Raw genomic sequence first — 49,462 nt, 5'->3', positions numbered from 1 at the left:
ACGAATTAACAAGTATGTACCAGTTTACCTCTGCCATAATCTCCATTTATCCAGGATCTAAAGCGACTCTATTGGCTTTCCATCTAGCTCGTTATCACTAAAGGCCACACCTATTACACGTTCAAAAAGAAAGCGTTTCTTATTGCTATGAAATGCCGGGTACTCCTTATTGGTTTGAATTTTATTGCCTGTAAAAACAAGTCCATCCACAGACTTTGCATATAAAATAGGTCGATCGAAGGTATCAAACTGATTATTCAGTATCCTTATCCCCGAGTGAAAATATTTCTTTTGATTGGCAAGATCCGGGATTTCTGGATAAATGGAGATTATGGCAGAGGTAAACTGGTACATACTTGTTAATGCATTTACAAACTTATTATCGCGAATAGTAATGTCTCTGCACGATCCTGTTTCATACCAGCCATTACTATCGCCGCATAGCAATATCGCACATCCGGAAGTATGGTCAAATAAGTTATTTGCTACAAGTGTAGGTTTTGGCGTGCTGAACAGTGCACCTCTTGCCCTGTTGTTGCGGATGGTGTTACCCGTAAAGACAACTGACGGTGTCCAAGTCAAATTTTCAATTCCAATATCCTGTTTTGAAGGATCAATAGCAGGGTCCAGCGCTTTGGTAAATTCAATTTTAAATTCCTTAATCGGATCTGTGCTATTGGACAATATTGGTTTTATGGATGCTATAGTATTCTTTGCATCCCATAATTCCATGGTTTTAGACTGTATGAACTGCACTGTATCTTGTATGTTTCCCCAGTCAAAACCATAAGATTGCTCATGCATGTAATTAGCAATCACCGTATGATCATCTAGTTTCTTTGTTATTTTAAGATAGGTTCCGTGGATATTAATTGCATCATCCATCATACCTTCGTATAAACCATTTTTAGAGATAATTTCTCCTTTGCATCCCGAAAAATGCGTAGCATCGGCCTGTGTAGTGAAATATCGTTTGTCGTTTTTTCCTCTCAAGCAAACACCAAAACCATCCATGTAGATATTTTCTGTAAGCTGGGCCAAAAGCCCCATACCTTCTGCATAATGTACCTTTACATTTTCGAAACTGATATTTTTGCCTTTGTGAACAAAAATACCGGGTGCAGGGCGGTGCCAGCTCCTCATGGCTATTACAGTTCCAGGAATCAGTTTCTTATTCTTCCAGTGGTGTGCCTTGATTTTGCCTGGAGAAACCTCGCTTACACTCTTGGTACCTACGCTAATATCTCCGCTATTGAAAACAATATGTTTAGTGCCATTTTCGAAGGCTATGCCTGATGTTGGCTGCATTTCCCATCCTTCGGCTGTGTTGTAAAAGATGCTGTCTTTTAATTTATATTTTATCCATGGTGCAGTTTCAAATACAATATTGCCTGCTGTGGTATCATTTGAAATTATCTTTACCTGTGTAATCTGAGGCTTTTCAAAGTCTATACTCAGATCTTTTATTTTCACGTTACGGCTTTCAACCAATGCCAAAGGGAGCATACGCCCATGAAACATCAGGTCGGCACCTTTACCAATCAAGGTAACGTTGTTGAATTTTGCTATTTCTATACCTACTGTTTTTGGGTTGTCCTGATCGTGATTGGAGATATAATATTCTCGCTTAATGGCACCTTCGGGATAAAAATCATATCTACCTTTTTCAAACTGAATAACCACCTTATCGAGATCCGAAGTTTTACTTTTGATCTCTTTAAGCAATGAAGTTAGCAGAGGTGTGGTATTTTTTCCAGTATTGGGTTTTATACCATAAGCCGATAACTTGTATATTTTGACGTTGCTTTGCGCGGTTATTGAAAGGTTTAGAGCTGTGGTTAATAAAACCAATAAGGTGATTTTTTTCAAGGTGTTTAGTTTATTATAGTTTTACGAATCTCAAAACTATTAAAAATATTGGATTGGGGACAGATTATCAATTTTCTCCACTCACATTTCCCTGCACAGGTTTATTAGTGGCCGTAATTTTGGTTGGTAAGGGAGCCTTGGTTTTTTCCATCCAGTTTAACAGGTCATTTAACAGTTCGTTCCTTTTGGCAACATTGGAACTGGTTAAATTATTATGTTCGCCCTCATCGGTCCTGATATTGTATAATTCTACGGAATTGTTGTCGTTGATTCTGTCTTTACCACCATCCAATATCCATTCTTCCAGGTACAGGTGAAGCTTAAAGTCTCCTTTTCTGATTACCGCAACGGGCCTTGATCGAAATACCTTATCCCTCCCCCTTATCACAGGATTGTCCAGATAACCAGGAAAATACCAGTATATCGATTTTCTTATCGTTGTGCTCCTCTGTCCTAGCAAAAGCGGCATCAAGTCTTCGCCATCACCCTTGAATTTCTTATCGCCGGCCAGAGCCATAAAAGTAGGGTAAAAATCGAGATTGATAATAGGGGTTGAATTTACAGTACCCGGCTTTATCCTATCGGGCCAATATGCAACAAATGGCTCTCTGATACCTCCTTCGTAATAACACCCTTTATTGCCCCTTAAGGGTTCTTGCGAAGACAGCTGTGTTGCACCGTTATCGCTCGTAAAAATAACGAGGGTATTTTTGTCCAGGCCAGATTTCCTCAGATAATCCAATATCACCCCTACACTGGCATCAAGATCATATGTACAGGCAGCATAAATGGCCATTTTTTCATTTAACCCCCTTTTTCTGAATTTCTCTATGCTTTGGGGCCTTGCTTCGAGCTTGGAATGGATGGCATGGTGTGCCAGATAGGTAAAAAAGGGTTTTTCTTTATTGGCTTGCATAAATTTAATAGCTTCATTAGTAAGAGAAAATACACCCTTTGGGTCATTTTCCGTATTGCTTTTCTTATCTGACTGCTTCTTGCGACCTTCAAAATACAGATCAAATCCCTGCGCTTCGGGTCGCGTATCTCCTGAATCGGCCAAGTGCCACTTGCCGAAAATAGCTGTGGCGTAACCATTGCCCTTAAGGCCTTCGGCAATTGTTTTAAAGGATGGGTTTAAGGAGATCGTATTACGCACGGGAACCAGTTTCATCAGATCAACAGGTCCACGGGTAGTACTGCCAACAGCATACACTCCATGTGTTGGCGAATATCTCCCACTTATTAAAGACGCCCGACTGGGTGCGCAATTGCCTGCCCCGGCATAAGCATTATTAAAAACCATCCCTTTCTTTGAGAGCGCATCAATATTTGGAGTTTCCATTACCTTACTTCCGTTAAAGCCGCAATCCATGTAACCAAGGTCATCGGCAAAAATCAGTAGTATGTTGGGTTTTGTATGAGACTGGCTGTTTTGGGAACTAGCGTTTAAACACAGTGTAAATGCGAACGTAAATATTAAAAAAAACTTGAGGCAACATCTCATGAATATCTATTTAAGTGAACAATTTTAGCAACTACTAAACAAAAAGGATAACCAGAAATTCACGAATGAGCGCAATATATTGACTTGATTATTGGTACTATGAGTTGTCACCCATTACGCTATGACGTTAAAAAAAGTTAAACTTGATTGTAAAATATAGCAGTGAATCCTTAATTCTGTAAATTAGATTTATGATAAGAATTAAACGCTCTCTTTTTACCATATTGCTGTTATGCAGCGCATTAACACAGGCGCAAAATAAGTTTAACGGCAACTTTGAAGTGCTAGACAACACTGGAAATCCAGAGGGTTGGAATCTTAGAATAAAGACCCAAAGCCCGTACATCGTAAAACTGGATAGCACAATTAAACTGCAAGGAAAATATGCCATTTCTATTACCGACAGTGCAGGCGCTGATTATGGGGGCATAAACTTTAAAATAAACAAAAGATTTAAGGGAAAACAACTGATGCTAGTTGGGAACCTAAAAACCAAAAACGTAACTGGTGGTTTTGCCGGTCTTTGGATGCGCACAGATGGCATCAATGGAAAGAGTGTGGGCTACGAAAATTCAGAGAATCCGGCTTTCACAGGCACAAATGACTGGAAAGAGTTTATGATTCAGTTACCTTATGACGGCCGTGAAATAGTAGCCATAAATGTTGGTGCGGTACTGGCTGGCAAAGGCACAGTCTGGGTTGATAGCTTGCGTCTGTATCTGGACGAAAAGCCAATAGATGAAGCGCAGGAGCAACAAGCTAATATATACCAGGCACTAAAAGACACACTATTAAATAAAAGCTCTGGAATAGATACTATTCCTTTAACCCCCTCCATTCAAAAAAACTTAAGCTTACTGGGCGAATTATGGGGTTTTCTAAAATACCATCATCCGGCAATAGCCAATGGTGATTATAACTGGGATGCTGAACTTTTTCGTGTACTGCCTGAGGTTCTTAGCTGTAGTACCGACATCCAGCTATCGCAGGTGATGGAAAAATGGGTTGATAAATTAGGCAAAGTTCCGCCCTGCACAGATTGCAAAACACTGCCTAGCCTTGCCAATATTACCATTGGACCTGATTACGGGAGCTTATTCAAGAATAAAATCTTTAGCAAAACGCTTTCGGCCAAACTGGATTACATTTTAAAGAACACAAACATCACAACGCATTATTATGTAGGTGGTCTGATTGATATAAGGAATAGTTCTTTTTTGCATGAAAACAAATACGCAGACAAGAGGTATCCTGATGCAGGTTTACGCTTATTGGCGCTCTATCGTTACTGGAGTATGATTCAATACTTTTGTCCAAACAGAGAGTTGACTACTGAGAAGTGGAACACTATCCTTCCTGCTTTTATCCCTCAGGTAATCAAAGCCGACAATGAACATGCCTACGTAAAGGCAATGGTTAAACTCATTGCAAGCCTCCACGATTCACATGCATTTATTGAAAGTGAGGTTCGTGAACAAGATCTGGGAAGATATAGATTGCCTTTTGATGCCGGGTTTGTCGGGGATCAGCTAATAGTTACAAGCTCTCTCAAAGAAACCTTTGATGCTAGTAAGAATCTAACGCGAGGCGATATTATAACTGCTATTAACGGAGAGAAAGTACAATCGTTAGTAAACAAATACTTACCCATTACTCCTGCTTCAAACCATGGCACTGCATTAAGAGACATGAGTAGCGTTTATCTGAGAAGAGGTATAGACAGCACTTTTAACCTACAAATCATAAGAGACAACGTACCCATGAATGTGGTTCAACAAGGCTTAGAAATAAGCAAAGCCAATGATGTTTACCTGCAATCTAATAAACCCGCGTACCAACTAATAAATAATGGTATTGGTTACGTTTATTGTGGCGCTTATAAAAACACCATGTTAGACAGCATAAAAACGAAATTTAAAGATACAAAAGGGATTATTGTTGACATGCGTGGCTATCCGGTTGATGAAATGGAGCGTACCTTTGTTGCCTATTTCAAACCAGACTCGAGTACTTTCGCAAAATTTACTGGCCGGTCTATCAGCAATCCTGGTATGTTTATATATGAGGAATCTGCGAAAACCGGGATTAAAACAACAGACTATTATAAGGGAAAAGTGGTAGTGCTTGTTAATGAAAATTCACAGAGCAATTCGGAGTTTGTTACAATGGCCCTGCAAAGTGCTCCAAACACCACTGTTATAGGCAGTCCGTCTGCCGGTGCTGATGGCAACGTCACTCCCATTTCTTTACCAGGCGCCATTACAACCTGGTATTCGGGTTTAGGTATATATTATCCAGACGGCACAAATGCCCAACGCGTTGGAGTAAGAATTGACAAGGTAGTAAAACCAACCGTTAAAGGTATACAAACCGGTAAAGACGAGGTCTTGGAAGCGGCTAAAAAACTGATTTTGATGAGCAAGTAATTGTGTTAGGAAGTCTCTTTTAATTCCTTTATCCTAGTCTTTATAAATGCTTCTTTATTTTTTTTTACCTCCTTCAACAAAGCTTTCTGTTCAGCAGGTAAGGTCAAATATTTATCTGCCCATAGGTTAATTTCGATCATTACAGGCAATAGATCGATTCCTTTTTGTGTGAGTTTGTACAAGACTTTTGCCTTGCTGTCGGGATGGTTTAGTTTGGCAACAATCCCATTTTCTTCGAGCATTTGTAACCGGGTGGCCAAAATATTGGTTGCTATTTTTTCGCCCGATTTTAAAAAATCGCCGTATGTGCACTGTTTCGCAAACATAAGATCCCGAACGATCAGCAACGACCATTTGTCTCCCCAGATATCAAGCGAGCAGCTAATAGGGCAATCCGACCTCTTCTTTGTATCCATAATAAAAATAGTTTATAAAATCACTTGCATTTTGCAAGTTGATACATATATTTGTACTTGCAAAATGCAAGCGAATTTACGAATTAAATTTATATAAACAATGAAAACAACAGGAAATACAGTATTCATTAGCGGCGGAAGCGCCGGAATAGGACTAGCGATTGCTAAAAAATTAAATGCAACAGGCAACAAAATCATCATTAACGGGCGTAATGAAGAACGCCTTCAGGATGCTTTACAAGAATTAGACAATGCTGTTGCTATCCAAGGCGATTTATCGATAGAAGCTGACAGGGTTCGTATTGCGGCACACCTAAAAGAACATCACCCGGATGTGAACATCATCATAAATAATGCTGGAGCAGCCTTTGGATATCTATTGAATGAAACCACCAATGCACACGAAAAAGCCGCAATTGAAATGAATACCAATTATTTTGCGGTAATCCATTTCACAGAATTGTTACTACCACATCTGGTACAAAAAACAGAAGCAGCAGTTGTAAACGTTTCTTCAATTGCGGTTTTTAGGAGCCACAAGTTTCTGCCAACTTACAGTGCTACTAAAGCTGCATTACACAGTTATACTACTGCCTTGAGAGCCACTTATGAAGAGCAGAAAAACGTTCAGGTTTACGAAGTGTATCCTCCCCTGGTAAATACAGCATTTTCAGCGGAAATAGGCGGTGCAAATGGCATTCCTCCAGAAGAAGTGGCAGACGAATTCCTTATAGCACTGGAAAAAAATCAATTTGATGTTCCAGTGGGCGATTCAAAGCAATTTCTAAAACAAGCTTAATCATATATAGAGCGTACAATGGACTAAAGCACCTCGTCATGCTGAAATAAATTCACTGTTGTCCGGAAAAAAATATGGGCTAGCTGTTAAGCTAGCCCTTTGTTGATATATTTGAGTTACCACCCAAGGGCTAGCTTAACASCTAGCCCATATTTTTWTCCGGACAACAGTGAATTTATTTCAGGATCTCGGAATAGAAAGAAGGAATAGCGCTTGCGGGATTCTGAAATGAATTCAGGATGACGGCAAGTGCATTTATTTTGATTGGTTAGAATTAGTCMCKWCRCYCTTCCSATCYNNNTTTTCCTCAACCCCATCCTTTCCATTGTTAAATTCCCTTATCCCTTTGCCCAATCCACTCATCAATTCCGGGATCTTCTTTCCGCCAAAAAGCAAAAGAACTACGGCTAAAATAACCAGGATCTCTTGTGTGCCCAATGCCGCCAGTAATGTGTTATGTAACATGTGTTATAAAATTTATAATATTAACTTGGTACAAGAATAACAACCTCAGATTAAAACGGCATTAAAAACAAATTCATGTTATGTAACTTTAGCCTACATTATCACACAACATGAACTGGATCACAAGAGAGCGGCCAAAAATAGACAGAATTGCATGCCCATGGCTAATCATAAATTTTATTGATAAAGACGCTCACTTCTTTTATGTGCCTTTTGATCAGGTTATAGAAAAAGCTGGAGAGCTAAAAGCCATTCCTTTTGATGTTCCCGGTGTGGAGCTCACACATAACAATGACCTTTGCACCTTCGATGCGCTTATAAAAAAATACGGCCTCGATGATCCTGCCATGACTATCATGGCCCCTATTGTTAGAGGAGCGGATACCGATCGCCATAATTTGGCAAGTCAGGCTTCAGGCCTATGGGCAATAGCCGCAGGAATGGCCCACAACATTAAAGATGATCAGGAGCTTTTAAAGGCAGGCATGGTAATTTACGACGCCCTGTATACCTGGGCCACACACCTCCAAAATGTAAAGCATACAGAAAGCCCGGTAGAGCAGCTGCTAATAGAGGTGTATCAGAAGTTCCTCAAAAAAGGACGTACAGATAAAGTACCGGCATGGGCAAAAGAGCTAAAAACAATTATTCAGGACCAGATAGATACCAATCTAGCTTTAAGTTTAACCGGGATATCTAATGAATTAAATGTAAATCCTACATATGTATCCAGAGAATTCTCCAAATACTTCGACGACCTTTCTTTTGGCGAATACATCAGGAAACTAAGGGTTGACAAAGCGATTGCCTACATTGAAACAACGGCTTACTCGCTTTCGGAAATTGCTTACCTCACAGGTTTTTCAGATCAAAGCCATTTCACCCGAATTTTTAAACTGGAAACGGGTATTAAACCTTCCCAGTTTAAAAAGAACAGGAACAAAAAGTAAACTGTTTAGTTCTTTTTCTGCTGACCTGGAGCATATGGTTTTGCAGATTTTGAGCCCGTGCTTTTTTTTGCTTGCCCTGGAGGTACTTTACCACTATTACCTGCTGTTCTTTGCGTATAGCACGACATTAAAAACATCATACTGCAAATAGTCAATACAAAATATATCTTTTTCATATTCATTTTAGGTCGGTATTGCTAATAACATGCCAGAAATAGTAAATTCTGTACCAACAGTTAAATCTGTTCTATTTTAATTTTTGGCGATGCTGTACCATTGTTCATGCAAATTCAAATCATTAAAATAAGCTTCACAATATGCTGTATCTGCAGTCTATTTAGTTCTTCAGTCACTTTAGCTCAAAACCTGCAGCCAACTTATCCAAAAATTGCCGGTTATTTAGGCATCGTTCACCCTATTGTATCTTTCAGTTCTGAGGGCAGCCATACCAATTTCAAAGACAGTTATATTGTTGGCCTGCCCATAGGCATCAACATATGGAAAAGTGCTAAAATTGGTTTCTCCAGCGAAATAGTGCCATTTATAAAGGCCACAAACACAAGCAGCAAGGTCAACAATGTACTGTTTCATCCGGGCATTTTAGTGGCCTTGGGAAATGGCTTTACTTTTGCCGGCCGACTGGCTTTCGAAACTTCCGGACGATATGGCCTTACACCGGTATTCAACAAAGTTGTAAAGAAAAACAAAGGCAGCAGCTACTTTGTGGCCATCCCCCTACCTGCACGTTTCGGTAACGATCAGTCTTCCTCTTATGGCATAGGCTTTCAGTTTGGGATCGCATTTTAACAAGGACATGAAAAATAACGCCACCTACAAACTAACCGAACTGGTTGTCTACTTTTTAAAGCTGGGCACTTGGGGTTTCGGCGGACCAGTTGCTCTGGTTGGCTACATGCAGCGGGATCTGGTTGAGCAAAAAAAATGGATCTCTGAAGAGGAATACAAAGAAGGCCTCGCGCTTGCACAGCTCGCTCCAGGGCCTTTAGCCGCCCAACTAGGCATCTACATGGGTTTTGTTCATTACGGATTGCTGGGAGCAACATTCGCAGGCCTCGCTTTCATAATCCCCTCGTTCATTATGGTGGTTATACTGGGGATTGCTTATAAACTCTATAGCGGTTTACCGGGTATGCAGGCCATATTTTATGGAATAAGCGCTTCAGTAATTGGAATTATCACCGTTAGCGCATATAAACTGACCATTAAATCCGTAAGTAAACTAAACCTCGAAGCTGTTAAGTCAAATTGGCTGCTTTGGATATTTTACCTGGCAGGGGTCGTAATTACGGTGATCACCAAGAGAGAAGATATTTTATTTTTCATCATCTGCGGTGTGATCTACATGTTTGTTAAAGCCCCTCCGCAATGGATTAAACGACCGGCTTCGGCTCCTTCCCTGATTTTGCTGAGCGTTGGTTTCTGGCAATATGAGGGTAAAGCATTGCAGGAGATTGGTTGGTTTTTTCTAAAGGCCGGTGCTTTTGTATTTGGCAGTGGATTGGCAATTGTTCCTTTTTTACATGGTGGTGTAGTTCAGGAATTTGGATGGCTCAATGAACAGGAGTTTTTGGATGCTGTGGCGGTTGCAATGATTAGCCCCGGCCCAGTAGTTATAACGGTTGCTTTTATCGGGTATCTGGTTGCGGGTTTTCCAGGCGCTTGTGTGGCAGCCCTGGCTACTTTTTTGCCTTGCTACCTTTTTACTGTTGCTCTGGCGCCTTCTTTTAAAAAAATCGCAAAAAATCCCAGCATCAAGGCATTTGTGGATGGAATTACGGGTGCCGTAATTGGTGCATTGGTAGGTGCAGTAATCATTATAGCTACACGTGCAATTATAGATATACCAACAGCAACAATTGCCTTGCTTTCTGCCCTTGCTTTAATTTATATTAAGCAGATAAAAGAGCCTCACTTAATATTGCTTGCTGCAGTAATTGGTGTGGCGATAAAAGTCCTGTAGCTCTCCGTAAAAGGCTTAAATATGAAAATAAGAAAAATAGCTAAGCAGGTGCTCAGCTATTAGTTCAATTTATCAAGGGGTTTCCTGTTTTTAACGGTTGAGGCCTTGTATTTGCTTGGAGAAAGTCCTGTTAAAGATTTAAACTGCGCGGACAAATGGGCGCTGCTGCTATATCCCATTTTAAAGGATATTTCATTCAGATTCAGTTCGCCGTATTCTAACAGTTCTTTTACTTTTTCCACCTTTTGCTGAATGATGTATTTCTCGATGGTTAAACCCTCTGATTCCGAAAACAATCTGCTCAGATAATTATAGTCTTTATTTAATTTATCGGCCACCAAATGCATCAGGCTTTGATTAATCTCGCCCAGATCTGAATAGTGAACTAAATTGATTACTTCGTTTTTAATTTGCTCTACCAGTTGGTTTTTTTCCTTTTCAATAAGTTCAAAACCTAAAGCCTGGAATTCGAAAGCAATATCCTTTAGCTGTTCCTGATTGGGATCCGGAGCAACCTCCACTTTACCTAAGGTAATTTGTTTAACCGAAAAACCAAGGTTCTGCAACCGCTCATTAACGATCATAATACAGCGGTCGCAAACCATATTCTTTACATATAATGTCATATTTGTTCAGCTAATATCATACTTCTTCGGCCTTATAACCGGCTTTTTCTAAGGTACCAATTATTTCTGCGGCTTTCAGCTCATTATCGGCTTCCACTTTTAAAATTTTATCCGGGTTTTCTATATCAACTTCCCAGTTGTCTATTTTGTTTAAGCCGTTCAAGTGAGGTGTTACGGTTGCAATGCAACCTGCGCATTTAATATTTGTTTTGAATTTTAAAGTTTGCATTTTTTTTGAGTTTAATTGTTGTTATTATGTTATGTTTTGAATTGTTAGTCGTCATCCTGTTAGCACGCTCGTGATCGTGCAAACAGGATGACGGGAGTGTGCTACAACTTTGCGAATTTCAACCTTAGGCTATTACTCACTACCGATATAGAACTTAACGCCATGGCTGCTCCTGCGATCATTGGATTTAACAAAAACCCATTAACCGGATACAAGACCCCTGCGGCAATTGGAATTCCTATCAGGTTGTAAATAAACGCCCAAAACAAGTTTTGTTTAATCGTTCTAACTGTTTTCTTTGACAGTTGTAGAGCCTTTGGCACCTGCAAAAGATCTGAAGATATCAGCGTGATCTTTGCCACATCTATGGCAATATCGGAACCTCTGCCCATGGCTATCGAAACGTTTGATTGTGCCAATGCCTGGCTGTCGTTTATCCCATCGCCTATCATGGCAACCACCTTGCCCTCGGCCTGTAGTTTTTTAACAAACTCAGCCTTATCAGATGGCAATACCTCTGCTACAAAGTTTTCTATCCCAGCAGCAACAGCCACCGCAGCAGCAGTTTCCTTATTATCACCGGTAAGCATATAAACCTCAATACCCTGTTTAATAAGTTTCGAAATCGCCTCTTTTGAGCCTTGTTTTATCTGATCAGCAATTGACACAACTGCCAGTACCTGTGTTTCATTGGCAAAATAAATTACCGTTTGAGCCATATCTTGTAATACTTTAGCTTGATCTTTTAAATCACTGGAAATAAACTGATTATTATCATCTAATATTTTATGGCTTCCGGCCCAATACTTCTTACCGCTGTAAACTGCTGACACACCCTTACCCGTTAAGCTGTCGAAATCTGTAATGCCTTCAGGCTTTGCTCCATCCTTTTTCAGGTGATTAAAAATTGCCTCAGCCAAAGGATGTTCCGAGCTCTGTTCCATAGCAGCAAACACCTGCTTTAACACATCAGCATTTTCAGGTAAAGTACTGGCCCAATGTACAGAAGTAACTTTTGGTTTACCTTCTGTAATGGTTCCAGTTTTATCTAAAACGATGGCGTTTACTTTGTAACCAAGCTCAAGCGCTTCGGCATCTTTGATTAAAATACCGCTCTCTGCGCCCTTACCTATCCCAACCATAATTGCTGTTGGTGTTGCCAGTCCTAACGCGCAAGGACAAGCAATCACCAGTACGGTAACCATAGCTAATAACCCTTGAGTAAAGGCATGTTGTCCGCTAAATAACAACCACACACCCAGCGTAATGATAGCAATCAGTATAACTATAGGTACAAATATCCCGGCGACCTTATCTACCAGTTTTTGAACCGGTGCTTTAGAACCCTGAGCTTCCTGTACCAGCTGAATGATATGTGCCAGCATGGTTTCGCTGCCCACTTTTTCAGCTATAAAACGGAAGCTTCCTTTTTGATTGATAGTGCCTGCGAAAACATTATCATCTTTTTGTTTAGAGACCGCCACGGGTTCACCGGTTATCATACTTTCATCTACGAATGAATTTCCTTCGTAAACTTTACCATCAACAGGTATTTTTTCTCCGGATCTGACCAAGAGCTTGTCGCCCGCTTTTACATCGACAACCTCGATTTCTTTTTCGCCATCATCTGTAACCAGTATTACTGTTTTTGGCTGCAACCCAATCAGTTTCTTAATGGCAGATGAAGTATTTGATTTAGCACGTTCTTCGAGTAACTTACCTAGCATGATAAACACGATAACTACAGCAGCGGCTTCGTAATAAACATGCGGATGCAGGCCTCTCTGGTGCCAAAACTCAGGATAAAAAGTATTAAACACACTGAAAATAAAGGCGATGCCAGTACTTAATGCCACCAACGTATCCATATTTGCCCTGCTGTGTTTTGCTTGTTTAAAGGCGTTTATAAAGAAGTTTTTACCGAAGTAAAAAACTACCGGGGCCGATAAAACCAGCATAATGTAATTGGCATAAGGCATATTCATGAAAAGCATGCCTATTACTACTACAGGTATAGTTAATATTCCTGCGGCAATTATTCTCTTTTTTAACGCTTTATAATTGTCGGCCTGTACTTGCTCTTGTTTTTCGTTTCCTTTCTCAGTATCCAGAATTAAGTCGTAACCTATCGATTGAACAACCTTTTGCATTCCCTCTGGTTGAATCACCCCCGCATCATAGGTTACTTTTACCTTTTGGGTAGCATAATTTACCTCAGCTTGTTTTACACCGGTTTGTGCGCCTATCATAGATTCTACACTTACCGCACAACTGGCACAAGTCATCCCCAAAACGGGAAAAGAAGTGGTTTCTATATTTTCTTGTAATGCCATAATCTTTCTATTATTTACAATACAAAGGTACCATTGCCGGGCCCCGACGGGGTTACATAATACGGTAATTAGTTTATATAATTCTGTACACACAAGAAGTAGCATTAAACTATATTAGGTCCACAAACAAAAAAGCCGTTTTTCGATAAGAAAAGTGGCTTTTTTTGTTCGTTTCTGAAGTCTGAAATCGTCAGCAAGTGTGCTTTCGGCAAGCCCCTTTAAAGCGGGTTTTAGTTCTTAGTTTTCGTTTTGACTTACTTGATATTCTGCAGAATCATCAACGACAAAATATATCGATATTTACCGAAATCCAGGAATAAAATTACAGTTTGCTATGGATGTAGATGGCCTAAAACCTACCGAAACCATAGAGATAATGAATGGGATATAGCTGAACTCACATTGTGAATTGATAGCTTGAAAAACATCAACTCCTTAAATTATGAGTTGTTAAGCCTAGTCACCTCTTCATCAAAATCGTTCGACGACAGTTGACCACTTGCAAACTGTATTTCCAACATATCAATTTGCTCTTTCTTGGTCAAAGTCCTATCCTGTATTAAATTCACCAATTCGTTTTCGCCAGCAAGCGGCGCAAGAATACTCTGCTTTTTAGAGAACGATTCGAAATAACGAATTCCGAATTTGCGCTGCGAGACGGCATCGAAATGGAGTCCGTCCTGGTTGGCTGTAAGGCCGGTTGCAGTTACAAAGTAAGTATTTGGCTTTTCATCAGCATATTTCTGCAGAGCATGATTGACTTCATTATACTCGGTAAAGTATTTACCATACCTGCCGGCGCTTAAGAACTCACCAATACCACCTGAAATGAACGGGATTTCCGGAGCATTCAGTTCACTGCGAAACGCGTCAACGATAATGTTCAATTTATCGTAATAAAAGGCGGAACGTCCACCAAAGCTATCGTTTTCACCCTGATGCCATAAGATCCCGCTCAAGGTACTGGTCCTTTTTGCAAGTCTGGCCTGGAATATCGCATGGTCGAAAAGTGCTCCGCCAACTTCCCAATCCTCAAGGCTTGATCCTCCCTCTGCACATGCGATCAGACCAATCTGCTTATTTTCATTCGCTAATCGCCATGCACCTGCAAACGATGCGGCAAGACCGATACCAGAGGTTGGCCTATCACGATTTATGGGTTCTGTCATCGTTTGCCAGCGGCCGTTCACAAGCATTTTAATCTGCTCGTCGTATAACTGCCTGACATCTCTCAGGTAACCTCGTCCAGCCATATTTGACTGACCAATCATCAAAAAAGAACTTATCATATCCTTCTGTTTTTCGCTTTATTTATTGTCTAAAAATCTAAATTATCACAAATTAGCTGTATGACCAAAATAGCCCCCAGATAAAAAACCTGGTAGAAAACCCTCTACCTTGCCCAGTAGCGCCCTTGAGCAGTCCTACGCATAAAACCTATTTAGTAGCAAGTTAACGATCCATCGAAAGGATTTTATAATATGCATAACCAAGTGTACATACTCGCCGATGAAAGAAACCATTTTTGAGGATGAAAAGCCCCTGTGTCCAATGATAACGGATTTTTTTATTGTAAATCTAAAAAAAAGGACAAAAAATGCCTTAGGCCACTTTTGAATAGAGATAACTCCAAAAATAAAACCTAAATCTCCACCATAAAACCAGGTTTGACTTTGATTTGATTGGCACCGATGCGCCTACTTACCTCCCCCTGAATTTGTCTACCTCATAGATATAATCCATCCATGGCCCATCTTCCATTAAACGGGGGTTATCAGACACAATAGATTATTTTTTTTCGCTTTCAATTCAATGTGCCAATTAGCCACTTCAGTCTCAAATTTGATCGCTTCATGTTAAAATGATTTTTCCGGAGGAGCCTACTGTCTACCTTTGAATTACTAATTAAATATATAATATTAAAACTATGAAAAAATCAATTTTAATCTTGCTATTTGGAATGCTGGTTTTTAACACGGCCTACGCACAAAAGTATTTTGGAAAGACGTATCCACCCACACAAAACGTAGATGAATATTTTGATGTTGCCGATGTAACAAAGGGGCATACTGTAATGGGAAAAACTGAGCTCGACAAAGGATTTCGTTCGTTGGAAAAGACTCAGGCAAAAATCATCGAATTGGCAAAAAAGAAAGGAGCTGATGGTGTAATCTTTTCGATGGAAGAAGAAGTTTTTGCTACCTCAACTTCGGGTGGTCGTATCATAAATCAAAAAAAAGAGAAAAAAACAACGGTTTCCTCAAATAGCACCACTATGGATTTAAAAGAAAAGAAAATTAGAGCAACGTTTATTAAATATAAATAATTTAACACTTCAACAAAGCCGTTTTTAAAAGACGGCTTTGTTGTCATCCGTCTTTTCTATTTCCAAAAAAATTACCTATGAAAAAGCCATTCATCGTAACAGCGAAATTTATTAAATAGCCAAAACAGTCCAGCATTAAAAGGATACCTAAAATTTTGGGAAGAAATCATGATCTATGAACCAGATAGCCGAACGGCAGTAACCAAAACCCTCCAAAATATAAAGACCAGAAGTATCCCATTGTCGTATTGATTTAAGTGAAACATAACCTGACTTTCCAATTGTTCTGCTGAGTAAATGTTCAGGATGGCTTGTCCGAGAGTGTTAGTTATATTTGTTCAGGGGAAAGAGACTTTGCAGGATGTAAATAAGAAAATGGAACTTCTATCTTATTATCCTTGTATTTAAATAACAAAAAAAGGCTTTTCAAATTAATTTATATAATTCAGGAGTATGATCATTTTACCTTTAACATATAGCCAAGTCCATAAACATTGTCGATAGAGATTTCTTTGGATGCTTTAAATAACCTTCTGAGCCTGGAGATGAAGACTTCAAGGCTTTTTCCATTAAAATAATCATCATTTCCCCACAGTGCCTGCAGGATATCCTTTTTCTTTACTACCTGATTGAGGTTGCTCAGAAGATAGTCCAATAATTCTGCCTCTCTTAAAGTGAGTGATACCTCGTTGTTATTTGGCAGCAAAACATACAATTGTTTTTTATTGTATTTGATGTCGGCAATACGGATAAACTCCTGCTGGTCACCAGATCTGTCAGGAGAACTGTTCGATAACTTATCGATGATATTCCCAATTCTGAGTACCAGCTCTTCAATTTCAAAGGGTTTCGCAATATAATCTATTGCCCCTATTTTGAGGCCTCTGAGGCGGTTATCTTTCTCGTTATGGGCTGTTAAAAAGAAAAAGGGTTGGTTTTTATTGATTTTCATGATCTCGGTAGCTAAATCAAATCCGTTTAGATCTGGCAGCTGAACGTCAATGATGATCAATTTATTGGTCAATTGATTAGCCGCATAATAAGTTAGTGCCTCATTAGCAGTCTTAAACCATTGCACACTAAAGCCCCTTAACTTAAGGTATTCAGAAACAACATTTCCTAAATCTATTTCATCTTCTATTATAACAATATCATAACTCATATATAGACCATAAATTCTGTGCCCTCACCTATTTTTGTTTTCATATCCATTCTCCAACCGTGTATATCCAGACATTCTTTTACGTAATATAATCCAAGCCCAAGCCCGGGAATGGTACTGTCCTGGTTTGACCGGAAGAACTTATCGAATATTTTTTCTTTGGCATCTTCTTCAATTCCAGTTCCATTGTCGGCAACATGGAGCACATAATTTCCCTGCTGTTCATCAATAAATACTTCAACGTGCTTAAGGGTACTATGGTTATATTTAAAAGCATTATCCAACATGTTATTCAGCATAGTTGTGAACACAAAAGAATCGATCCTAACCAATATCTCAACGCTATACGGATCAAATGTAATGCTATCTGATGGACTAAGCTTTACCTTATAATCATTTATCAGTACCATAACAGAATAGTTCAGATCTGTTTCTACCAGATTTGCCTTCTTTTTGATCACTGATATCTCCAACATCTGATTGATGTGCGATTCCAACCGGCGGGCCTGCCGTTCCACAATGTGAACAAGTGCTTTTACACGGGTTCTGTCGTTCAGCACAACATCGTCATCGAGGCTTTTACTTGCTACCAGGATTGTAGTAATCGGTGTGTTGAATTCATGCTTAATGCTATTCAGAAAATCGGATTTTATTTCGGCCTCTTTTTTCTGCCTCATCCAGTTGATGTAAGTATAATAATTAATACCGACAGTAATGAGAATACATATGGCTACCAATGAAAATGTAGGAAGCATCTGATAGGCAACCCTTAACATGCGGCAAGGGTGATCAGCAAAAAGGCTAAACGTAATCCGGTAATCGTATTTTAGCTTGTCGCTTACAGAAAGATTGGTTACCCTGTTTTGAGGAGTTGGATTGGCAAGCTCACCATCAATAATAGCCCCATAGTTTACCTGGTTCTTTTCCTTGAAAAAGGTATTTGCTTTTTTACTGTCAAACATGAAAATGTCTCCTATGCGGTTGTCAAAGTTTATTTCTATTGATTGAAAGGTTAGCAAATAACGCATGTTGGTATCTAGGGAGTTCCGAATAACGATCGACTTGAAAACACTGTCCATATTGCTCTTCATCCTTAAAACATTGAAAAGCGTATCACTTACCCGCATGGCCAATTGATCAAAGGTTTTCTTGTCTTTAAGATAAGCCTCACGTAGGTTGGGCATATTCCGGCTTAGAATAGAATCAATGATTTTTCCACCGCCGGGATACACTTTGTCGGCAGGTATACTCCTCCCGTATTCGTCATTAAGCAGTGTTTTTTCCTTTAAGTTGAAGTCTCTGTCGCGTAAAGTGTATGTATTGTAAATTAACCTTGCCTGCACAACTATGAGAATCAAAAAGCTGACTAACACTATGCTCTTATATAGGCGACTTGTCATTTCAATAATTCAATTTGTTTTAAAAGTAGGGTAAGTTTTTATATTTTTTTTACTGTTAAGCTTTCGTTAGGCTTCTGTTAGGTTTCCATTCGACAAGTTTATTCTTTCTTCACTATAAATTTGCACTGACCAATTTCAAAACAGAAAAAATGACTATTAAAAGAATTTTAGTTTTACTGTTACTGATTTCAGGACTTTCTCCTTTAAAATCGGTACATGCGCAGCAGAAAGCGCCCAATAAATCACTCCCTGCACTTCAACAGGATTTCGTAGACCTTGGATTCGGTATGTTTATCCATTATGGAATGCCTACGTTTATGAACCAGGATTGGTCGGATCCTGATGCTGCACTTTCCCTGTTCAAATCACCGAAGTTTGATGCAGATCAGTGGGCAAAAGCGGCAAAGGCGGCAAACATGACCTATGGCTGCTTAACTACCAAACACCATAGTGGCTTTCCCATTTGGAACACCAAAACCACGCCTTACAATGTAATGCATACGCCATTTGGAAGAGATGTGGTAAAGGAATATGCCAATGCTTTCCGTAAAAATGGTTTGAAAGTGATGCTTTACTATTCCATTCTGGATACGCACCATGGCATCCGTCCCAATCAGATCACTCCTGAACACATTCAAATGATCAAAGATCAGATCACGGAACTGCTCACCAATTACGGGGAAATAACAGCCCTGGTTATTGATGGATGGGATGCACCCTGGTCAAGAATATCCTATGATGATGTACCATTTGAGGACATTTATCACCTGATCAAATCACTACAGCCAAATTGCCTGGTAATGGATCTTAACGCGGCTAAATACCCTGCAGAAGCACTTTTTTATACCGACATCAAGTCGTATGAGCAGGGCGCAGGACAGTTCATTTCCAAAGAGCACAATAAGCTACCGGCTTTGGCATGTCTTCCATTGCAGGCAAACTGGTTTTGGAAAACATCTTTCCCGGGTACACCTGTTAAAAATGTAGACGAGCTTGTTAATAAATTTATAGTGCCATATAACAATGCTTACTGTAACTTCATCCTTAATGTAGCCCCAAATGCAGATGGTTTGATTGACGAAAATGCCGTGCAGGCTTTAAAAGAGATAGGCAAACTTTACAAAAAACCTGAAAAGGTTCCGCAGGTGCCGGAACACGATGCACCGATCATATCAAGTAACCTGGCTAAACATGTGAAGAGCAACAGCAGCTGGAGCGATGACATGAACATTATGGACTTTGCCAATGATGATAATTTTGGAAGTGCCTGGGTTTCAAATTCCGAAGTAAAATCGCCATGGTATGAGCTCAATTTTGAAAAGGCCAGACCTATAAATATGCTTGTGATTACTCAAGGGAGGAATACAAAAAGTGCCTATACCTTACAATACTTTGCCAGTGGAAAATGGCAGCCACTTAAAACTAAAAAAGGCGACCAAAACAGCAAAATTCAAATTTTCCGCTTCGACAGAGTTTGGGCAGAGAAAATAAAATTAGCCATCCAATCTCCTGATGGCCCACCATCTATTGCCGAAGTTGGTGCTTATAATGAAAGGAGATAGAATACCCTTTTGGATTAATTGCTCACATCATCATTGCTGATGCCGCGCTTATTTTTTTTGATAGATTCTTTCATCTTTCCAAACTTATAGCTTAAACTTCCGCCCACTGTGCGGAAGTTTTGCTGACTATTGTTGACCTGGTTGAAATTCGGGCCAAACCTATGGGTCACGTTAACGCGGTAGCGGTTGAACGGATTATTGGCAAAAGCTGAAAAACTGAGCTTATCCTTGAGAATATCTTTACTGACGTTAAAGGTTGTGCTTACATAGGTATTTGATTGTTGCTGGATGGTCAGTTCTCCACCATTAAGGTAAACGCTACCACTGTATCGCCAGCCATTATCCAGGCGTAAGCCTGTAGTTAAGTTAAACCTGTACATAAAACCCTGGTTTCGGATAGGTTTTCCGTCACTGATACCATCGGCCCTTCCATGCATCAGGTTCCCATTTAAGCTAACGTTCCAGGCCTTGCTMNNATYGGAWRAKYGWMRTTGATGTTTCCCCCAAGTGCTTTTGCGCCACCTGTATTTTCATATCGGGTACGTGTGATATTTGTTTCCGAATTGTATTCAGATACCTGGAAGATCAGGCCTCTAATCCAATTGTACATCAAGTTGACGTTTAAAGAACCTTTTTTATTCCAGTCGAAACCAAAACGGATCGTATTGCCCTTGGTAGGGCGGAGATCGGGATTTCCTGTATTTTCGAAGGTTGGATTGCTGCGGTCAACAAAAGGATTCAGCTGGTTAATACCTGGTCGCTGGATCCGCTGGTTCCATCCGAAACTTATTCCGGTTGTTTTAAACCGTTTACTGAAGGAAACCGAAGGGACGAAACTAAAATAATTCTGTTTGACCTGCGATTCTGTAGTCACAAAGTCTGCATCTACCGTTGTGTGTTCCATACGAATGCCCGCTTTAAACGACCAGTTATTTTTCAGGTTATACTGGTAGGCATTGTAAGCGGCCAGAATGGTTTGGGTATTATTAAATGTATTGGTTTTTGAAGGATCGATAACATAATCATCTGATTGGTTTCGGGAGAAATACTTAAAATCACTTTCGTTGGTACGAAAAATACCTTTTACCCCCCCTTCAATGGTCAGATTTTTAACCGGGTGAACATAATCCACCTGGGCAGTGTGCTCGCTCATCATGCTTTCATTGACCTGTTGGAAGTCAGGAAGGTTATAATTGGTTCGGTTGGTAAAAAGCTGGCCAGAAACATCATCGTTTGTGAAACCGTAATAGCGGTAAGAGATGGTTAGCAGTTGATTTTTGTTTCTGCGAAAACCCTTTTGATAATTTATGGCCGCATCTGCACCTCTGCCGGAATTGTCGTTATTCGTAGCCAGATCATACTCCTGCAGAACTGCGCTGTTGTCTTTTAAAAGGGAGCGCTGCAAAAATTCGCCTGAGCCGCTACTTCCGTTTAGGTTCAACTGGCCAGAAAGCAGGTTTAACGAGTCAATCTCATAGCTCAGTTCTGTACCTAAATAAGCATTTTTATTATCGCTTTCACGATCTGCAGATTGAAAAAGGTTCGATGGCGTTGCATCAGTACTCACCCTGGAGATGGTGATGCCGGTAGATGGTGTGTTGGACAAACTGGCTCCTGCGAAAGCAGAGATCCCCAACTTTCCGGATTTGGTGGTAAATGAACCGGCCATAGATGGCCCTCCCAATGGGTAACGCTCATTGAGATTTAGATTACCGCTATAGCCACTATCTACCGTCTTGTTGGTGATGATATTAATGATTCCTGCCAGGCCTTCCGCATCATATTTGGAAGACGGTGTGGTAATCACCTCAATTTTTTGAATAGAAGAGGCTGGCATGCTTTTGAGCACATCTTTTGGATTACGCTCCATTAAACTTGAAGGTTTGCCATTGATAAAAATCCTATAAGCAGAATTTCCGTTCAGTTGGACGTTATCCTCGGCGTCAACGGTCAACATGGGAACTTTTCGCATCATTTCCAATACGGTGTAAGACTTGCTGTCGGGATCTGCCTGCAGGTCGTAGACGATACGGTCGGCTTCTTGCTTGATCAGGGGCCGTGCAGCTACGATCGAGACATCTTTAAGCTGATTACTTGCAGCGCTGACAAGGACTACCCCAAGGTCGAGTAATTGATTGTCGGACCCTATTGAAACCTGTATTGTTTTTGTCTTATATTCAATTGATGCAAACGTTACTGAAAACCTCCCGGCAGGGAGTTTATCAAGCGAAAAGGATCCATCTGGTTTACTTAACTGGGTTTTTAATACTTCCTTATTGGCATTTTTAACTGCAACCGKTAYAMAGRATNMYYCKTTYMMTKRWRYAGRMTCSATTAGTKATCCTTTTAGGGTGCATGTGCTAGTGGCGGATTGGGCAATGGCTGCATAAACTCCAACAAAAAATGTGATGAAAGTGAGTATAATTTTCCGTGCCATAACGATAATCTTTGGAAATAAGACGCTCACCAGTGTAATATGTTACACAAGGATGTGTGCTTTGTACTGTACTATGTATTACAAACTACTTAAGTGATCAATTGCCTGTAAACAATTGCCTAATTGGTCTGATGATAGTCTACTAACTCTTCAATCAAAGAAGGTATGATCAACCCTGGTATCATATTAAATTCATCTAAAACTTCCAGCAGTATACTCCTAAAATGATAGGCAATGGAGCCTACACAATTGAACGAATATTCTGTATACCCAGGATAACAGCTAACGAGATTTTCGAAGAATTGCCGGAAAGATGCTTTTACTACCTGGTAGCTATAACCTGCATCAACTTCTGGCTGGTTGAGGAATTTGGCAAACTGGGCACAGAAGCGATTTGGCATCGGTTCAGTATAAACCTGATGTATAATTTCAGCTGCAGATAAATTGTAAAGTTCGTTGAATTTAGCACTAACTATTTGAGGCATTTTATTTCTTAAATAATCTCCTAGAATCCTTTTTCCGATAGCTCCCCCACTGCCTTCATCTCCAAGTATAAACCCTAATGAATCAATATTCAAAGTGATGTTGTCTCCATCATAAATACAGGTATTTGTTCCTGTCCCAAGTATCGCTGCAAAACCGGATTTCCGCCCGAGCAATCCCCTTGCAGCAGCAAGCAGATCGACCTCCGCTTGTAATTGTTTGCAATTAACAAAAACTGAATTTAACACCTCCGTCATCATGTCAATTTTATCGGCCTCACAACCTGCACCATAGAAATGAAGCTTAGAGATTTCCATTGGATCTATATGAACAGAAATGCACTCGCGAATGGATTTAATCATATCCGACTTGGTGGAAAAATAAGGATTATATCCTTCACTTTTAAAATAAAGGCATTTACCGGAATTCCCGATGAGGCACCAGTCTGTTTTAGTTGAGCCACTGTCGGCTATTAAAATCATACGTCTGTTATTTAAATAAATCAGCTATTCTTCTTTCCGACTTTATGGCCTGCCATTGCATAGTAGGCCACCCCCAGGTAGCAAGGGATCACCATCCAATAGGCCTGTTGGGCGTTCATATGATCGGCCAGGTATCCGTACAGAAGTGGCAGCACTGCCGCACCTGAAATGGCCATCACCAGCAGTGATGATCCGGTTTTGGTAAATTTACCCAGACCTGCAATTGCCAATGGCCATATAGAAGGCCACATCAATGAATTTGCAAGCCCAAGAAGGGCAACAAAGACTACTGAAGTTAAACCGGTACTGAAAATAGCCAGTAAAGTAAATAAAATACCTAAAGCAGCGGAACTCTTAAGGGCTGTTTCCTGACTAAAATACCTTGGAATGCATAAAATCCCTATAAGGTATCCGGCAAGCATGCTAATTAGGGTAAAAGAGGTAAAAAACTTGGCCATAGTAAGTGGAATACCCTGATAAGCACCATAGCCAATAATGCTGTTTCCTGCAATTACTTCTACCCCAGTATACCCAAACAGTACCAAAACTCCAATGATGAGGTGTGGAAACTGAAAAACAGATGTTTTGGTACTTTTTTCCAGATTATTAGTGCCTTCATCCAGATCTTCCTCGTCAATTTCGGGTAAAGCAGAAAAGTAGATAACTGCTGACAATACAATTAGTACCAGTGTGATAATTGAATAGGGCAGAATCACTTTACCTGCCAGATCATTTAATTCAGTTATCTTTTGTACTGCATTTAAAGAACCTAGTTTACTTTTCAATGCGTCTGCATCATTTAGAATTACTGCACCCAATATTACCGGAGCTATGGCTCCTGCAATGCCATTACATATGCCCATAAAACTGATCCTTCTGGCAGCACTCTCGCGGGGGCCCAGAATGGTAACATATGGATTTGAGGCAGTCTGCAATACCGTAAGCCCTGCACCCTGTACAAAAAGGCCCAGCAAGAAAACAGTGTATTCTCGGTTTAAAGCAGCCGGAATGAAGAGCAGCGAACCTGCAGCCACAAGCAGCAATCCGAGCGACATTCCTTTTTTAAATCCAGTAGTTTTTAAAAGCCATCCGGATGGCACTCCCATCACAAAATAGGAAATGTAAAAGGCAAAAGCCACCAGATAAGACTGGAAATTATTCAGCTCACAAGCAATCTGCAGATAAGGGATAAGAACCGCACTTAACCAGGTAACAAAACCAAAAATAAAAAACAATATGCCAATGATGATTAATGGGTTAATCAGGCGCTTCTCTGTCCTGACAACAGGGATTTCTTTAGTCATTATGGCCATTTCTAACGATTTTCTTGCTTTATTTTATCAATCACTGTTTCATATACTGATTCGGGGAAAATAGCCGGCTGGGCATACCAGAAAAATGAACCAAAACCTTCATAAGTGTGCGCGTTGATATGTCGGGATGTAGGCAGGTAGCTAGACACATCGTTACAATAGCCTGCAACACTTACCAGTTTACCTGGCCAGAGTTTCTTAATGCCAATACTGTAATCTGTTACGACCTCTCGAGACAATCCAATCAGTTTCCAGTTACCGACATTGTACGTTTGGATATATACGGGCATAGACGTTGGTATTTTATTCGCTTTATCAAGATTAAGCATGTAGTCGGCCCATCGAACATTCTTTTCCTCTTCTACATTTTCGTTACCCTTATCATTATCTTTCCTAAATGCCAGCATTTCCTGCGCTGTCCATTTTTTTACCGGAAAATTGACTGAATCCATATAGAAACTGATGGGACCCTGTATTTTTTGCAATGGTTGATTTAAAACAGTAGTAACATCCGCAGCGAGTGATGCTGCTGTTCTTTGAGGATTATCATCTACCGGATTAATGTCGCCCCCACAACCTTGAATAAACATGGCATTGGCTATGTTATTTTTATCTCTAAGTAACTTTCTCGTCAGCCCCGGAAAATTAGGACTAATGGTAAACCCTTCTGCACCTTCATTTTTAAAAACGGCATGGCAACCTGTTAAAAATAGCACCGTTTTCTGCTGATTTTTTATGGTAACTGTACTCAATACATCTACATCGTTATCATAAGGCACACTGTCGCCGGTAAGTGCTCTATTTGCTCCGATAGCGGTTTTTCCCCTGCCAAAGTATAGATCGGCAGGTTGCATAGTTTTGATTGCTGCTCCAATTGCCTTTACAATGGCAGGCTTCAATATCCCGTTCATATATAAACTGTCTGGCTGCTGAACAAACTCCGGCCAGGCTGGCCAATGTTGGGCTACGGGACCGAAATGTGTGTGTGAGGAATTTACCATAACTGCCGCCGCCGGGAGATGGTATTTTCTATTAACCTCCTGCTTAACTGAGGTAACAAAGTCATATCCAAGTCCACACAGATCCGTCCCTACCACTACCACAGTTTGCTTACCTGATGATATTGCCAGCGCCGTAACGGAAAGGTCACCGGTTGTTAGATGCCTGCCGGCAAACACATAATTGTCCTTAGTAAGGCCATATAAAGTATGGTTACCAACTGCGATGGATTTTAGGTGTATATCATAAGATACACCATTATACCTCGCAATTTTAGTCCACGTCGTATTTCTTTGCTTGAGATCCAATTTCATTAGCTCATCGTTTGTTGTTAATCCATACAATGAACCATCATAAGCAACCATACTGATAAGATTGCTTAAACTGGAGCACTTTGTCCAGCTCGGTATTTTGCTGTTTAAATTTGAAAAAGTGATTACTCCTTTGCGATCTGCGACATAAAGGATATCATTAAGTACCGCAATGTTTATTGCATCATTCACGGCGGTTAATTTTTTCCAGTTCAAACCACCCGAAAAACCAGAGCTCATAATCTCTCCTCTATTATTTACGGCATAAAGTATTTTTTTTCCCGCAGCAAGTGATACTATTCCTTCGCTCTTTCCAATGCTTTTCCAATTCAGTTTTTCGGTCGCTTTTGTCATAAGCAGATTGCCATTGCTTATTGCAAATAAGACCTCGTTATTTCCGGTAAATGCAGTACAATCCTCTAATGTTGTTTTTTTAATCCAATCGAGGCTAAAACGTCCGTCCCTGGGATAACCATAGCCAGCCAAAGTCAGGGAAAATGGATACTTTGATGGCTCAATGCTGGCCTTAGCAAAGCCCGACTTATAGATGGTCTGGCCATTCGCTGCAAAGCTAATGGAACATACAGTGCAAATGACCAGGCATGTGATTTTATTTAGAATTTTCATATACATATGGAATAAATAATGGTTATGGGTTTTTAAAAATGGTCGTAGTGTTTACACTTCTTTTGCCTGATGGTGTAATTACAATAGACTTTAAAGCTCTGCTTTCGCCCTTGTTTAGTATAATGCGTATAGGTTTTTCGTAAATAAAATCGGTTTCTCTGGCATCCTGACCCTCAAAGTTGTAATAGATACTGGCCCCTTCTACAGGAACCTTGAGCTCAAGGCTGAAATCAGCTCCAATAAAGGTGGTATCTGAAACGCCTATGGGGCCGGGCACCCGGTATATTTTATCTGTTTTATCCATAACTGCCAGGTGCTTAGGCAGCCGTTGTTCAAAAAAGCTAACCGAATCCTTCTTTTCAAGCGGGGTCCAGGCGATCTCTGCCAATGCCATTAAACGAGGATAGAGCATATACTCAACCTTACGATGGGTATCCATATGTTCAGTCCATATTGCTGCCTCAACCCCAATGATATGCCGCTTTTCTTTGTCGGAAAGTTCTGCAGGCGTAGGGTCATAACCATAAACCCGGGGCAAAGAATTATAACCCCAGCCGATAGCCAATGGTTCTAGCTCGCGTTTGCCCTGTATAAAATCAAAATAAACATGTGAAAGTGGCGACATTACCACATCATGGCCCTGTTTTGCAGCTTTAATACCTTCATCAATATTACGCCAGCTCATGACCGTTGCATTTGGTGCAAGACCACCTTCGAGAATTTCGTCCCAGCCAATGATCTTCCTCCCTTTGGAGTTGACAAATTTCTCTATGCGTTTTACAAAATAACTCTGTAGTTCAAATTCATTTTTGAGATGATTGTCTTTAATTCGTTTCTGACAGTATTTACACGTCTTCCAGCGATCCTTAGGGCATTCATCTCCTCCGATATGGATATAAGGAGATGGGAATAAGGCCATAACCTCGGCAAGTACATTTTCTAAAAATTTAAAGGTGTTTTCTTTACCTGCACAATACACATCTTCAAATATGCCCCAGCGTTCTGCAACGTTAAACGGCCCTGGATGATCCCCACAGGCAAGTTCCGGATAGGCTGCCAGTGCCGCTAGGGAATGTCCCGGCAATTCAATTTCAGGAATAACAGTAACATGTCGCTCTGCTGCATAGGCAACCACCTCTTTGATCTCTTCCTGCGTATAAAAACCACCATATGGCAGATGATCGTTGCCATTAAGGGAATCTGTATAATTACTGATTTGTGTACTGGCACGGAAAGCGCCTACCGAGGTAAGTTTCGGATACTTTTTAATTTCGATACGCCAGCCATGATCTTCGGTAAGGTGCCAGTGGTACACATTCATTTTGTAGTTGGCCAGCATCTCAATTTGGCTTTTAATGAAAGAAACCGGATAGATATGATAACCTACATCCTGCATTATTCCTCTATAAGCATAGCGAGGTATGTCGGTAATTTCCAAACAGGGAACTTCAAGTTTCTGGTCTTTTGCGCTGATTAACTGAAATAACGTTTGCAGGCCATAGAACATTCCGGCGTCATCACCTGAAATTTCTATTCCTGAATTATCTATCGTTAATAAATAGGATTCTTTTTCCCTGGCTTTAGAAGAAATAAAAGAGATTCCGGCAGCTAATTTTCCAGCGCTCGGGGACGACATTTTCAAGGTAACCCCATAATTTTTATAGAGGTATTGCTGTAGCTGGACTGCGCTTTTCTCAGATACGGCATCTGTATAAGAGATTACCGTATTACCATCCACAATAAAGCTTCCGCTTTTTAGGTTCATGCTGGCAGGCGCTGGAATTAAATGCACTTTGGATGCATTGGGCTGCGCATAACCAGAGGTGACCAGGAGCGCCCATAAACAACAGATAAAAATGTATTTCAATGTTTTTATATTTAGAGTTCTAAAATAGTCAGTCCTGATTTTTAACCAGCTTTTCAATCGCATTTTTTACCGTCCCATATTGTAAAAGAAATGACTTGGCCTCATCGTAGTTGTCAATTTCGGCTTTTTTCATTAGCATTTTTACCCCACGATCCATAATCTTATCATTAATGAGCTTTACATTGATCATGTTATTACCTTCTATCCTTCCCATTTGAATCATTACTGTGGTGGAAATCATATCCAGCAACATCTTCTGGGCAGTACCACACTTCATCCGGGTACTTCCTGTAATAAATTCAGGACCGGTGAGTACTTCTACCGGATAATCAGCATGTCTGGCAATAACAGAGTTCGGATTGCTGACAATGCAGCCGGTTGCAATGCGCTGCGCACGACATTGTTTTAATCCCTCGACTACAAAGGGTGTACTCCCACTTGCAGAAATGCCTACAACAATGTCTTTTTCTGAAATATTTGCTGCACTGAGCCTGCCCCATGCTTCATGCAGATCATCCTCCATTTCTTCAAGTGCATCGATGAGACGGTCTTCGCCTCCGGCCAATACTGCATTATAAATTCCTTTCGGCAAGCCGTAGGTTGTAGGAAGCTCTATAACATCGAGTACAGAAAGCCTGCCTCCGCTACCGGCACCAATGTAAAACATTCGGCCTCCATCCTTTAGTTTGCTAACTATTGCGGTGATAAGGTTGTTTACCTGAGGTAAAACCTCCTGAATTGCTTTTGCTACTTTATGGTCTTCCTGATTAATCGCACTGGTCAGTTCCTGAACTGATTTAGTTTCCAGATTATCGTAAAGGGATGATTGTTCTGTAATAGGTATCATATATTATTTGTAATTTATTTTTTACTGTTCGTTAATTTAAGTTCTTTGTAAGCGGCAATAATGTGCTTGCCGTATTTGGCATACATCTTTTTTGATATTTCTGTGGCGTCTCCCGAAGGCTGGTCCGGATATGATTCTGTTCCATTTACCCAATTCCATTCCCAGGTTTTTATTTTCTCGGTAAATACCTGCTGGTCAAATGTCTTTTTTGCTTTTAGCGCATCGCTGGCTTCTGTAATAAACATTTGCCATCTTTTTCCGTAAAAGCCATTAAACAGACCCGACCATTGCTTGTTTGCATACTCATGCAGCACAGCGTCTTTTCCGCCCCATAGCGTGATGAGATCTCTTGCATTTTTTTCGTACAAACGGGATTCTGCCGTATTGGTGCCCCATTTTTTTGCATCATTAAGCCATTTACCTAGCAACAACTCTCTTCGGGTACCCATCAGCTGGTCCATATCGGCAATCAATTGCATGAATTCTGCACTGTACTGTTTAAAGCCATTGCTGTTTTTTTGCTTAAAATCTCTTGCAAACCTCTGCTGAACAACTGATGCATAATTGGCAAGCACCTGCGTGCCCACGCTTACCAGATCAAACTGATAGCAATCATTGTTCTTAAACTGACTGGCTGCTGCAAGCATATTTTCCCATGCGGGAATTAATGCTTCAGGATCATAAGGCAAATCTGTAGAAGCCCATTCATTATCCTTTTCGAAGGTGGGTCTTGCCACCACAATGGTCTCATAGCTACCTTCTTTTGCATAGACAGTTTTATGCAAAATATCCCAGGCTTTCTCAGTATACTGGTTTCTTTTTCCGTAACGACTGTGGGCATATCCTTTTAACCATTCGTTTACATTTACCAGCTGGTCACTCCAGACGTGATTCAGCATCAGCGAATAGACAACCGGATTTTGTTCTATCCCTTCAGGTACCAATCCGATACCCGACAGGTTACCTTTATTAGGATCATGAACCATTTCTGCCGGTTCTTTGGCTATATAGTCAAGGTTGCCGAACAGTGGATTCCTGCCCCCGAAATTGTGAAGCATACACCAAATCCACGGCTTTCCGAAAAATGATTTGGTTTTAGTCCATATAGGCTGTTCATCAGCAAACAGATCGAGGATGATCAGTTTATCATCAGGAACACCGCTCAGGTAATTGTTGATGCGCTCTGGCTTCCAGAAATCCCTGCGGTCCCAAAACAACCATCCTTGCATTACCCATACTGCTTTTGGGTCAGTTTTGACCATCCCATCATAAACTGCTTTGCCAATTTTACGGACATAGGCAGAATCCTGATGTGGAAGATCCATTTCATTAAAAGTATCTGCTCCGTATAAATGATTTTCCAGACCAAACGTCTTTTGCTGTTCCTGCATGAACCTGTCTGCGATCTGCTGAAACATAGGATCTTCAGGATCCAGCACATAAGCGTCTGCAAAACGGCCTTCCCAGTTCACCTTGTCTACTTTAGCATTTGGAAATCTTTTTTTGAATGTTGGAGGCACGTGCCCACTAAAAGCAGGAAGGATTGGTTTCATACCAAGTTCTCTTTCACGCAGCAAAATCTTTTTCTGCAGTTCCTCGTGGCTTTTCATCCAGCTTTTCGGCAATGGTCCATTCAACCCATCAATATTGCCTGCCCAAAACCACATGAAATATGCCGGTCCTGTAAAAAAGGCATCCATATCTGCATCATCAAAACCAAAACTTCTGTAAACACGATCCCATAATGCATTCTGACCTGTCATAGCAAGTGGCATATTGATACCATTCAATGCCATAAAATCAATTTCCCATTGCCACCGTTCCCAATCCCACCAGGAAGCGGTATAATTGAATGTACAGTAATTGAAATAATGACGGTAATCATGAGGTGTAACCTTATGGATTTTTTCTTTCACCATAGGAAATGGCGTTGGAATTTCCAGATTTGTACCATTCCAGCTAATATCGCAATGCGCATAATTTTTAAGCCAGTAGTTAAGGGCACTGGCAACTGATATACCATTATTGCCTTTTAAAAGAATCCGGCTTCCACTGCTTTCGAGTTCAAAAACATCTTTGTTGTTTTCCATTGGGATATAAGCCACTTTAAAACGATCCGCATACTTTGGAAGGATCCGTTTAATGAGTGCATATGCTGCCTGTTCATTGAATGAAGAGGTATCCTTTTCTTTGGCTGCTACAGGTTGTACGGCGAGACAAATACATAAGAGCATAGCAGCTATTCTTCCCTTCAGCGGTACTTTTTTCATTATTCTATTTTTTTGAATCATCTATTAAATACTATTTTTTTAACGGCCACAGACCATCCGGATTAAATTTATATCGCCACAAATCTCCATTAGCATCCAAAGCCAGGAGATCGGTGCCTGCTGTAATTACTTTAGTGTACATATCCCAACCTGTTCCAATTTTTTTTCTGGCACCGAAAACACCGTCGTCTGTTAACGGATACTGCCACATATCTCCACTGTTTTCAATGGTAATCAGCGAGTTTTGATAAGAAAAGATTTGGGCTAAACCTGCCCAGCCAGTACCAATTTGTTTGATGTTGCCATAATCAAAGTCCCCATCTCCGTTTAAAGGGAATTTAGTCATATCACCATTCGCGGCAATACCCAACAACAATCCTTTAAACGGCACTATTGCAGAAAGCCCTCCCCATCCCTGGCCAACGCCTCGCTGGGCGCCAAATGCCCCGTCCTGACTAAGGAAGTACTGGTTGATATCACCCGCTCCACTGCCAAACCTTGCAATCAAACGGTTACCGCCATACGATAAAATCTTATCCATTACATTCCAGCCGAAACCGATTGTTTTAGGTGGGGCAGTAAATTGCCCGGTAGCGGCATCAGCCTTATATAAGATAAGATCCCCCGTTAGCGGAGCCTTGCGTATAAAATCGCCATTAAAATCTATCAAAAAATCACCTGCATCAGCTCCCATAGAAAGCACTTTCTCCCGTGGGACTTCGCCCGGGGCATAAGAACCTGTGATCACAAAGTAAGTAGTACTTAGTTCTTTATTTAAGGTTACCCCTGAAGGTGCAGAAACACTTACTGGAAGCAGATAAGACTCAAATGCCTGCAGGAATCCTTTAGTTTTAATCACCAATTTCAGAATACCTGTTCCTTGTGCTCCTTTGGGAATCATTGCATTCTCAGTCTGCAGGGCATAACTTCCTTCAGGCAGTAGTTGATATGTCGTATTATTTTTCTGATTGTATTGGGTAACCAGTTCCGGTGAAACCTTAAAAGTTACGGAAATATCTGTTTGTGCTGCTAAGGAGCCACCGAGATGAGCCGCGTAGGGTACCTGATAATCCTGATCGGTTATGCTAATGCCCATACCAATCGGATTGCTTGTGGCTTGTGGCATGTATAATTGAGCATAATTACCAGCTTGGGGAATATCCAGATCCACTAAAACATCCTTATTGCAGCCAGACAGGAATATCAAAGCACTTAAAAGTATTGATGTTAAATTTATCTTATTCATGGTTTTAAGTTTAATGATCATTACCATCCGGGATTTTGAATAATATTAGGGGTTTTGTCAATTTCGCTTTGCGGGATCGGAAACAAGTAATGTTTAGGCCCCTGGAATACCCTTCGTTCTACTACTGTTCGTTTATAGTAAGCATCATCCTGCAGGCTAGTTCCGGCACTGATGTTCATTCCATAAATAGGTCCGTTATCAGTCTGTGCAGCGATCTTCCAGCGGTGGCAATCAAAATAGCGGTGCGTCTCATAACTCAGCTCTACGCGACGTTCGTTCCTGATCCTTTCTCTCATTTGCTCAGCAGTAAGCCCGGCTGGAAGTATCGGCATTCCGGCGCGCTCCCGGATCAGATTCATGTATTTGTATACATCAGCAACCGGTCCGTCTGATTCATTTAATGCCTCAGCATAATCCAGATAGAATTCGCCAAGCCTGAAAAATATCCATGTTTTAAGTGAATATCTGCCCTGAGCAATATTTGCAGTCGGATCTACAGATTTCTTAAGCAGATAACCTGTAGTATTGTAATCCCTTCCGGCATTTCCTCTGCCATCGGCCCCACTAGACCAGAATTGCATGCGGCGGTCAATAAAATAAGCACCATTAAAGTTAATGGAAGCATAAAATCTGGGATCCCGGTGTACGTACATATTGCTGACCCCTTCCATCCAGCGGCCGGTCATGGCCGTAGCTGCATAGCCTGCTTCTGTATATCCGGAGGCTTGATTAATGATGGGTGAACCGTCATTGTTATACCCTAACACGGGTGCTTTTCCATTGTCCATTTCATAGGCATCTACCTGCTGCTGGGTCGGATTATAACCATTCCAACCACCCAGACTTCCCGGGAAGGCACATTTCTCGGTCATCCCGGGATAATAACCACCAATATCCGGTGTAGTACAATTACGAGCGAGGATTACTTCAATATTGTTGTTTTCCAGAAACAACTGCTGATAATTCTGAACGGGATCTGCATATTTTTTATAAAGCTGATAACCCGCAGCCTCACATTTATCGATGCATTCTTTGGCCGCAAGAGCAGCTGCTTTCCATTTTTCGGCCTGATACTGACCAGGGAAAAGTTTTACACCCTCTTTGTCTGTGAAACCTGCATAGTCAGGATTACCATTCCATAATGGGCTTGCTACATACAACAACATCCTTGCCTTTAGCGCCAGGGCAGCAGCAGCAGTAACCCGTCCGATATTCCTATCGGATGTAACCCTCATTGGCAACAAACTGATCGCCCTGTCACATTCTTTGGAAACAAAATCAATACCCTGATCAAGTGGCTGGCGTTTTATTTTAGTGAAATCATCGGCTACTCCTGCATCATAATCCATAATGGGAATAGGCCCATAGATTCGCATTAACCAAAAGTGATAAAAGGCACGGAGGTATACTGCTTCACCTATCCAACGATCTTTATCTTGTTGAGTAAAATCCTTACCCAAGGGAGTTTTATCTATATGTTTTAGAAAAATATTTGCTTTCCGTATACCTTCATACATATTGCGCCACTGTTGACTGGCCACATTATAGGCATTCCAGGAGCCCTTGTTCATCAGTTTTGCAAACTTCTCTGGCCAGGGTACGTTCATCTCATCAGAAGCAACTACAAATGGATTCGGATCTACCATATCAGTAAACCAGTTTTCAAGTGGAAGATCAGCATAAACATCCGATAAAAATGCTTCAGCATACCTGCGTTGAAGAAAAGCTTCTTCAATGGTGATGTCCTCTTCAGGGCTTTTATCCAGAAAATCTTTTTTACAAGAGGAGAACATCAAAAGCTGCACTAACAATAATCCACAGATTAAATATTTCATATCAAATTCTTTTATAATGGTTGTTGTTATATTATTTAAAATCAATCTGCAAACCTGCGTTGAATGATCGCTGTAAAGGGTACCCACCCGTTCCATCGTTAGATTCCGGATCGATGATCTTAATGTGATCCCATGTATACAGGTTCATACCGTTTACAAAAAATCTAAGTGAACTTACACCTATCCTACCCAACAATTGCTGGGGAAGTGTGTACCCTATTTCGAGATTACGTAACCTGAGGTAATTCCCGTTTTTCATCCATGTTGTAGAATTCAGGAAATTATTTGGATTGTTGCCAACATCGATTGCAGGATATTTCGCTTCCCGGTTCTCGGGTGTCCAGCGGTTGTTGTAATATTCGGTGAGCACATTATTTACACCCAGACCATCGTAGAAAGGCCACATTGAAGTGCCACTTAAGAAAATACTTGATTTGGCTGCTCCTGTAAAATACACGCTGAAATCAAAGCTTTTATAAGAAATTGTACCGCCAAAACCGAATGTCATTTGAGGAAGACGCGGATAACCTACAGGGATCTGATCGTAGGAATCAATTATGCCATCGCCGTTAATATCTTTGTATTTAACATCTCCGGGTCTTGGAATGGAAAAACTTTGTTTCGGACTTGTAGCGATGTCTTCTTCGCTCTGGAACAGTCCATCTGAGATAAAAGCAAAACTTTGATTTAAAGGAAGTCCTTTACCCGACAGATAGGAATACCGGCGTGTAGGCTCATCGTTTTCTACGATGGTATTCTTGGCAAATGTGAAATTGCCACGGAACGAATAGAAAAATCCGCCGGATGTCGTATTTCGCACTTCTATTAATCCATCTATCCCCTTGTTTTTAATTGCACCAATGTTTCCGTAAGGAATAGACCAGGGATAAAATCCGGTTACAAAAGGTACTGTTTGGCGTTGCAAAAGGATTCCGGTACGATCTTCATCAAACGCATCCACCTGCAAGGTTATTTTGTCATCAAAAAAACCAAGATCCAGGCCGATATTTCTTTTGGTTGCGCGCTCCCATGTGACGTTCTGATTGCCAATCTGGTTCTCTTCCATCCCATAAAAAAGCTGTTGATCCGGGCCAAACGGATAAGATTGTCCAACAGTTTTTACTGTACTTAAAAACAGGAAGCGCTGACTGATCTGATCATTACCCACTTTTCCGTAAGACGCTCTTAGTTTCAGGTTATTAATTGCAGACGCATTCCAGAACTTTTCATTGGAAACAACCCATCCGGCTGAGAAGGCCGGAAAGAAACCAAATCGTTTTCCCTTAGGAAAATTTTCGGATCCATTGTAGCCAAAATTAACCTCAGCAAGGTAACGGTTATCGTAGTTGTAGGTGACCCTTCCAGCTAAGCCCATTCGGCGAAAAGGAAGATTGGATACCGAACTACCAGCAGAAAGATCCACATAATCACGCTGATTATACAAAAGCATGGAAGTAAGATTGTGTTTATCAAATGAGCGCTCATAATTTAGCTGGGTTTCCATATAAATGGCCCTGTTGCTCCCGTTTTCTATATAATATCCGAGTGGCTTTTCTTCTCGGAATGGTTCACTATATAAGTCTTCTCCAGTTTCAGGATCCAGACCTAGATAGCGCTTCACCTCAAATTCCTTTACTCTTACATTATTGGTCTGGCCGTAACGATCATAAGAAAACAATCCCCTTAATGACAGACCTTTGGTAACCAGCTCAGACATATCCCATCTGGCCGCGAAAGTCCCTTGTAAGGTACTGCGGTCTTGTGTACTGTAACCTGATTGCGAGACTCTTCCCCAGGGATTCCATCCCACAAAAGTTTGAGCGCCCCCAGGTGTTCCATCAGGATTGGTGATTGGAAATGCAATTGGTGATATTGTTTTTAAGGATTGAAAGATATCAGGTGCTGAGAATCCAGGATAGTTGCCATTCTGAATAATCCCACCCAGACCAAGTTGCATGGTGAGACTTTTTGATAAGGTCAGGTCGATGTTGCTTCTAAAATTGTATCGTTTGATATTGGCATTCGTATTGAATTTATTGGTCATATCCTGTTTATAAATTCCATTTTGAAGGGTATAACCAACATTTGTATAATACTTGATGATTTCATTACCACCAGTTACACTTAAGTTATTGATGGTTTGCCAGGTATCACGCTTCAATACCGCATCCGTCCAGTTCGAATTGGGATACAGGTAAGGATCTGACCCATTTCCAAACTTCTCGAGTTCTTCATCTGACCATCTGGGCTGTTCACCGGCAAACATTCTTGCCTCATTCATCAGAGAAGCATACTGTTGTCCGTTAATATATTCCGGCAACCTTAAGGCATGCAAAGCCGCGGCCTCTGTCCTGAAAGTTACTGCAGGCTTGCCAGTAACTCCTCGCTTTGTTGTAATGAGGATAACGCCATTGGCACCGCGCACACCATAAACGGCTGTGGCAGATGCATCTTTTAATATGGTAAAGCTTTCTATCTCCTGCGCATTAATGTTATTCATATCCCGTTCTACCCCATCAATCAGTATAAGTGGAGCATTGTTTCCAAAAGTGGAAAGCCCGCGTATATAAACCTGTGCGGCATCATATCCAGGCTCTCCGCTAGCCTGGCGGGTAATAATGCCAGGCAGTTTCCCTGCAATGGCATTTGACAAAGATGGTGTAGAAACCCGCTGAACCTCTTTTACAGAAATTGTAGACAAAGACCCTGTAACAGAAATTTTCTTTTGCGTGCCGTAACCAACTACCGTTACTTCGTTCAGTTTATTTTCCTCATCCGGTTCGAGCTTAATTTTAAGTTCTTGTGATGATCCGATTCTGATGGTTTTATTTTTATAACCTATAAAGGAAAATTGCAGGGAATCATTTTCGGAAGTTACTGATATGGAGAACCTACCTCTTTGGTCAGTAACCGTTCCTTGTCCGCTTCCTTTTAGTCTGACAGAAACCCCGGGTATGGCTTCATCTTTTTCGTCAACCACCTCACCCCGGACAATCCGGTCGGCGACTTGGAAAGGCCAACTTTTGGCTTTGGCTTCTGTTACCAGGAACAGAATAATCAGAAATGCTAAAATTTTATTCATATAGTTGTTTGGTTTAGTGGTCTAAAACCGCAAAAAAGTAGCACAATAAACAATAACAATAGTTCAAAACCCCTCCTGATTGACAAAATAATCAATTTTGCGTTTTTTATGCGTTTTACAATACAAGTATAACCGCAAATATGATAACTTCCAAATGTTTTAACAGAAAAAAATTTTACTTTTGTTAAATCTGTTATAAACTACCTATGCGTAAAGAAGAAAGACACAAACTGATTATGAGGGAAATTAACCTCCACAATAAGGTTTTATCTGCCGATCTGAGTACTTTATTGAACATTTCAGACGATACAGTGAGGCGTGATCTGAAGGAACTGGCTGAATCAGGTAAGGTACTGAAAGTTCATGGCGGAGCCGCAAGCAAGTCTTTCGTAGCACCTTTTAACCTTCAAAACGAAGTATATGCGCTGGCAGAAAAGAAAAAAATTGCGGAAAAAGCGCTTAAGCTGATTAAAAATGACATGGTTATCCTTACTGAGGGGGGAACTACTATTCTTGAGCTGGCTAAAATGATTCCTAAAAATCTAAAAGCAACATTCTTTACCGTTAGCCCTCAGGCAGCCATTACCTTATCAGAACACAGCAACCTGGAAGTGATTACGATAGGTGGAAAACTCGGTAAAAACGCAAACCTGCATACCGGAACAAGTGTTATTAATCAATTAGCAGATCTAAAAGTAGACCTATGTTTGCTTGGAGCCAATGCTTTTTCTGTTGAGGAAGGCCTTACTGACATGGATTGGGAAATTGTACAGGTAATCAAAGCTATTGTGAATGCTTCCAGAAAAGTTGCGGTTTTGGCAATTGCAGAAAAACTGAATACATCGCAAAGAATCAGGATTTGTCCAATAAATAAGATAAACTACCTGATAACAGAGCTTCCTCCTGAAAGCACATACCTGGCCAATTTTCAAAATGATGATTTGAAACTTCTTTAGGTATAGGCGTTCCAAATATTAACCTCTACAAAGTTTCTTCATAATAATTCAGCTTACTGACGTTAATAGTATAGTATTAATGAATTATTATGAAGAAACTTTTTGCTATTATATCACTGTTATCCATTATTAGCTCCCATCAATTATTTGCCCAGACCGGTTTCGAACAGCTGATCAACGCAGGACCTGCCGATGCCACAAAACTGGTCGATGCTTATTCCAAGTCTCTTTTTAAGGGCTTTGGATTAGGTATGAACAGTGGGTGGACAAACAGCGCCCAGACCCTTGGACTGTACCATTTTGAAGTACGCGTTACCGGAACTGCTGTAATAGTACCTGCCTCTGGCAAATCATTTGACGTTACCCGGATCGGTTTGTCGAGCAACCTGCGTCCAGCTAACCCCAATGACGTCATTGCACCCTCCTTTAGCGGCAGCACCAGGTCTAACGGCCCGTTAATGGATGTTTATGATGAGAACAACAAAAAACTGGTTTCTTTTGAGCTACCCAGTGGAATGCTGGAGCGTTATGTACCTACACCGCAAATTCAGTTCACGGTAGGCCTGCTCGCCAATACAGATGTTACTATTCGGGCTGCGCCAAGATTCACAATTGGCCGGAAAATAGGTTCGGTTTCTCTAATTGGCTTTGGAATTAAACATAATTTTATGCGCGATTTGTCTAAAGATGCGCCTTTTGATCTCGCATTGGCCTTTAGTTACAACAACCTGAAATATAAGAAATCACTCAGCCTTCAGCCAATTGAGAATTCAGTACCGCAAGACAACGAACAGTCTACGAACTTTTCCGGACAAGAGATTTTTGGAAACTTTAATAACTATTTGTTCCAGGCATTAATATCCAAACAGTTTTCAGTGTTCACTCCCTTTCTGTCTGTAGGCTACAATGCATCAAGCGCCGACATGGGACTAAGCGGAAACTACCCAATAATCAGCGGTTATAACGGTGATCAGATTACTTATAAAACATTTTCTAATCCTGTAAGGATTGAGAGAACCTACCTAAAAGATTTTCGTGTAGATGCAGGTTTTCAGGTTAAGCTTCCTGTCGTTAGGCTTTATGCTTCTTATGGTGTTTCTGGAAATTATGGTATTGCCAATGCGGGCATCGGTATCGGCCTTTAATATCTTTTATTTATATAATTTGGAATTGGCATGACGAAAAGCCGGTTATCAAATAACTACTTTTGTAGTATGACGCAAAAAAGATACCTGTTCTTAATTTTAATACTTGGTTCACTCACCGCTCTCGGCCCCTTTTCTATCGATATGTATTTGCCGGGTTTTAAAGCAATAGCCAAAGACCTGAATACCACCGAAGCGAAGGTAGCCTGGTCGTTATCAAGCTATTTTATAGGTATCTCTGCTGGTCAGTTACTTTATGGACCGTTATTAGATCGTTTTGGTCGCAAAAAACCTTTATTTATTGGTTTACTGGTATATATTCTGGCAGCTGCCGGATGTGCGCTGGTTAAAGATATCGACTCGTTTATTGTATTGAGGTTTGTTCAGGCAATTGGGAGCTGTGCGGCTACTGTTGCATCGGTTGCCATGGTTCGCGATTTGTTTCCCGTTCGTGAAAATGCAAAGGTATTTGCCTTATTGATGCTTGTGCTGAGCGTTTCGCCTATGATTGCACCTACCGTAGGTGGTTATGTTACGGTGGCTTTTGGCTGGCATACAGTGTTTTTGATTTTACTGGGCTTAGGCTTGTTTAATTTGATAGCCAGCTGGCTTTGGTTGCCCGAAAGTTATAAGCCGGACACGACCATGTCATTAAAACCTAAACCCATAATAAACAACTTTATAGCGGTGTTACGTGAACCTACGTTTTACACGTATGCTTTTACCGGAGCTATGGCATTTGCTGGTTTGTTTGTATACATTACCAGCTCCCCTATTCTTTTTATGTCGCTATTTAAAGTGAAAGAAGAGACTTATGGATGGATCTTTGCTTTTCTTTCTGTAGGGTTTATTGGCGCAAGTCAGGTGAATACATTGATGCTAAGGAAATATAAAAGCGAGCAATTGATTTTTGCTGCTTTAATTGGACAGGTTATTACCGTAATTCTGTTTTTATTTGGCAGTATTAATGGTTGGTTCGGCCTTACCGAAACAATTGGTTTTCTATTTGTATTCTTGTGCTGCTTAGGTGTTGCTAACCCAAATGCTTTAGCGCTTTCGCTTGCTCCTTTTTCAAAAAATGCGGGTAGCGCATCTGCGTTGATGGGCGCGCTTCAAATGGGATTAGGTGCATTGGCATCGGCATGTATTGGCTTCTTTGAACAGACATCGGCTGTGCCGATGGTTTTGATTATGACAGTAACATCTGTGATTGCGCTTACTGTACTTTTTTTTGGAAGAAAGAATATTGTGGCAGCACCAGCGGGTAATTAGGTGATCGCTATATTTTTTTCTCCCCCCACGTAGGGGTATAAGTTAATCCTGTTGTCTTACTCTAAAACAAGACAACAATGAACATCAAATCTTTTATAACAGCATCAGTATTATTAGCTACCGGCGTAGTCGCAAATGCACAAAATCAAATGCCCGGCAAAATGCATATTGGTATAGTGTATCCTTTAAGCACTAACGGAACACATGCCCCTTTAGATACCAACAACCTTTCTTTTAACCTGCTTGGCGGTGTATCTGCAGCTGAACGGGGTTTGGCATTTGCGGGGCTTTCGAATGTGGTATTACATGATGCCAAAGGGTTCTTGTTTGCAGGTTTTTCTAATCATGTAATCAAAAATGCAGACGGCGGACAATTTGCTGGTTTCCTGAACACTTATGGCGGTGGCGATGGGTTTGCTTTTGCAGGCTTTGCTAACCTATCCTCAGGAAATATAAAGGGCGCTCAATTTGCAGGTTTCGCCAACATTACAAAAGAAATGAATGGTGCCCAGTTTGCAGGCTTCGGCAATGTAGCCAAAGGGGGAACAGCATCTCAGTTTGCTGGTTTCATCAATATAGCAAAAGATGTGAAAGGCGCTCAAATGGCTGGCTTCATGAATATTGCCAAAGATGTAAAAGGATCTCAAATTGCCGGTTTTATAAACATTGCCAAAAAGGTTAAAGGTGCCCAGATAGCCGGCTTTATAAACAYTKCRGAGWKMAKTKASTKTYYRAYMKGTATTGTAAACATTATAAAAAACGGCGAGAAAAGTATCGGTGTAAGTACCAACGACAACCTGACCACCATGCTAACCTTCAGATCGGGAGGCAGAGTGCTTTATGGCATTTTAGGAGTTGGATATAACTTTAAAAACGACAAAGAAGTGTATGCTGCTGAGGCCGGTATGGGAGCTCATTTTTTCCAGTCAAATCGCTTCAGGTTAAACACTGAATTAACGGCAATGAGTTTAGAAAGCTTCAAACACGGAGAATATTTTAGCGCTTCATTCCGTCTATTACCAGCTTTAAAGATCGCCAAATTTCTGGAGATCTATGGTGGCCCTTCTCWTAMCNTNASGKMWWCWCNYARYRSMKYYGRAGNMAANWGAKKTARAYRAGNACYMYWTYWCTANMAYSKKRWAAYMRRKGMMRTRAMYYMCAKGGACTATATGTAGGCTATACCGGAGGCATTCAGGTAATCTTTTAACCTAATGCAACCTTTAATTGAAATTAACAATCATCATTTATAACACACAAAAAACCAAACTACTATGAGAAACCTATTATTGTACGTTTACATCAGTCTGCTTTTTATCTCCTGTTCAAAAGACAGACTAACGGCCAGCGGTGATAAGATCACAGAAGAACGTAACCCAGGCAACTTTACCGGTATAAATGCAAGTGGCTCCAACCCAGTCCATGTGGTTTACGGCACCGATTTTAAGGTGGTATTAAAAGGGTCTGACAACCTGGTCCCTCACTTCAAAACCAAGGTTATGAGCAGTGTATTGTATCTGGAATATGAGCGCACCAGTGTACAGCACGACGATATTGAGGTATTTATTACCATGCCTTTGATAGACCGTGTTTCATTAAGCGGTAGCGGAGAGGTTGAAATAAAAGGCCAGTTCCCAGATGTAGATACCTTTAGGGCTTCTCTTAGCGGATCCGGAGAAATTGAGGTAGATGAGACCTTTAATGCAAGACAGGCAAAAGTAGATATTTCAGGTTCTGGCAATGCTGATCTGGAGAAACTAAACGTTAAAAATGCCGACATAGACATATCTGGAAGTGGCGATGTAAAAATCAAAGTACAGGAGCTGTTAAAAGCTGCAATTAGCGGCAGTGGCAAAGTATACTACTGGGGTACTCCACAGGTTAATTCCGATATCAGCGGTTCTGGAAAAGTAATTAAATTTTAAAAACTACGGTCATGGCTTCACTTCAATCATTTTGGCAAAACTTCATCTCTATATTCGGAGCGGCAAGAATTCCGATTAATGACATCCATCAGCTAGAGAAAAGTGCCCCCGACTTACTGATATATGCATTGCCGGTGGTATTCTTTTGCACTGCGCTGGAATGCGGATTTTCTCACTTTGCTGAGCATAAGAGCTATGAGAAGAAAGAAACTATAGGTTCGCTTTTTATTGGCCTTGGAAATTTAGCTGTTAACCTTTTAATGAAAGCAATATTGCTTTATGGAGCAGTGTGGATCTATAATGTTTTGCCATGGCGCATGCATTTGAACTGGTGGACCTTGATTCCGTGTTTTATCATTTATGATTACTGCAGTTATTGGTCGCACCGCATATCTCATTTCAACAGGTTCTTTTGGGCAACACATGTAGTGCATCACTCGGCCGAGCATTACAATTTAACGGTAGCCTTTAGACAAAGCTGGGTACAGCATTTTAAAACTGTTTTTTTTATTCCTGTAGCTTTAATGGGATTTAACCCGGTTATATTCTTTGTTGCCAGTCAATTGAGCACATTATATCAGTTTTGGGTACATACCGAAGCCATTGGAAAATTGCATCCTTTTCTTGAAAAATACTTTGGTACCCCATCTAACCACAGGGTGCATCACGGCAGTCAGGAGAAATACCTCGATAAGAACTTTGGTGCTACGTTTATGATCTGGGACCATTTGTTTGGCAGTTTTCAATACGAGGAAGAAAAGCCAGTGTATGGCCTTACTACCCCTGTAGACAATAAAACGAATCCTTTTATTTTGAATTTCCATGAATACAGGGACATGTTAAAGGATGTGAAGCAGAGCGATGGAATTAAAGAGATGCTTTTCTTCATTTTTGCCAGTCCGGGTAAGATTTACAGACACAAACTTGCCAATATCGAGAAAGCAGATAAAGCTCCTGTTTTAGATAAAGCAACCTACCTTAAAAACAAAGGAATAAAGGTTTTAAAGTTTGCAGGTATGTTATTGGTGATCATTTTATTGCTGAGTGAGTCGTTAGATGTTTTAAGTCAGCCATTAAAGAAAGCGGTTGAAGCTGAAATCTCGACCCTGCCTACTCCTATTGGAGAAAACCTGTTGTTTTTTCTGCAGAGGAACCCGGACGCCAATACGGTAATTTATGAACTTAACTTTAAAAGCGAAGGGGTTCTGGATCGTGAAAACCCGGTTAAAGGATCGTGGATCAGGTATACAGAACAAGGCAAATACAAAGAGCTGACCGGTATTGAGCGCAGGTTTGCGTATGGGGTAAAATGTAAAGCTTTGGAGAATGGGGAATTTGAGATCAGATTGGTTGCGTACAAAAAGCTTCCATTGTACCTTAAAAGGTCTGAAATTGACAACAAGTACAAAATTTATATAAAGGATGAGGGTAAGGATTTGTTGTTGAAACGGGTTTTTGTAAGGGTAAATGGTGGTTCGTTCTGGTTCCCAAAGGTGGAGTACATTGATTTGATAACAGTGAATAGCGCTTCGGGGATTGAGTTTTTAAAGCGGATTGAGATTTAGGTACGCCTCATCATGCTGAAATAAATTTGCTTAGCAGCTTCTTCGAGGTCAGCATGACGAGCACTTAGGAAAAACCAATATATTTGAACAGACCAACAATAAATTAAAGTAGTAAGAAACAAACCAGTGATAAATCAAAAAATCGCCCTTCTGCATCAATACGATGATAAAGCATTTGAGCAAATGTTCAAAGCGCATTATAAAGAGCTTCACTCCTATGCCAATGTAATGCTTAGGGACGAAGACACTGCGGAAGAAATTGTACAATCTATGTTTCTTAAATTCTGGGAAAAGAGAGAATTGTTAAACGTGCAGACATCAATAAAAGCGTATCTGTACAAATGTGTTTATAACGACAGCTTAAACTACCTTAAACACCAAAAAGTTAAAACGAAATACCAGGATTTTGCGGCATATACCATGAACGATCATCACGAAGCTGCATCATCAAGAGTAGAGCTTACTGAGCTTCAATTTAAGTTGCAGGAGGCATTAAATGAATTACCTGAACATTGCAGGACCATTTTCCAGATGAGCAGGTTTGAGGAATTAAAGTACAGAGAAATAGCCGAGCAACTGGACCTTTCTATTAAAACAGTAGAAAACCAGATGGGCAAAGCTTTAAAGATATTACGTTTGAAACTGGCCGATTTCGTCACGTTCATTTTACCAGGCATAATCATGTATTACAAGGATTTTTTTAATTAAGAGGAACAGATGACCGAGGAAATATTGATAAAGTTTCTTTTAAAAGAAACAAGTGAAGAGGAAAGTACTGCTGTACAAAAATGGCTGGACGAGGCTACCTCTAACAGGGCCGAATTTATCCAGCTGGAAAAAATCTGGACTGCAAGTAAAAGTTTAAGTACTACTAGCAATCTTGATGAGGAACAGGCATGGATAAAATTCAAAGCAAGAACGTCCATGGGATCAAATGAAGCTATTGTGCGACCAATTAAACAAGATTTTGGCTGGTTGAAAATTGCCGCAGTATTGGTTTTAGTGGCAGGAGCATGGATGATGTACAATGTATTTGGCCATGCAAATTATACGGATCTTGTGGCCGGCAATAAGGTGATCATTGAGCACCTTCCTGACGGATCGGAAGTAACTTTGAATAAAAATTCGCAGATCAGCTACGTTACAGATTTTAAAGACGACCGCAGTGTGAGGCTTAAAAAAGGTGATGTGTTTTTTAATGTAGCGCACGATAAATCAAAACCGTTTGTAATAAAGATTAATAAGGTATCAGTAACGGTTGTTGGTACGTCCTTTAATGTGAAACACTTAAAAGGAGAAACTGAAGTAATTGTAGAGACAGGTATTGTAAAGGTGAGCAATGGCAATGAAATGGTAGAGCTGCATAAAGGAGAAAAAGTTTTGATTAAAGAGGTATCACCTAAATTGATTAAAGAGCAGAATACAGACCAGTTATATAGCTATTACCGCAGCGGAAAGTTTGTGTTCTATAAAACGCCTCTTTGGAAGGTAGTAGAGGTTTTGAATGAGGCGTATGATGTGCGTATTGTTATACAAGACCCTTCTATTGCCAATGAAACACTTAATACTACGCTTGAAGAGGCTAATCAATTAGATAAAAACCTGGGCTACATTAAAGAGACTATGCAGAATTTAAAAATAGAACGTAACGATGGACAGATCACACTGTCTAAAATTAAATAATGAGATTAAAAATAATCATAGCCCTATTATTTATAACCGGATATTGTAAGGGCCAGTCTTCCGTAACCAATTACCTGCGTAATTTGGACAGAAGGGTTAATTTGGATATAAAAGAACAACCGATTTCTGAAGTGCTCAATAAAATGAGTAAGGCAGGTGATTTCTATTTCTCGTACACAGGCTCTTTATTTAAGCAGGATAGCATTGTAAACCTGAAGGTGAAGGATATGCAGGTTAGAGATATCCTTGATCGCTTATTTAACGGAAAAGTGGATTATAAAGAAACCGGACAGTACATTATACTTCGCTATGCGGCTAACCACCTTACTATTGAACCTGAAAACATTACCAGCGCTGATAAACTGTACATCATTAGCGGATATGTTATTGATACGGAAACTGGCAAAAAAATAAAACAGGCGAGTGTTTACGAAAAGCGTTTACTTCAATCGACACTTACCGATAACGAGGGTTATTTCAGGCTTCGCTTTAAGGGTGACCATACGGATGTGACGTTAACGGCCAGTAAAGATACCTACAGAGATACTTCGCTGGTTTTTTTGGCTGACATTACCGTTAAGCCCGAAGGTTATAAAGAGGAAGATTCTGAGCAGGGCAGTGAGTTTTTTAATTCCATAGAGAATTCGGGAATCAGCAGATTCTTTATTTCTTCAAAACAAAGAATGCAGAGTTTAAATATTCCTGATTTCTTTGCAAACACCCCCTTTCAGGCTTCGCTTACCCCCGGTTTAAGTACACACGGGATCATGAGTTCGCAGGTGATAAATAAAGTATCACTGAATATTTTAGGTGGTTATACAGCAGGAACAGATGGCGTTGAGGTGGCCGGTGTGTTTAACATTACCAAAGGAAACGTGAAGAAGTTGCAGGTAGCCGGTGTGTTTAATGGCGTGGGTGGCTCTGTAGATGGCGTACAGGTAGCTGGGGTACTTAACGATGTAAGAACGAGTGTTAAAGGTGTGCAGGTTGCTGGTTTACTTAACCACGTGAAGGAGAAAGCCGAAGGTTTTCAAATTGCAGGGCTTGCCAATGTGGTATCCAAGGATGCGAAAGGTATGCAAGTTGCAGGCCTGATCAATGTAGTATCTCAGGACACAAAGGGTTTTCAGATTGCAGGGCTTGGGAATCTCGCCTCTAAAAACCTTAATGGAATGCAAATAGCAGGTCTTGGTAACATCACCTCACAACGAATGAAGGGAATTCAGATTGCTGGTTTGTTTAATTACGCTAAGGAAATGGATGGTTTACAGATTGGTATGGTAAATATTTCAGGAAAATCGGATGGCTATAGCCTAGGCCTAATCAACTTTGTTAAAAACGGCTATCATAAGCTTAGTTTCTCTACAAATGAGACCATAAATGCGAATATTTCTTTTAAAATGGGGAATGCAAAGTTGTACAACATCATATTGGCTGGAAAAAACTTCGCCGATTCTGCTAATATTGAAACTGCGGGTTTGGGCTTTGGCCACGACTTTATATTCAGCAACAGATTTTCTGTAGCTGCCGAGATCACCTCTCAATACTTATATCTGGGCACCTGGGACTATTCTAATTTCCTGCACAGGTTCCAGACCAACCTCCAGATTCAGTTGATTAAAGGAATAACCATATTTGGTGGGCCGGTTTATTCAATCTACGCTACAGAAGCCCCTGAAGGATCAAGTGGTAAAGGCTACAAGCAAAATATTGCCCCTGCAAAGCATGATTACATCAGCAAAAGGGCTAAGGGTTGGATTGGCTGGAATGTGGGTATTACCATTATGTAGCGGTTAGCATTTTTACCACTTCGGCTACTCCGGCGGTTGCTGTTTTTTCTATTTTAACTATGTTTTTATAATGGTCTACCTCAGGTATTTTAGGGTCAATTATGTATTTAACAGTGGTACGCGAACAAAATTTATTAATCCTGCTGCCGGATAAACAGCCAGAGAAGTACCTATCAACATAAAAACATGGGCTTTTGAGCAAATTGAAGTAGCAGGACCTATCATGGGTACATCTTCTCCAAACCAAACTATATGTGGCCTTAGTTGCGAGCCAAGTTCACAGTACTCCCCTGTTTTAAGTTCCCATCCGATGATGGGATAAGTTAAGTCGGGGTTCAGATCTGATTGTGAGTGGGTAATTACGCCGTGTAAATGGGTAACTTTTGTTGATCCGGCGCGCTCGTGCAAATCATCTATGTTTTGGGTAATGATGTGTACATCGAAAAATTCTTCGAGCCCCGCAAGCGCTTTATGAGCGGCGTTTGGCTGTGCTTCCAACACTTGCTTCCTTCTTTGGTTATAAAAGTCCTGTACCATCGCAGGGTTGCGTTTCCAGGCCTCTGGTGTAGCTACATCGTAAACGTTGTACCCTTCCCAAAGTCCATCGGTATCTCTGAAGGTTTTTAAACCGCTTTCGGCGCTAATGCCTGCACCGGTTAATACTACAAGTTTTCTTTTCATAAGAATTGTTTGGCTTTTGAGTTAGCTGTTTGGTTAAAAGGCCGTCTTGTCCTGGCGTTCGTTATCCTGATTTTAACGCTGTCGTCATCCTGAATTCATTTCAGCATCCTGCGCCAGAAAGGCGGAATATTCCGGGATGCTGAAATGAATTCAGGATGACGACCTCAACTAATTTCCTGTTAAATATAAAAAGGCTGTTCAAAAGAACAGCCTTCAATATTTCAATATAATATTAATATAATAAATACTTTAATTACAATTATACCGCTGTATTTGCTGATAAACTTAAACGGGGATACTTGGCTCTTAGTATTTCAAAAGCGCCGAACATAATGGCACCGTAAGCAAGTGTTCCATAAAGGAATAACCTCTCGTAAGGTATTGCTGCGCCTAAGCACTTAATGTATCCTGCCAAGGTCGGCTCGTACAATCCCGGGAAATACATTACGCCAATATCGGCAACGATCCAGTGCACAAAAACTGCAAGTACTGATGCCCCAAGGAAACTCAATACCGTAACTTTCCTGATGATCAGCTTGGCAACCAGAACCATTAGTACAAACGCGATATAGGTCCAGTACCAACCTGCATAAAAGAAGCC

38 protein-coding genes and 2 pseudogenes (1 of these 40 only partly in view) are annotated in these 49,462 nt (G+C 40.6%); 16 read left to right on the top strand and 24 right to left on the bottom strand.

The features are described 5' to 3' along the window. Window positions 1–57 precede the first annotated feature (57 nt). Together N824_RS10245 and N824_RS10240 are read right to left on the bottom strand one after the other, a co-directional pair. Complete coding sequence (locus N824_RS10245; protein WP_048905047.1) at window positions 58–1,869, bottom strand: alpha-1,3-galactosidase B; 1,812 nt, start codon at window positions 1,867–1,869, stop codon at window positions 58–60. A gap of 67 nt (window positions 1,870–1,936) precedes the next feature. Further along, the gene (locus N824_RS10240; protein WP_048905046.1) at window positions 1,937–3,373 is read right to left on the bottom strand and encodes a sulfatase; all 1,437 of its coding nucleotides are present in this window, start codon (window positions 3,371–3,373) and stop codon (window positions 1,937–1,939) included. Between the two features lie 191 nt (window positions 3,374–3,564). Between N824_RS10240 and N824_RS10235 the strand changes: the two genes are divergently transcribed. Then, window positions 3,565–5,799 carry a S41 family peptidase gene (locus N824_RS10235; RefSeq protein WP_048905045.1) on the top strand — a complete coding sequence of 745 codons (2,235 nt, stop codon included), beginning with the start codon at window positions 3,565–3,567 and terminating at the stop codon, window positions 5,797–5,799. A gap of 5 nt (window positions 5,800–5,804) precedes the next feature. On the opposite strand, the gene N824_RS10230 is transcribed toward N824_RS10235, so the two are convergent. Beyond that, a complete protein-coding gene (locus N824_RS10230; RefSeq protein WP_048905044.1) occupies window positions 5,805–6,215 on the bottom strand; it encodes a helix-turn-helix domain-containing protein in 411 nt (136 codons plus the stop codon). A gap of 100 nt (window positions 6,216–6,315) precedes the next feature. On the opposite strand from N824_RS10230, the gene N824_RS10225 reads away from it, so the two are divergent. After that, complete coding sequence (locus N824_RS10225) at window positions 6,316–7,014, top strand: SDR family oxidoreductase (protein ID WP_048905043.1); 699 nt, start codon at window positions 6,316–6,318, stop codon at window positions 7,012–7,014. Window positions 7,015–7,269: 255 nt separating this feature from the next. Here N824_RS10225 and N824_RS10220 read toward each other — a convergent pair whose 3' ends face one another. Then, window positions 7,270–7,479, bottom strand: a complete 210-nt coding sequence (locus N824_RS10220; RefSeq protein ID WP_048905042.1) for a twin-arginine translocase TatA/TatE family subunit — start codon at window positions 7,477–7,479, stop codon at window positions 7,270–7,272. Window positions 7,480–7,589: 110 nt separating this feature from the next. On the opposite strand from N824_RS10220, the gene N824_RS10215 reads away from it, so the two are divergent. After that, complete coding sequence (locus tag N824_RS10215; protein WP_048905041.1) at window positions 7,590–8,429, top strand: chromate resistance protein ChrB domain-containing protein; 840 nt, start codon at window positions 7,590–7,592, stop codon at window positions 8,427–8,429. Between the two features lie 5 nt (window positions 8,430–8,434). On the opposite strand, the gene N824_RS34120 is transcribed toward N824_RS10215, so the two are convergent. Next, entirely contained in the window at window positions 8,435–8,605 is a 171-nt protein-coding gene (locus tag N824_RS34120) for a quinol oxidase subunit 4 (RefSeq protein WP_235207062.1), read from the bottom strand. Between the two features lie 106 nt (window positions 8,606–8,711). Between N824_RS34120 and N824_RS10210 the strand changes: the two genes are divergently transcribed. Further along, window positions 8,712–9,236 (top strand): hypothetical protein, encoded by a 525-nt coding sequence (locus N824_RS10210; RefSeq protein ID WP_048905040.1) that lies wholly within the window; start codon window positions 8,712–8,714, stop codon window positions 9,234–9,236. 7 nt (window positions 9,237–9,243) lie between these two features. Beyond that, the gene (locus tag N824_RS10205; RefSeq protein WP_048905039.1) at window positions 9,244–10,410 is read left to right on the top strand and encodes a chromate transporter; all 1,167 of its coding nucleotides are present in this window, start codon (window positions 9,244–9,246) and stop codon (window positions 10,408–10,410) included. A 59-nt stretch (window positions 10,411–10,469) separates the two neighbouring features. Here the strand turns inward: N824_RS10205 and N824_RS10200 are convergent, their stop codons facing one another. The 4 genes from N824_RS10200 to N824_RS10185 all read right to left on the bottom strand — a co-directional run bounded on the left by N824_RS10200 (window position 10,470) and on the right by N824_RS10185 (window position 14,887). Continuing rightward, the gene (locus N824_RS10200; RefSeq protein ID WP_048905038.1) at window positions 10,470–11,036 is read right to left on the bottom strand and encodes an AraC family transcriptional regulator; all 567 of its coding nucleotides are present in this window, start codon (window positions 11,034–11,036) and stop codon (window positions 10,470–10,472) included. A gap of 16 nt (window positions 11,037–11,052) precedes the next feature. Next, on the bottom strand, window positions 11,053–11,265 hold the full coding sequence (locus N824_RS10195; protein ID WP_048905037.1) for a heavy-metal-associated domain-containing protein: 213 nt from the start codon (window positions 11,263–11,265) through the stop codon (window positions 11,053–11,055). A 101-nt stretch (window positions 11,266–11,366) separates the two neighbouring features. After that, window positions 11,367–13,598 carry a cation-translocating P-type ATPase gene (locus N824_RS10190; protein ID WP_048905036.1) on the bottom strand — a complete coding sequence of 744 codons (2,232 nt, stop codon included), beginning with the start codon at window positions 13,596–13,598 and terminating at the stop codon, window positions 11,367–11,369. Between the two features lie 440 nt (window positions 13,599–14,038). Then, entirely contained in the window at window positions 14,039–14,887 is an 849-nt protein-coding gene (locus tag N824_RS10185; protein ID WP_048905035.1) for a sialate O-acetylesterase, read from the bottom strand. Window positions 14,888–15,525: 638 nt separating this feature from the next. On the opposite strand from N824_RS10185, the gene N824_RS10180 reads away from it, so the two are divergent. Beyond that, on the top strand, window positions 15,526–15,924 hold the full coding sequence (locus tag N824_RS10180; protein WP_048905034.1) for a hypothetical protein: 399 nt from the start codon (window positions 15,526–15,528) through the stop codon (window positions 15,922–15,924). A gap of 457 nt (window positions 15,925–16,381) precedes the next feature. Here the strand turns inward: N824_RS10180 and N824_RS10175 are convergent, their stop codons facing one another. Together N824_RS10175 and N824_RS10170 are read right to left on the bottom strand one after the other, a co-directional pair. Further along, window positions 16,382–17,086 (bottom strand): response regulator transcription factor, encoded by a 705-nt coding sequence (locus tag N824_RS10175; RefSeq protein ID WP_048905033.1) that lies wholly within the window; start codon window positions 17,084–17,086, stop codon window positions 16,382–16,384. Continuing rightward, window positions 17,083–18,486 (bottom strand): sensor histidine kinase KdpD, encoded by a 1,404-nt coding sequence (locus tag N824_RS10170; RefSeq protein ID WP_084498266.1) that lies wholly within the window; start codon window positions 18,484–18,486, stop codon window positions 17,083–17,085. The genes N824_RS10175 and N824_RS10170 overlap by 4 nt, the downstream gene beginning before the upstream one ends. A 149-nt stretch (window positions 18,487–18,635) precedes the next feature. On the opposite strand from N824_RS10170, the gene N824_RS10165 reads away from it, so the two are divergent. Continuing rightward, a complete protein-coding gene (locus N824_RS10165; protein ID WP_152542149.1) occupies window positions 18,636–20,048 on the top strand; it encodes an alpha-L-fucosidase in 1,413 nt (470 codons plus the stop codon). Window positions 20,049–20,062: 14 nt separating this feature from the next. On the opposite strand, the gene N824_RS35440 is transcribed toward N824_RS10165, so the two are convergent. From N824_RS35440 to N824_RS10115, 11 genes and pseudogenes are all read right to left on the bottom strand, one after another. Then, window positions 20,063–20,485, bottom strand: a complete 423-nt coding sequence (locus tag N824_RS35440; RefSeq protein ID WP_052334107.1) for an outer membrane beta-barrel protein — start codon at window positions 20,483–20,485, stop codon at window positions 20,063–20,065. A gap of 11 nt (window positions 20,486–20,496) precedes the next feature. Then, window positions 20,497–22,485: pseudogene (locus N824_RS35435) on the bottom strand (TonB-dependent receptor domain-containing protein). A 119-nt stretch (window positions 22,486–22,604) separates the two neighbouring features. After that, a complete protein-coding gene (locus tag N824_RS10155; RefSeq protein ID WP_048905031.1) occupies window positions 22,605–23,450 on the bottom strand; it encodes an N-acetylglucosamine kinase in 846 nt (281 codons plus the stop codon). Between the two features lie 20 nt (window positions 23,451–23,470). Further along, window positions 23,471–24,754, bottom strand: coding sequence for a sugar MFS transporter (locus N824_RS10150; protein ID WP_048905067.1), 1,284 nt, complete (start codon window positions 24,752–24,754; stop codon window positions 23,471–23,473). Between the two features lie 11 nt (window positions 24,755–24,765). After that, entirely contained in the window at window positions 24,766–26,700 is a 1,935-nt protein-coding gene (locus tag N824_RS10145; protein ID WP_048905030.1) for a hypothetical protein, read from the bottom strand. Between the two features lie 22 nt (window positions 26,701–26,722). Next, on the bottom strand, window positions 26,723–28,567 hold the full coding sequence (locus N824_RS10140) for a beta-N-acetylhexosaminidase (RefSeq protein ID WP_235207061.1): 1,845 nt from the start codon (window positions 28,565–28,567) through the stop codon (window positions 26,723–26,725). A 28-nt stretch (window positions 28,568–28,595) separates the two neighbouring features. Further along, the gene (locus tag N824_RS10135) at window positions 28,596–29,414 is read right to left on the bottom strand and encodes an N-acetylmuramic acid 6-phosphate etherase (RefSeq protein ID WP_048905029.1); all 819 of its coding nucleotides are present in this window, start codon (window positions 29,412–29,414) and stop codon (window positions 28,596–28,598) included. Between the two features lie 14 nt (window positions 29,415–29,428). After that, window positions 29,429–31,684, bottom strand: a complete 2,256-nt coding sequence (locus tag N824_RS10130; RefSeq protein ID WP_048905065.1) for an alpha-N-acetylglucosaminidase — start codon at window positions 31,682–31,684, stop codon at window positions 29,429–29,431. A gap of 31 nt (window positions 31,685–31,715) precedes the next feature. Then, window positions 31,716–32,930 carry a BT_3987 domain-containing protein gene (locus N824_RS10125; RefSeq protein ID WP_161662294.1) on the bottom strand — a complete coding sequence of 405 codons (1,215 nt, stop codon included), beginning with the start codon at window positions 32,928–32,930 and terminating at the stop codon, window positions 31,716–31,718. Window positions 32,931–32,950: 20 nt separating this feature from the next. Beyond that, entirely contained in the window at window positions 32,951–34,765 is a 1,815-nt protein-coding gene (locus N824_RS10120; protein WP_048905064.1) for a RagB/SusD family nutrient uptake outer membrane protein, read from the bottom strand. A gap of 31 nt (window positions 34,766–34,796) precedes the next feature. Next, the gene (locus tag N824_RS10115; RefSeq protein WP_048905027.1) at window positions 34,797–37,847 is read right to left on the bottom strand and encodes a TonB-dependent receptor; all 3,051 of its coding nucleotides are present in this window, start codon (window positions 37,845–37,847) and stop codon (window positions 34,797–34,799) included. A 206-nt stretch (window positions 37,848–38,053) separates the two neighbouring features. On the opposite strand from N824_RS10115, the gene N824_RS10110 reads away from it, so the two are divergent. From N824_RS10110 to N824_RS10070, 9 genes and pseudogenes are all read left to right on the top strand, one after another. Next, window positions 38,054–38,803, top strand: a complete 750-nt coding sequence (locus N824_RS10110; protein ID WP_048905026.1) for a DeoR/GlpR family DNA-binding transcription regulator — start codon at window positions 38,054–38,056, stop codon at window positions 38,801–38,803. 89 nt (window positions 38,804–38,892) lie between these two features. Continuing rightward, window positions 38,893–39,948, top strand: a complete 1,056-nt coding sequence (locus tag N824_RS10105; protein WP_048905025.1) for a DUF6588 family protein — start codon at window positions 38,893–38,895, stop codon at window positions 39,946–39,948. A gap of 69 nt (window positions 39,949–40,017) precedes the next feature. Beyond that, the gene (locus N824_RS10100) at window positions 40,018–41,220 is read left to right on the top strand and encodes a multidrug effflux MFS transporter (protein WP_048905024.1); all 1,203 of its coding nucleotides are present in this window, start codon (window positions 40,018–40,020) and stop codon (window positions 41,218–41,220) included. Between the two features lie 77 nt (window positions 41,221–41,297). Then, window positions 41,298–42,395: pseudogene (locus N824_RS10095) on the top strand (hypothetical protein). Between the two features lie 96 nt (window positions 42,396–42,491). Then, entirely contained in the window at window positions 42,492–43,142 is a 651-nt protein-coding gene (locus tag N824_RS10090; RefSeq protein WP_048905023.1) for a head GIN domain-containing protein, read from the top strand. Between the two features lie 11 nt (window positions 43,143–43,153). After that, window positions 43,154–44,707 carry a DUF4833 domain-containing protein gene (locus tag N824_RS28970; RefSeq protein ID WP_084498264.1) on the top strand — a complete coding sequence of 518 codons (1,554 nt, stop codon included), beginning with the start codon at window positions 43,154–43,156 and terminating at the stop codon, window positions 44,705–44,707. A gap of 126 nt (window positions 44,708–44,833) precedes the next feature. Next, window positions 44,834–45,415 (top strand): RNA polymerase sigma-70 factor, encoded by a 582-nt coding sequence (locus N824_RS10080; RefSeq protein WP_048905022.1) that lies wholly within the window; start codon window positions 44,834–44,836, stop codon window positions 45,413–45,415. A gap of 9 nt (window positions 45,416–45,424) precedes the next feature. Next, on the top strand, window positions 45,425–46,390 hold the full coding sequence (locus N824_RS10075; RefSeq protein WP_048905021.1) for a FecR family protein: 966 nt from the start codon (window positions 45,425–45,427) through the stop codon (window positions 46,388–46,390). Next, on the top strand, window positions 46,390–48,180 hold the full coding sequence (locus N824_RS10070) for an STN and carboxypeptidase regulatory-like domain-containing protein (RefSeq protein WP_048905020.1): 1,791 nt from the start codon (window positions 46,390–46,392) through the stop codon (window positions 48,178–48,180). The genes N824_RS10075 and N824_RS10070 overlap by 1 nt, the downstream gene beginning before the upstream one ends. Window positions 48,181–48,279: 99 nt before the next feature. Here N824_RS10070 and N824_RS10065 read toward each other — a convergent pair whose 3' ends face one another. Continuing rightward, on the bottom strand, window positions 48,280–48,861 hold the full coding sequence (locus N824_RS10065; protein WP_306413886.1) for a Sir2 family NAD-dependent protein deacetylase: 582 nt from the start codon (window positions 48,859–48,861) through the stop codon (window positions 48,280–48,282). A gap of 259 nt (window positions 48,862–49,120) precedes the next feature. Next, window positions 49,121–49,462, bottom strand: partial view of a DUF6580 family putative transport protein gene (locus N824_RS10060; protein ID WP_048905019.1) — the 3' portion only. The gene runs 240 nt beyond the window's last position; only the last 342 of its 582 coding nucleotides appear in the window; its start codon lies off the right edge, out of view; it ends in the stop codon at window positions 49,121–49,123.

Source organism: Pedobacter sp. V48 (assembly GCF_000523515.1).
GTDB lineage: Bacteria > Bacteroidota > Bacteroidia > Sphingobacteriales > Sphingobacteriaceae > Pedobacter.
Note: the sequence above shows the minus strand (reverse complement) of the source record. Positions and strands in the feature narration are given on the sequence as shown.

Coding starts and splice junctions, on each gene's coding strand:
- N824_RS10145 (WP_048905030.1), bottom strand. CDS start 26,700: ATGAAAATTCTAAATAAAATCACATGCCTGGTCATTTGCACTGTATGT.
- N824_RS10065 (WP_306413886.1), bottom strand. CDS start 48,861: ATGAAAAGAAAACTTGTAGTATTAACCGGTGCAGGCATTAGCGCCGAA.
- N824_RS28970 (WP_084498264.1), top strand. CDS start 43,154: ATGGCTTCACTTCAATCATTTTGGCAAAACTTCATCTCTATATTCGGA.
- N824_RS10215 (WP_048905041.1), top strand. CDS start 7,590: ATGAACTGGATCACAAGAGAGCGGCCAAAAATAGACAGAATTGCATGC.
- N824_RS10235 (WP_048905045.1), top strand. CDS start 3,565: ATGATAAGAATTAAACGCTCTCTTTTTACCATATTGCTGTTATGCAGC.
- N824_RS10090 (WP_048905023.1), top strand. CDS start 42,492: ATGAGAAACCTATTATTGTACGTTTACATCAGTCTGCTTTTTATCTCC.
- N824_RS10125 (WP_161662294.1), bottom strand. CDS start 32,930: ATGAATAAGATAAATTTAACATCAATACTTTTAAGTGCTTTGATATTC.
- N824_RS35440 (WP_052334107.1), bottom strand. CDS start 20,485: ATGCATGGAAGGGCCGATGGTATCAGTGACGGAAAACCTATCCGAAAC.
- N824_RS10070 (WP_048905020.1), top strand. CDS start 46,390: ATGAGATTAAAAATAATCATAGCCCTATTATTTATAACCGGATATTGT.
- N824_RS10175 (WP_048905033.1), bottom strand. CDS start 17,086: ATGAGTTATGATATTGTTATAATAGAAGATGAAATAGATTTAGGAAAT.
- N824_RS10130 (WP_048905065.1), bottom strand. CDS start 31,684: ATGAAAAAAGTACCGCTGAAGGGAAGAATAGCTGCTATGCTCTTATGT.
- N824_RS10230 (WP_048905044.1), bottom strand. CDS start 6,215: ATGGATACAAAGAAGAGGTCGGATTGCCCTATTAGCTGCTCGCTTGAT.
- N824_RS10180 (WP_048905034.1), top strand. CDS start 15,526: ATGAAAAAATCAATTTTAATCTTGCTATTTGGAATGCTGGTTTTTAAC.
- N824_RS10190 (WP_048905036.1), bottom strand. CDS start 13,598: ATGGCATTACAAGAAAATATAGAAACCACTTCTTTTCCCGTTTTGGGG.
- N824_RS10150 (WP_048905067.1), bottom strand. CDS start 24,754: ATGACTAAAGAAATCCCTGTTGTCAGGACAGAGAAGCGCCTGATTAAC.
- N824_RS10155 (WP_048905031.1), bottom strand. CDS start 23,450: ATGATTTTAATAGCCGACAGTGGCTCAACTAAAACAGACTGGTGCCTC.
- N824_RS10075 (WP_048905021.1), top strand. CDS start 45,425: ATGACCGAGGAAATATTGATAAAGTTTCTTTTAAAAGAAACAAGTGAA.
- N824_RS10120 (WP_048905064.1), bottom strand. CDS start 34,765: ATGAAATATTTAATCTGTGGATTATTGTTAGTGCAGCTTTTGATGTTC.
- N824_RS10185 (WP_048905035.1), bottom strand. CDS start 14,887: ATGATAAGTTCTTTTTTGATGATTGGTCAGTCAAATATGGCTGGACGA.
- N824_RS10110 (WP_048905026.1), top strand. CDS start 38,054: ATGCGTAAAGAAGAAAGACACAAACTGATTATGAGGGAAATTAACCTC.
- N824_RS10200 (WP_048905038.1), bottom strand. CDS start 11,036: ATGACATTATATGTAAAGAATATGGTTTGCGACCGCTGTATTATGATC.
- N824_RS10170 (WP_084498266.1), bottom strand. CDS start 18,486: ATGACAAGTCGCCTATATAAGAGCATAGTGTTAGTCAGCTTTTTGATT.
- N824_RS10165 (WP_152542149.1), top strand. CDS start 18,636: ATGACTATTAAAAGAATTTTAGTTTTACTGTTACTGATTTCAGGACTT.
- N824_RS10240 (WP_048905046.1), bottom strand. CDS start 3,373: ATGAGATGTTGCCTCAAGTTTTTTTTAATATTTACGTTCGCATTTACA.
- N824_RS10100 (WP_048905024.1), top strand. CDS start 40,018: ATGACGCAAAAAAGATACCTGTTCTTAATTTTAATACTTGGTTCACTC.
- N824_RS10105 (WP_048905025.1), top strand. CDS start 38,893: ATGAAGAAACTTTTTGCTATTATATCACTGTTATCCATTATTAGCTCC.
- N824_RS10210 (WP_048905040.1), top strand. CDS start 8,712: ATGCAAATTCAAATCATTAAAATAAGCTTCACAATATGCTGTATCTGC.
- N824_RS10115 (WP_048905027.1), bottom strand. CDS start 37,847: ATGAATAAAATTTTAGCATTTCTGATTATTCTGTTCCTGGTAACAGAA.
- N824_RS10225 (WP_048905043.1), top strand. CDS start 6,316: ATGAAAACAACAGGAAATACAGTATTCATTAGCGGCGGAAGCGCCGGA.
- N824_RS10205 (WP_048905039.1), top strand. CDS start 9,244: ATGAAAAATAACGCCACCTACAAACTAACCGAACTGGTTGTCTACTTT.
- N824_RS10135 (WP_048905029.1), bottom strand. CDS start 29,414: ATGATACCTATTACAGAACAATCATCCCTTTACGATAATCTGGAAACT.
- N824_RS10195 (WP_048905037.1), bottom strand. CDS start 11,265: ATGCAAACTTTAAAATTCAAAACAAATATTAAATGCGCAGGTTGCATT.
- N824_RS34120 (WP_235207062.1), bottom strand. CDS start 8,605: ATGAAAAAGATATATTTTGTATTGACTATTTGCAGTATGATGTTTTTA.